Origin of the sequence: Streptomyces sp. NPDC004111, from assembly GCF_042874215.1 — a bacterium.
Taxonomy (GTDB): domain Bacteria; phylum Actinomycetota; class Actinomycetes; order Streptomycetales; family Streptomycetaceae; genus Streptomyces.
In genome coordinates this window covers 168,528-223,547 of sequence record NZ_JBIAMU010000010.1, presented here as the reverse complement: position 1 = coordinate 223,547, position 55,020 = coordinate 168,528, and the positions used below count along the sequence as shown (strand labels likewise).

The 55,020-nt window shown below is 73.7% G+C and carries 52 protein-coding genes and 1 pseudogene (1 of these 53 cut by a window edge); 30 read left to right on the top strand and 23 right to left on the bottom strand.

The genetic code is table 11. The annotated features are described in order from the left end of the window. The 4 genes from ACFYVL_RS21200 to ACFYVL_RS21185 all read left to right on the top strand — a co-directional run. Nucleotides 1–318 carry the 3' portion of a MarR family winged helix-turn-helix transcriptional regulator gene (locus tag ACFYVL_RS21200; protein ID WP_389246963.1) on the top strand. It extends 189 nt beyond the left edge of the window, so only the last 318 of its 507 coding nucleotides appear in the window; its start codon lies beyond the left edge, outside the window; its stop codon occupies nt 316–318. 73 nt (nt 319–391) lie between these two features. Then, nucleotides 392–934, top strand: coding sequence for a GNAT family N-acetyltransferase (locus ACFYVL_RS21195; RefSeq protein ID WP_389246961.1), 543 nt, complete (start codon nt 392–394; stop codon nt 932–934). 153 nt (nt 935–1,087) lie between these two features. Further along, nucleotides 1,088–1,318 (top strand): LapA family protein, encoded by a 231-nt coding sequence (locus ACFYVL_RS21190; protein WP_389246959.1) that lies wholly within the window; start codon nt 1,088–1,090, stop codon nt 1,316–1,318. Between the two features lie 156 nt (nt 1,319–1,474). Beyond that, nucleotides 1,475–2,014, top strand: a complete 540-nt coding sequence (locus ACFYVL_RS21185) for a hypothetical protein (RefSeq protein ID WP_389246957.1) — start codon at nt 1,475–1,477, stop codon at nt 2,012–2,014. Here ACFYVL_RS21185 and eno read toward each other — a convergent pair. Beyond that, nucleotides 2,011–3,300, bottom strand: a complete 1,290-nt coding sequence (gene eno / locus ACFYVL_RS21180) for a phosphopyruvate hydratase (RefSeq protein ID WP_389246955.1) — start codon at nt 3,298–3,300, stop codon at nt 2,011–2,013. The genes ACFYVL_RS21185 and eno overlap by 4 nt on opposite strands. Before the next feature lie 188 nt (nt 3,301–3,488). Here eno and ACFYVL_RS21175 point away from each other — a divergent pair, with 188 nt between their 5' ends. The 3 genes from ACFYVL_RS21175 to ACFYVL_RS21165 all read left to right on the top strand — a co-directional run bounded on the left by ACFYVL_RS21175 (nt 3,489) and on the right by ACFYVL_RS21165 (nt 8,518). Next, entirely contained in the window at nt 3,489–3,917 is a 429-nt protein-coding gene (locus ACFYVL_RS21175) for a MarR family winged helix-turn-helix transcriptional regulator (protein ID WP_389246953.1), read from the top strand. Between the two features lie 72 nt (nt 3,918–3,989). Next, on the top strand, nt 3,990–7,154 hold the full coding sequence (locus ACFYVL_RS21170; protein ID WP_389247125.1) for a BTAD domain-containing putative transcriptional regulator: 3,165 nt from the start codon (nt 3,990–3,992) through the stop codon (nt 7,152–7,154). A gap of 173 nt (nt 7,155–7,327) precedes the next feature. After that, entirely contained in the window at nt 7,328–8,518 is a 1,191-nt protein-coding gene (locus tag ACFYVL_RS21165) for a serine hydrolase domain-containing protein (RefSeq protein ID WP_389246951.1), read from the top strand. 54 nt (nt 8,519–8,572) lie between these two features. Here ACFYVL_RS21165 and ACFYVL_RS21160 read toward each other — a convergent pair whose 3' ends face one another. Further along, a complete protein-coding gene (locus ACFYVL_RS21160; RefSeq protein ID WP_389246949.1) occupies nt 8,573–9,349 on the bottom strand; it encodes a carbon-nitrogen hydrolase family protein in 777 nt (258 codons plus the stop codon). A 123-nt stretch (nt 9,350–9,472) separates the two neighbouring features. On the opposite strand from ACFYVL_RS21160, the gene ACFYVL_RS21155 reads away from it, so the two are divergent. Then, nucleotides 9,473–9,889, top strand: a complete 417-nt coding sequence (locus ACFYVL_RS21155; RefSeq protein WP_389246947.1) for a hypothetical protein — start codon at nt 9,473–9,475, stop codon at nt 9,887–9,889. On the opposite strand, the gene ACFYVL_RS21150 is transcribed toward ACFYVL_RS21155, so the two are convergent. After that, a complete protein-coding gene (locus tag ACFYVL_RS21150; protein WP_389246945.1) occupies nt 9,819–10,724 on the bottom strand; it encodes a GNAT family N-acetyltransferase in 906 nt (301 codons plus the stop codon). The two genes, ACFYVL_RS21155 and ACFYVL_RS21150, sit on opposite strands and share 71 nt — an antisense overlap. Before the next feature lie 266 nt (nt 10,725–10,990). Between ACFYVL_RS21150 and ACFYVL_RS21145 the strand changes: the two genes are divergently transcribed. Continuing rightward, nucleotides 10,991–12,133 (top strand): NYN domain-containing protein, encoded by a 1,143-nt coding sequence (locus tag ACFYVL_RS21145; RefSeq protein WP_389246943.1) that lies wholly within the window; start codon nt 10,991–10,993, stop codon nt 12,131–12,133. Nucleotides 12,134–12,190: 57 nt separating this feature from the next. On the opposite strand, the gene ACFYVL_RS21140 is transcribed toward ACFYVL_RS21145, so the two are convergent. From ACFYVL_RS21140 to ACFYVL_RS21130, 3 genes are read right to left on the bottom strand one after another with little or no spacing between them, the layout of a single operon-like run. Beyond that, nucleotides 12,191–13,072, bottom strand: a complete 882-nt coding sequence (locus ACFYVL_RS21140; RefSeq protein ID WP_389246941.1) for a serine hydrolase — start codon at nt 13,070–13,072, stop codon at nt 12,191–12,193. After that, the gene (locus tag ACFYVL_RS21135; protein WP_389246939.1) at nt 13,069–13,296 is read right to left on the bottom strand and encodes a hypothetical protein; all 228 of its coding nucleotides are present in this window, start codon (nt 13,294–13,296) and stop codon (nt 13,069–13,071) included. Before ACFYVL_RS21135 ends, ACFYVL_RS21140 begins: the two co-directional genes overlap by 4 nt. Beyond that, nucleotides 13,293–14,261 (bottom strand): LysR family transcriptional regulator, encoded by a 969-nt coding sequence (locus ACFYVL_RS21130; RefSeq protein ID WP_389246937.1) that lies wholly within the window; start codon nt 14,259–14,261, stop codon nt 13,293–13,295. Before ACFYVL_RS21130 ends, ACFYVL_RS21135 begins: the two co-directional genes overlap by 4 nt. 86 nt (nt 14,262–14,347) lie before the next feature. Here ACFYVL_RS21130 and ACFYVL_RS21125 point away from each other — a divergent pair, with 86 nt between their 5' ends. Then, nucleotides 14,348–15,397, top strand: a complete 1,050-nt coding sequence (locus tag ACFYVL_RS21125) for an alpha/beta hydrolase family esterase (protein ID WP_389246935.1) — start codon at nt 14,348–14,350, stop codon at nt 15,395–15,397. 219 nt (nt 15,398–15,616) lie between these two features. Here ACFYVL_RS21125 and ACFYVL_RS21120 read toward each other — a convergent pair whose 3' ends face one another. Continuing rightward, entirely contained in the window at nt 15,617–16,369 is a 753-nt protein-coding gene (locus tag ACFYVL_RS21120; RefSeq protein ID WP_389246933.1) for a GntR family transcriptional regulator, read from the bottom strand. A gap of 300 nt (nt 16,370–16,669) precedes the next feature. Here ACFYVL_RS21120 and ACFYVL_RS21115 point away from each other — a divergent pair, with 300 nt between their 5' ends. The 6 genes from ACFYVL_RS21115 (at nt 16,670) to ACFYVL_RS21090 (ending at nt 23,754) form a co-directional block, all read left to right on the top strand. Then, on the top strand, nt 16,670–17,569 hold the full coding sequence (locus ACFYVL_RS21115; protein WP_389246931.1) for a ribokinase: 900 nt from the start codon (nt 16,670–16,672) through the stop codon (nt 17,567–17,569). Between the two features lie 62 nt (nt 17,570–17,631). Continuing rightward, nucleotides 17,632–18,669, top strand: coding sequence for a nucleoside hydrolase (locus ACFYVL_RS21110; RefSeq protein WP_389246929.1), 1,038 nt, complete (start codon nt 17,632–17,634; stop codon nt 18,667–18,669). Further along, a complete protein-coding gene (locus tag ACFYVL_RS21105; protein ID WP_389246927.1) occupies nt 18,666–20,066 on the top strand; it encodes an MFS transporter in 1,401 nt (466 codons plus the stop codon). The genes ACFYVL_RS21110 and ACFYVL_RS21105 overlap by 4 nt, the downstream gene beginning before the upstream one ends. A gap of 33 nt (nt 20,067–20,099) precedes the next feature. Then, nucleotides 20,100–20,852: a YqjF family protein gene (locus ACFYVL_RS21100; protein ID WP_389246925.1), complete on the top strand. Its 753-nt coding sequence runs from the start codon at nt 20,100–20,102 to the stop codon at nt 20,850–20,852. A 221-nt stretch (nt 20,853–21,073) separates the two neighbouring features. Continuing rightward, a complete protein-coding gene (locus ACFYVL_RS21095) occupies nt 21,074–22,297 on the top strand; it encodes a serine hydrolase domain-containing protein (protein WP_389246924.1) in 1,224 nt (407 codons plus the stop codon). Nucleotides 22,298–22,470: 173 nt separating this feature from the next. Beyond that, complete coding sequence (locus ACFYVL_RS21090; protein ID WP_389246922.1) at nt 22,471–23,754, top strand: serine hydrolase domain-containing protein; 1,284 nt, start codon at nt 22,471–22,473, stop codon at nt 23,752–23,754. A gap of 96 nt (nt 23,755–23,850) precedes the next feature. Here ACFYVL_RS21090 and ACFYVL_RS21085 read toward each other — a convergent pair whose 3' ends face one another. From ACFYVL_RS21085 to ACFYVL_RS21070, 4 genes are all read right to left on the bottom strand, one after another. Next, complete coding sequence (locus tag ACFYVL_RS21085) at nt 23,851–24,843, bottom strand: SGNH/GDSL hydrolase family protein (RefSeq protein ID WP_389246920.1); 993 nt, start codon at nt 24,841–24,843, stop codon at nt 23,851–23,853. Further along, nucleotides 24,840–25,970, bottom strand: a complete 1,131-nt coding sequence (locus ACFYVL_RS21080; RefSeq protein WP_389246918.1) for a hypothetical protein — start codon at nt 25,968–25,970, stop codon at nt 24,840–24,842. The genes ACFYVL_RS21085 and ACFYVL_RS21080 overlap by 4 nt, the downstream gene beginning before the upstream one ends. A gap of 152 nt (nt 25,971–26,122) precedes the next feature. Next, nucleotides 26,123–26,704, bottom strand: coding sequence for a GNAT family N-acetyltransferase (locus ACFYVL_RS21075; RefSeq protein WP_389246916.1), 582 nt, complete (start codon nt 26,702–26,704; stop codon nt 26,123–26,125). 127 nt (nt 26,705–26,831) lie between these two features. Next, nucleotides 26,832–27,464 carry a hypothetical protein gene (locus ACFYVL_RS21070; RefSeq protein ID WP_389246914.1) on the bottom strand — a complete coding sequence of 211 codons (633 nt, stop codon included), beginning with the start codon at nt 27,462–27,464 and terminating at the stop codon, nt 26,832–26,834. A 252-nt stretch (nt 27,465–27,716) separates the two neighbouring features. On the opposite strand from ACFYVL_RS21070, the gene ACFYVL_RS21065 reads away from it, so the two are divergent. Then, nucleotides 27,717–28,373, top strand: coding sequence for a PadR family transcriptional regulator (locus tag ACFYVL_RS21065; protein ID WP_389246912.1), 657 nt, complete (start codon nt 27,717–27,719; stop codon nt 28,371–28,373). 93 nt (nt 28,374–28,466) lie between these two features. Here ACFYVL_RS21065 and ACFYVL_RS21060 read toward each other — a convergent pair whose 3' ends face one another. Both ACFYVL_RS21060 and ACFYVL_RS21055 read right to left on the bottom strand, forming a co-directional pair. Beyond that, nucleotides 28,467–29,498 carry an alpha/beta hydrolase gene (locus ACFYVL_RS21060; RefSeq protein WP_389246911.1) on the bottom strand — a complete coding sequence of 344 codons (1,032 nt, stop codon included), beginning with the start codon at nt 29,496–29,498 and terminating at the stop codon, nt 28,467–28,469. Nucleotides 29,499–29,675: 177 nt separating this feature from the next. After that, complete coding sequence (locus ACFYVL_RS21055; RefSeq protein WP_389246909.1) at nt 29,676–30,323, bottom strand: glyoxalase; 648 nt, start codon at nt 30,321–30,323, stop codon at nt 29,676–29,678. A gap of 171 nt (nt 30,324–30,494) precedes the next feature. On the opposite strand from ACFYVL_RS21055, the gene ACFYVL_RS21050 reads away from it, so the two are divergent. The 3 genes from ACFYVL_RS21050 to ACFYVL_RS21040 all read left to right on the top strand — a co-directional run bounded on the left by ACFYVL_RS21050 (nt 30,495) and on the right by ACFYVL_RS21040 (nt 33,158). Then, complete coding sequence (locus tag ACFYVL_RS21050; protein ID WP_389246908.1) at nt 30,495–31,079, top strand: TetR/AcrR family transcriptional regulator; 585 nt, start codon at nt 30,495–30,497, stop codon at nt 31,077–31,079. A 244-nt stretch (nt 31,080–31,323) separates the two neighbouring features. After that, complete coding sequence (locus tag ACFYVL_RS21045; protein ID WP_389246907.1) at nt 31,324–32,505, top strand: GDSL-type esterase/lipase family protein; 1,182 nt, start codon at nt 31,324–31,326, stop codon at nt 32,503–32,505. Nucleotides 32,506–32,702: 197 nt separating this feature from the next. Then, on the top strand, nt 32,703–33,158 hold the full coding sequence (locus tag ACFYVL_RS21040) for a nuclear transport factor 2 family protein (protein ID WP_389246906.1): 456 nt from the start codon (nt 32,703–32,705) through the stop codon (nt 33,156–33,158). Here the strand turns inward: ACFYVL_RS21040 and ACFYVL_RS21035 are convergent. The 3 genes from ACFYVL_RS21035 to ACFYVL_RS21025 all read right to left on the bottom strand — a co-directional run bounded on the left by ACFYVL_RS21035 (nt 33,079) and on the right by ACFYVL_RS21025 (nt 37,270). Beyond that, nucleotides 33,079–34,650, bottom strand: a complete 1,572-nt coding sequence (locus ACFYVL_RS21035) for an MFS transporter (RefSeq protein WP_389247123.1) — start codon at nt 34,648–34,650, stop codon at nt 33,079–33,081. The genes ACFYVL_RS21040 and ACFYVL_RS21035 overlap by 80 nt on opposite strands. An 83-nt stretch (nt 34,651–34,733) precedes the next feature. After that, entirely contained in the window at nt 34,734–35,381 is a 648-nt protein-coding gene (locus ACFYVL_RS21030; RefSeq protein WP_389246905.1) for a TetR/AcrR family transcriptional regulator, read from the bottom strand. 185 nt (nt 35,382–35,566) lie between these two features. Next, nucleotides 35,567–37,270, bottom strand: coding sequence for a chitinase (locus tag ACFYVL_RS21025; protein ID WP_389246903.1), 1,704 nt, complete (start codon nt 37,268–37,270; stop codon nt 35,567–35,569). 832 nt (nt 37,271–38,102) lie between these two features. Here ACFYVL_RS21025 and ACFYVL_RS21020 point away from each other — a divergent pair. Together ACFYVL_RS21020 and ACFYVL_RS21015 are read left to right on the top strand one after the other, a co-directional pair. Beyond that, nucleotides 38,103–39,386: an NAD(P)/FAD-dependent oxidoreductase gene (locus tag ACFYVL_RS21020; protein WP_389246901.1), complete on the top strand. Its 1,284-nt coding sequence runs from the start codon at nt 38,103–38,105 to the stop codon at nt 39,384–39,386. Nucleotides 39,387–39,502: 116 nt separating this feature from the next. After that, nucleotides 39,503–40,237 (top strand): hypothetical protein, encoded by a 735-nt coding sequence (locus ACFYVL_RS21015; RefSeq protein ID WP_389246900.1) that lies wholly within the window; start codon nt 39,503–39,505, stop codon nt 40,235–40,237. A gap of 28 nt (nt 40,238–40,265) precedes the next feature. Here ACFYVL_RS21015 and ACFYVL_RS21010 read toward each other — a convergent pair whose 3' ends face one another. Then, nucleotides 40,266–40,817, bottom strand: coding sequence for a YciI family protein (locus tag ACFYVL_RS21010; protein ID WP_389246898.1), 552 nt, complete (start codon nt 40,815–40,817; stop codon nt 40,266–40,268). A gap of 264 nt (nt 40,818–41,081) precedes the next feature. Here ACFYVL_RS21010 and ACFYVL_RS21005 point away from each other — a divergent pair. From ACFYVL_RS21005 to ACFYVL_RS20990, 4 genes and pseudogenes are all read left to right on the top strand, one after another. After that, nucleotides 41,082–42,146 (top strand): annotated as a pseudogene (locus ACFYVL_RS21005) (dihydrodipicolinate reductase); the annotation flags it as partial. Nucleotides 42,147–42,265: 119 nt separating this feature from the next. Further along, nucleotides 42,266–42,745: a carboxymuconolactone decarboxylase family protein gene (locus ACFYVL_RS21000; RefSeq protein ID WP_389246896.1), complete on the top strand. Its 480-nt coding sequence runs from the start codon at nt 42,266–42,268 to the stop codon at nt 42,743–42,745. Nucleotides 42,746–42,832: 87 nt separating this feature from the next. Then, the gene (locus tag ACFYVL_RS20995; protein WP_389246894.1) at nt 42,833–44,041 is read left to right on the top strand and encodes an RNA ligase; all 1,209 of its coding nucleotides are present in this window, start codon (nt 42,833–42,835) and stop codon (nt 44,039–44,041) included. Nucleotides 44,042–44,044: 3 nt separating this feature from the next. Then, nucleotides 44,045–45,055 carry an AAA family ATPase gene (locus ACFYVL_RS20990; protein ID WP_389246892.1) on the top strand — a complete coding sequence of 337 codons (1,011 nt, stop codon included), beginning with the start codon at nt 44,045–44,047 and terminating at the stop codon, nt 45,053–45,055. On the opposite strand, the gene ACFYVL_RS20985 is transcribed toward ACFYVL_RS20990, so the two are convergent. Then, nucleotides 45,040–45,732, bottom strand: coding sequence for a PadR family transcriptional regulator (locus tag ACFYVL_RS20985; RefSeq protein WP_389246891.1), 693 nt, complete (start codon nt 45,730–45,732; stop codon nt 45,040–45,042). The genes ACFYVL_RS20990 and ACFYVL_RS20985 overlap by 16 nt on opposite strands. 140 nt (nt 45,733–45,872) lie before the next feature. Here ACFYVL_RS20985 and ACFYVL_RS20980 point away from each other — a divergent pair, with 140 nt between their 5' ends. Then, a complete protein-coding gene (locus ACFYVL_RS20980) occupies nt 45,873–46,283 on the top strand; it encodes a nuclear transport factor 2 family protein (RefSeq protein ID WP_389246889.1) in 411 nt (136 codons plus the stop codon). A 50-nt stretch (nt 46,284–46,333) separates the two neighbouring features. Here ACFYVL_RS20980 and ACFYVL_RS20975 read toward each other — a convergent pair whose 3' ends face one another. Next, complete coding sequence (locus ACFYVL_RS20975) at nt 46,334–48,055, bottom strand: acyl-CoA dehydrogenase family protein (RefSeq protein ID WP_389246887.1); 1,722 nt, start codon at nt 48,053–48,055, stop codon at nt 46,334–46,336. Nucleotides 48,056–48,158: 103 nt separating this feature from the next. Beyond that, nucleotides 48,159–48,758, bottom strand: a complete 600-nt coding sequence (locus ACFYVL_RS20970) for a PadR family transcriptional regulator (protein WP_389246885.1) — start codon at nt 48,756–48,758, stop codon at nt 48,159–48,161. A gap of 168 nt (nt 48,759–48,926) precedes the next feature. Here ACFYVL_RS20970 and ACFYVL_RS20965 point away from each other — a divergent pair, with 168 nt between their 5' ends. Continuing rightward, the gene (locus ACFYVL_RS20965) at nt 48,927–49,601 is read left to right on the top strand and encodes an MOSC domain-containing protein (protein WP_389246883.1); all 675 of its coding nucleotides are present in this window, start codon (nt 48,927–48,929) and stop codon (nt 49,599–49,601) included. On the opposite strand, the gene ACFYVL_RS20960 is transcribed toward ACFYVL_RS20965, so the two are convergent. Both ACFYVL_RS20960 and ACFYVL_RS20955 read right to left on the bottom strand, forming a co-directional pair. Next, nucleotides 49,561–50,148 carry a DUF1203 domain-containing protein gene (locus ACFYVL_RS20960; RefSeq protein WP_389246881.1) on the bottom strand — a complete coding sequence of 196 codons (588 nt, stop codon included), beginning with the start codon at nt 50,146–50,148 and terminating at the stop codon, nt 49,561–49,563. The two genes, ACFYVL_RS20965 and ACFYVL_RS20960, sit on opposite strands and share 41 nt — an antisense overlap. Before the next feature lie 123 nt (nt 50,149–50,271). Next, nucleotides 50,272–51,339 (bottom strand): helix-turn-helix domain-containing protein, encoded by a 1,068-nt coding sequence (locus ACFYVL_RS20955; protein WP_389246879.1) that lies wholly within the window; start codon nt 51,337–51,339, stop codon nt 50,272–50,274. Nucleotides 51,340–51,692: 353 nt separating this feature from the next. On the opposite strand from ACFYVL_RS20955, the gene ACFYVL_RS20950 reads away from it, so the two are divergent. Further along, nucleotides 51,693–52,817 carry an acetylhydrolase gene (locus tag ACFYVL_RS20950; protein WP_389246877.1) on the top strand — a complete coding sequence of 375 codons (1,125 nt, stop codon included), beginning with the start codon at nt 51,693–51,695 and terminating at the stop codon, nt 52,815–52,817. Nucleotides 52,818–52,863: 46 nt separating this feature from the next. Here ACFYVL_RS20950 and ACFYVL_RS20945 read toward each other — a convergent pair whose 3' ends face one another. Then, nucleotides 52,864–53,670, bottom strand: coding sequence for an inositol monophosphatase family protein (locus ACFYVL_RS20945; RefSeq protein ID WP_389246875.1), 807 nt, complete (start codon nt 53,668–53,670; stop codon nt 52,864–52,866). Between the two features lie 86 nt (nt 53,671–53,756). Here ACFYVL_RS20945 and ACFYVL_RS20940 point away from each other — a divergent pair, with 86 nt between their 5' ends. Continuing rightward, nucleotides 53,757–54,965 carry a cytochrome P450 gene (locus ACFYVL_RS20940; protein ID WP_389246873.1) on the top strand — a complete coding sequence of 403 codons (1,209 nt, stop codon included), beginning with the start codon at nt 53,757–53,759 and terminating at the stop codon, nt 54,963–54,965. Nucleotides 54,966–55,020: the final 55 nt, after the last annotated feature.

Sequence of the window (55,020 nt, the reverse complement as noted above, 5' to 3'; positions counted from 1 at the left end):
CAGCGCTCGGGTCCGCCCTACGCGCTCACCGCGGGCGCCTTCATCAAGGCGTCCATGGTGACGTCCGGGGCCATCACCAACCGCATCGACAGGATGGAGGCCAAGGGCCTGGTCGAGCGGGTACGGGACGGCGACGACCGGCGCACCGTCAGGATCCGCCTCACCGAGCACGGCCACGAGGTCACCCGGGCCGCCTTCGCGGGCCATCTGGAGAACTACGCGCAGCTCCTCGCCGGCGTGGACCGCGAACTCGTCGCGGAGGCGGGCGACCAGTTGCGCAAGGTGCTGGAGACGCTCGGCGACACCAGCATCAAGTAGCCCCCGGCCGGATCCCAACCACGTTCGCACGCGCGGGAGTTCACTCTCACGGGCGAGCGCCTAGGATCCCACCATGGGACGCTCGGGGCCGGTCGAACCGCTGGTGGAACCCCTTACGGACGGGGTGGTCGCCCTGCGGCCGTGGCGCGTCTCGGACCTCTCCGCCGTCGCCGCGGCGAGCCACGACCCGAAGACCCGCCGCTGGCTGGACGACCCGCCGATGGACGAGTCGGCGCGCAGCACGCGGATGTCCCGGGGCGAGGAGGCGTGGCGAACCGGCCGGGCGGCCCCGCTGGTGATCGCGGACGCGGTGAAGGACGAGCCGGTCGGGGTGATCAACCTGCAGTTCCGGGACGACCACGTGGGCACCGTCGCCTACAGCGTGTTCCCCGGCCTGCGCGGCCGGGGCATCGCCCCCAGGGCCGTGACGCTGCTCGCCGGGTGGGCCCTGAGCGACCGCGTCGGCCTGACCCGGCTCCTGCTGGAGGCCGACGCGGAGAACACGGCCTCGGTCCGGGTCGCCGAGAAGTGCGGGTTCCGGCCGGCCGGCAGCCGCACCGAGGCGGGCGCCGGCGGCCCTCGGACGCTGCTGGTGTTCGAGTACACCGGGAGCTGATCCCGGGCACGGACGGCCCCGGGTGCGGCTGTCGCGGCGCGGCCCGGTAGGTGCCGGGCGCCGGCGCCGGAGTGATCCGGCGGGAATGCGTGCCCGGTCCCGCTGGGTCATGGTGGGTATCCAACCGGCCGCCCCACTGCCCCGAGGAGTGCGATGTCACCGACCGGCGGGTCCTCCCCGAAGTCGCCCCTGAACGTGTCCCCGCGGCTGATCGCCGGGGTCGTCATTGCCGCGCTGGCCATCTGGTTCGTCCTGATCAACACCAGCAAGGCCCGCATTCACTTCTGGCTCGTGTGGGCCGAGGCGCCCATGTGGTTCGTGCTCGCCGCCACCTTCGCCGCGGGAGTGGTGACCTCGATGCTCCTGGCCCGGCGGAAGAAGTAGCTCCACTCCTCCCCCACCGGTTCACCCCAACGGCCCCACGCGGCCCACCCGCCCCGCCCGCAACGAGGGGGCGGGTGCGGGAGCGCCGGGCGGGCCTGATGCACTGTGCTGCGCGCACATCCGCGCACGCAGTCCGCAGCCGAGGGGGAGCACCGTATGCACCGCGACACGTCCTGGGACCCGTCCCCGGTCAGAGGCACTGTTCAGCTGACCGCGCAGTTCCTGCTGACCGTCGTGTACGCGCCGTTCCACTGGGCGCTGTGCCTGGTGCTCGTGCTGGGGATCGTCGTCGTGGGAATGTTCCTGGAGATCATCAGCTGGATACCCGGCGTGGAGACCGGGTTCATGAAACTCATCGACGCGGTGTTCACCGTGGTGCCCATGTGGCCGCTCTGGTTCGTGACGCTGCCCGAACTGCGGCACGAGGGCGACGAGGAGTTCTACCGGGAGCGGGTGGAGCGGCAGCTGACCCGGCACCTGAGGGCGAAGGCCCCGCAGCGGACCCTGCACGTGGGACGCCGCAAGTACCGTGCGCTGGGAGCGGGTTACGTCGTCGAGGCGGCCGGGCGGCACGGCTGGGAACTGTCCCCGGGCGCCCGGTCCGACCCGTGGCGCGAGGTCGAGCTGGTACGCCCGCCCGCCCTGGACGGTGCGGCGCCCTCCGCCGCGGGAGCCGCACCCTCCGGCAGCCGCTAGCCGGCCGTCCGCATCCCCAGCGCCGCCGCACCCGCGTACCGCGCGCTGTCGCCCAGCTCCTGCTCGATGCGCAGGAGCTGGTTGTACTTGGCCGTCCGGTCGGAGCGGGACAGCGAGCCGGTCTTGATCTGTCCGCAGCCGGTGGCCACCGCCAGGTCGGCGATGGTGGTGTCCTCGGTCTCGCCCGAGCGGTGCGACATGACGACCGTGTAGCCGGCCCGGTGGGCGGTGCCCACGGTGGCCAGGGACTCCGTCAGGGTGCCGATCTGGTTGACCTTGACCAGGACGGAGTTGGCGACGCCGGTGCGGATGCCGTCGCGCAGCAGGGTCTCGTTGGTGCAGAACACGTCGTCACCGGTGAGCTGGCAGCGCGCGCCGACCCGTGCGGTCAGGTCCCGCCACCCCGTGAGGTCGTCCTCGGCCATCGGGTCCTCGACGGACACCACCGGGTAGGCGTCGATCAGCTTGACGAGGTGGTCGGCGTGCTCGGCGGGGGTGCGGCGCACCCCTTCCCCCGCGTAGTCGTAGACGCCGTCGCGGAAGAACTCCGACGACGCCGGGTCCATCACCAGCCCGATGTCCGTGCCCGGCCGGTACCCGGAGCGCTCGACGGCCGCCACCACGAAGTCGAGCGCCTCCTCGGCGGTGCGCAGGGCGGGCGCGAAGCCGCCCTCGTCGCCCACGCCCGTGGAGTGCCCGGCGGCCAGCAGGTCGCGGCGCAGGGTGTGGAAGATCTCCGACCCCATCCGGACCGCCTCCGCGAAGGTGTCCGCGCCGATCGGGGCGATCATGAACTCCTGGAAGTCCAGCGGATTGTCGGCGTGCGCGCCGCCGTTGACGATGTTCATCATCGGTACGGGGAGCAGCCGGGCGTCCGTCCCGCCGACGTACCGGTAGAGGGGCAGCCGGTGGGACGCCGCGGCGGCCTTGGCGGTCGCCAGGGAGACGCCGAGGATCGCGTTGGCGCCGAGCCGGGACTTGGTGGGGGTGCCGTCCGTGGCGACGAGCGCGGCGTCCAGTCCGGCCTGGTCCTCCGCCTCGCGGCCGACGACGGCCGCCGCGAGTTCCGTGTTGACGTGGCGTACGGCGAGGTCGACGCCCTTGCCGTGCCAGCGGCTCCGGTCGCCGTCGCGGAGTTCGACGGCCTCGCGGGCACCGGTGGAGGCGCCGGAGGGCACGGCGGCCCGGCCGAGCGAGCCGTCCGCGAGTTCCACGTCCACCTCGACGGTGGGGTTCCCCCTGCTGTCGAGTACGTGGCGGCCGGTGACGGCGGTGATGGCGGTCATGGGAGGTCCTTCCCGTTGTCGCGTGCCGGGGTCCGGCTGCGACGACGGTGGCGCTGGACCCGGCGCGGCAGACTCTACAGCAAGACTGTGCAGTTTTGCTGCGCAGCTCTGCTGTTCAGTTGTGCTGCGCAGTTGCTCTGCGCAGCTCACCTGCGCAGGTGTGCTCCACACCCGGGATAAAGTGCGGTATGCCCCTCCCGGAATCCGCCGCCGTCGCGGCCGAACTGCGCACCGCGATCGGAAAGCTCTCGCGGCGCGTGAAGCTTGAGGACCAGATGCCGCTCGGCCAGGTGGCCGTCCTCGGCTCGCTGGACCGCAACAGCGCCATGACGACGAGCGAGCTGGCGGCCGACCAGCGGGTGCGCCCGCAGTCCATGGCGCGCGCCGTCGGGCTGCTCGTGGAACAGGGGCTGGTCACCCGCCGCGCGCACCCCACCGACGGCCGCAAGACCCTGGTGGAGCTCTCGGCGGCGGGCCGCACCCTCCTGGAGGAGGAGCGCGGGCGCAGGGCCGACTGGCTGGCACGCGCGATCGAGGCGGAACTGTCCGGTGCGGAAAGGGAGTTGCTGGCCCGCGGCATCGGCCTCGTCGAACGGCTCGCCGCGCACAAGGACTAGCGACCGCCCGGTCCCGGCGCGACCCGCCGGAGCCGACCGGTCCCGGCGGGCGGGGATACTGGGCCGGTGGGAATGCGGATAGCACTGCTCGGACCGGTCCGGGTGTACGACGGCGGCGGCACTCCGGTCGGCATCGGCGGCATCAGACCGCGCACCCTGCTCGCCCGGCTGGCGCTGACGGCGGGCGAGATGGTCCCGCCCGCCGCCCTCGTGGACGCGTTGTGGGGCGGGGAACCCCCCGCGAAGGCACTGAACTCGCTGCACGCCCTGGTCTACCGGCTGCGCCGGGACCTCCCCGAGGGTGGGCTGCTGGAATCGGCCCCGGCGGGCTACCGGCTCGCCCTGCCCCGGGCGCACGTGGACGCCCTCCGCTTCGAGGAGCTGGCGGCGCGGGGCGCCCGGGAGCTCGCCGCGGCACCCGAGGAGACGGCCGCCCTGCTGGGTGAGGCGCTCGCACTGTGGGACGGGGACGCGCTGGCGGACGTACGGGACGCCCCGTTCGCCGCGCCGGCCGTGGCCCGTTGGGAGGAGCTGCGGCTCGCGGCGCGCGAGGACCGGTGGGAGGCGGAGCTGCGGCTCGGCCGTGGGCCCGGAGCCGTCGCCGATCTGGAGGCGGCGGCGGCACAACACCCGCTGCGGGAGAGGCTGGCCGTGCTGCGCGTCCGGGCCCTGCACACGGCGGGCCGGCAGTCCGAGGCGCTGGCCGTGTTCGAGGACGTACGGGCGCGGCTGGCCGAGGAGCTGGGGGTCGACCCGTCGCCCGCGCTCAGGGAGGCCCACCTCGCCGTGGTGCGCGGCGAGACCGACCCGCCCGCCGCACCGGCTCGTTCCGCGGGCCCCGCCCCGGGCAGGCTGCCCGCACGGCTGACGTCGTTCGTCGGCCGCGGCGGTGAACTCGACGCGCTGGCAAGGCTGTTGACGATCTCACGGCTGGTCACGGTCGTCGGTCCCGGCGGGGTGGGGAAGACCCGGCTGGCCACCGAGGCGGCAGCCGCGCACCGCGCGTTCCGGCAGGGCCGGCTGTGGCTGGTGCCGCTGGCGGGGGTGCGCGACAGCGAGGGACTCCTCGACACCGTGCTGGGCGTGCTGAGCGGCCCCGGCACTCCCCGGCGCGGCGGCGAGGGGCAGGCCGGGCCGCCGGAGCGGGTGGCCGAACTGCTCGGCGGCGGCGAGGCCGTCCTCGTACTGGACAACTGCGAGCAGCTCGTCGACGCGGCGGCCGGGTTCGTGCAGCAGCTACTCGAACTGCGGCCCCGGCTGACCGTCCTGGCCACCAGCCGGGAACCCCTGGAAGTGCTCGGCGAGACGCTGTGCCGCCTCGCTCCGCTGCCGCTGCCGCACCCGGGCGCGGACCCCGCCGAAACGGCCGCCACGGCCGCCGTCCGGCTCTTCCTCGACCGGGCGGCAGCCGTGCGGCCGGAGTTCGCCGACGACTTCGCGGGCGAGGAGGCCACCGCGCGGGCCGTCGGCGAGGTGGTGCGCGGGCTGGACGGAGTACCGCTCGCCCTCGAACTGGCCGCCGCCCGGCTGCGGTCCATGAGCATCGGGCAGATCGCGCGGCGGCTCGACGACCGTTTCCGGCTGCTGTCCTCCGGCAACCGGGCCGCGCAGCCCCGCCAGCGCACCCTGCACGCCGTCATCGGGTGGAGCTGGGACCTGCTCGACCCCCAGGAAGCGCTCCTGGCACGGCGGTTCGCGGTGTTCGCGGCCCCCGCCGGGTCCGCGGCCGTCGAGGCGGTCTGCGGGGGCGGGGCCCTGGCGGTCGCGGACGTGCCCTATGTACTGGGTTCGCTGGTGGACAAGTCCCTCGTGGAGCGGACCGGCGACCGCTACCGGATGCTGGAGAGCGTACGGGCGTACGCGGCGGAGCGGCTCGGCGGGACGGGCGAACGGGCCGCCGTCGAGGCCCGCCTGACGCACCACTTCGCCGAACTGGCGGCGTGGCACGAGCCGTTGCTGCGGACCGCCCGGCAGCAGGACGCTTTCGCGTTCTTCACGGCCGAGTACGACAACCTGGTGCACGCCCTGCGGACCGCCGTCGCGGCCGGGGACGCGGACGCGGCGGCGCGCCTGCTGTCCCCGCTGACCTGGTACTGGCACTCGTTGCGCTGGGACGCCCGCGCCGACGCGCTGGTGGCCTCGGTCTGCGCGCTGGGCGAGGCGCTGTCCCCCGCCCACCGGGCCGCCTTCACCGCCGTCCGCGATCTGACCGGCTCCCACGGCCGGGCCCCCGACGCGGCGTCGGTGCGCGCCCTGGTCGAGGACTGCGTGCGCACCGGCGCGCTGGAGCGCTGCCCGACCGCGCTCCTGGCCACCCTCACCGCGGGCCGGCTGCTCGGCCTCGGCGAACTGGCCGCCCGGCTCGGCGCGGACGTACGGGCGCACGGCGACGCCTGGGCGGCCGGCTGCACGTACCTCGCCGAGTGCATCACGCACCACGAGAGCGGAGACTGGGAGAGCCTCGCGCGCGCCACGGCCGACGCCCTGCACGCGTTCGAGGCGTCCGGCGACCGGCTGTGCACCGCGATGGCGCTGGCGGGCGTGGCCCGGGTGCACTCGGTGCGCGGCGAGCACGCCGCCGCCGTCGCCGCCTACGGGCGCGGCCTGGCCCTCGCACCGCAGGACGAGATCCCCTATCTGCTGGGCCTGGCGGCCGAGCGGATGCGCGGCGGCGATCTGGCGGAGGCGGGCCGCGACATCGACGCGGCGGAGCGGGCGGCCCGGGAGCGCGGCGACCACCTGCTGCGGATCGGGGCGCTGGCCTGCCGCGCCGAACTGCACCGCCGCTCCGGCGACCCGGTGGAGGCCGAGCGGGAACTGGCCCGGCTGGAGTCGCTCGGCGAACGGACCGACCCGGCGGGCGAGGTGGCGGCGCTGTGGGTCGCGCCGGTGCGGATGGCGAACCTGCTGCACACGGGCGACGCGGTAGCGGCCCGGCGGGCGCTGCCCGCGGCGGTACGGGCCGCCTTCGCCCACCGCAACACCGCCGTCGCCGCCCAGCAGTTGGGCGCGCTGCTCGCGGCGGAGGGCGATCCGGCGGGCGCGGCGCACGCGCTCGGCACGAGCCGGGCGATCCGCGGGGCGTTCGACGAGGGCGACCCGGAACTGCGCGCCTTGGTCGAGGCGCTGGTACGGCGGCTCGGCGAGGAGGCGTACGAGGCTGAGTTCGCCAGGGGTGCGCAGACGCCGCGCGCGGCGGCGCTCGACCGGCTGCTGGAGGCGGCGGGCGGGCTCTGACACCGCCCCGTCCCACCAGGGCCGCGCCCCTCTGACAGGGGCCGCCCGGTTCTGTCAGTGGACGACCAGTGCGCTGTCAGCGCGGGCCGCGAGTCTCTTCCCGTACCGAGAAGCACCGGAAAGCACCGGGACACGGGCGGCCGACGACGGCCCGCCCGGGGGAAGGACACGGCATGACGAACTCCGCAGCCCTCACGGGCCACGGGCAGGGCGACCGCGCGAAGATCCAGCAGGTCCTGGACTGGGTGGTGGCCGAGGTGGACGTACCCGGCATCGTCGCCGAGGTCAGCGACGCGGACGGGCAGTGGTTCGGCTCGGCGGGCCTGGCCGACATCGAGTCCGGGCGGGCCCGGCAGCGGGACGAGCACCTGCACGTGGGCAGCGCGGGCAAGGCGTTCACCGCGGCCACGGTGCTGGCGCTGGAGGCCGAGGGCAGGCTGAGCATCGAGGACCCGGTGGACAAGTGGCTGCCCGGCATCCTCGACGTCGCCACCAACGGCTACGACGGCAGCAGGATCACCGTCCGTCACCTGCTGAGCAACACCAGCGGCCTGTTCATCACCGGGCTCGCCCCGGAGATCTCGCACCGCTACGCCACCCGCGCCGGTCTCACCGAGCACCGCTTCGACCGGTGGACCACCGAGGAACTCCTCGAACTCACCGTCTCCCAGCCGCCGCTGGCGGGCCCCGGGGAGATCTTCGCCTACTCCAACGGCGGCTTCTACCTCGCCGGAGCGATCATCGAGAAGGTGACCGGCAACAGCTACGCGGAGGAGGTGGCGCGGACCGTCACCCGGCCGCTCGGGCTGACGCACACCTTCGTGCGCCCCGCGGGCGACACCCTCTACCCGGAGCCGTACCCGCGGGCGTACTCGGGGCTCTTCCTCAGGGACGGGGTCGATCCGGACGACGTCACCGCGGAGAACTGGCAGTCGATGTTCGAGGAGCCGGGGCTGCCGCCGCTCGACACGACCGAGTACAACAGCTCGTGGGCCTGGTCGGCGGGCAACGTCGTCTCGACGACCGGCGAAATGATCCAGGTGTTCAACGCGTTGGCGTCGGGGACGCTGCTGCCCGAGGCTCAGCACCGCGAGATGTGGACGATGTTCTCCACCGCGGGCACCCACTGGATGCCGCACTCCAGCTACGGGCTGGGCGTGTTCGAGCTGGACCCGGAGGTCACCGGCGGGCTGAGGCTGCGCGGCATGGGCGGCAGCATGCAGGGCTCCCACATCGCGGTCATCGGGACGCCGGACGGCGAGCGGACGATCGCCGTGCACACGAACACGGAGTTCAAGACCTGGCAGGTCATGTTCAAGGCGGTGGAGGCGCAGTTCGGCACCCCGCCGGTGACGGACCTGTAGGGCACCGGCCCGGGGGCCCCGCGCCGCGGCGGGCGGGGCCGCCCCCGTGCCGTCTCAGGCAGGGCCGGGGCCGGCGTGGCCCGGCGGGACGTCGGCGACGACCACCGTGGTCGACTCGGCGTCCGCCTGCGCGAGCGGGGCGCCGTCCGGGGCCCACAGCGCGGAGCGGCCGCACCCCGTCCACGCCCCGGCCGGACCGACGTGGTTGGCCACCACGACGTACATCCCGTGGGTTCTGGCGATGTTCGGGTACACCGTGCGCAGCTCGTCCACGCCGCCGCCCGTGCCGTACAGCGAGCTGGCCAGGTGGACCTGGCACCCGTCGTCGGCGCCCCGGGCGACCAGCTCGGGGAAGTGGTTGTCGAAGCAGGTGGCCAGGGCGAAGCGCAGTCCGCCGAGGGTGAAGCGCCCGTCGCTCCGGCCCGCCGCGAACACCTCCCGCTCGTGCTCGAACAAGTGCTGTTTGCGGTACGAGGTGATCAGCTCGCCGTCCGCGCCGAAGACGAACGTCCCGATGACGGGCCGCTCCCCGTCCTCGCCGCCGTCCCCGCTCCCGTCCCCGGCCCGGGTCCTGTCGGAGGGTGCGGCGCAGTTGACGACGCAGGCCACGCCGGACGCACGGATCGCGTCCAGGCGCGGGTCGTCGGCGGACAGCCAGAGGTCGCGGCGGGCGCGCACCGCTTCGGGCTCGTACCCCGTCGGGGCCAGTTCGGGGAAGACCAGCAGCTCGGCGCCCCGGTCGCGGGCCCGGCCCGCGAGGTCGGCCATCCGGCGCGTGTTCGCCGGGACGTCGGCCGGAACGGAGGTGAGCTGGGCTGCCGCGATCTTCATGGGCCCAGCATGTCAGCCGCCCCGGCGCCGGAGCGCACCGAGCCCCGGTCTGAGTACCGCACGCCCGGCGGCCTGAGTATCCGCCCCGATTACCCGCCGGTACGGACTTGCTGGAATGGGGACATGACCTCGACGAAGACCACGGCGGCCGAGCCCGCCGAGCCCTCTGCGAACCGCCCGCGGCTGCGCCGCGTGACCACCGCCGGCTCCGCGCTCGCGGTCGCTCTCGGCCCGGTGGTCGTCGGCGTGCTGGTGGCCAAGGGGATGGCCGCCGACCCGCACGCCCCGGTGAACGCCCTGTTCACCGGCGGCGGGGAGCGCGTCGGGCTGCCCCGGGGCGAGTGGAGACGCCGTCGGCACGCCACCGCGCGGCGGCTGCGGACGGCCCGCCGGGGCACCGCCCGGCGCTGTGCCGCGGTGTGCGGGCGGCGCACCTCGGGTCCGCTCCGGGAGCCGGCGGGCGCCCTGTTCAGGTCCGGTCGGCGGACGTCGCGGCGATCCGCTTCTCGAACCAGTGGTGGGCGTACGGCTCGTCGTTGAACGCGGGGACCTCCGCGAAGCCGCAGGAGTGGTAGAGGCCGATCGCGGCGTCGAGCGCCCGGTTGGTGTCCAGGCGCAGCACGTCGCGGCCCTGCCGGGCGGCCCGGTCCTCCAGTTCGGCGAGGAAGCGGCGGCCGAGGCCCAGGCCCCGGGTGTGCGGCGCCACCCACATGCGCTTGATCTCGGCCGGAGCCCCCGGGGGCAGCTTCAGCCCCGCGCAGCCGACGGGTTCGCCGTGCAGCCGGGCGACCAGGAACAGGCCGTGCGGCGCGCGGAGTTCGCCCGCGTCGGGCAGCAGGCTCCGGGCGGGGTCGAAGCCGGACTCGAAGCGGTCCGCCAGCTCGGTGAAGTACGCGCGCAGACAGTGCTCGGCGTCCGGGTGGCCGGGGTCCAGTACGTCCAGGGTGACCGTCGCGGCGGTGAGCAGCCGGTCCACCTCGGCCATCGCGCCGACCAGCCGGGCCCGTTGGGCGGAGTTGAGCGGTGCGAGCAGCGAGGCGGCCAGTGCGTCGCTGCGGCGGCCCAGCACGGCGCGCTCGGCGCGGCCCGCTTCGGTGAGGCGGGCCGTGCGTACCCGTTTGTCGCGGGGCTGCGGCTCGACGGTGACCAGCCCGGCAGCCTCCAGGGAGCGGAGCAGTCGGCTGACGTAGCCGGAGTCGAGCCCGAGCCGTTCGCGGAGGAGCCGCACGTCCCGGCCCTGCTCGCCGATCTCCCAGAGCAGCCGGGCCTCCCCGACGGGGCGGTCGAGTCCCAGGTAGCGGTCGTGGAGCACACCCACGCGTTCGGTGACGGTGCGGTTGAACCGGCGTACCCGGTCGATCTGAGTCGCGTCCATTCCCCGACCATAGCCCGAACCTCTGACTTCGGTCAGGTAATGAACGGGCCGCCGTGGACCCGTCCGGCGCACCGGTGATTCCGGGACGCCCCACCGGTCTACGTCTCCGTGCACGACGACCGAAGGTCTGCCGAACGGCACAGACGCAGCCCGGGAGCGGCGGGGCGCCCTGGTGGATCTCTGCCGATCGGCGGATACCTGCCCCGGGGCCCGGTTGACAGCCTGGTCACCACACGGAAGCGCGGGTGACAAGGAGGCGGTCCACGATGGCCGGTGCGGTGACCAAGGAGCGGACGTCCGGCGGTGCGGCGGCAACTTCCGCTCCCGTCAGGAAGGTTGGTCCGATCGGGCGGTGGTGGTCCCGGTGGCCCGACTGGGCGTTGCCGGCCGCGATCGGCTGGTCGGCGCTGTACGGGGCCGCCCACGTGTACTGGGCGTTCGGCGGGGCCGCCTACCCCTTCGCCCAGGTCGAGGACGACCGGGCGTCGGCGTCGGTGCTCGACCCGAGCCCGGTCGGCACGGTCTCCCCGGCGTTCGCCGTGTTCTGCGCGGTCGCGGTGGCGGTCGGGCTGCTGATGCTGCGTCAGCAGCGGTTGCCTGGACCGGTTTCCCGGCGGGCGCGGGCCGCGCTGCTCGGCTTCGGGTGGCTGGCCGCCGTGGTGCTGGCCTTCGTGGTGCCGGACTACACGCTGATCGCGCTGGTGGCGTTCGCCCCGGTCCTCGTGGTGTTCGCCTTCACCGGCATCCCCGGGCCGCAGGGCGGGCTGGAGGACATCCTGTACTGGCACCGCGACCATCTCGTCCTGGTCTTCGTCGGCGGGCTGCTCTGGGCCCTGGCCACCCTCGCCCACCAGCGCCGTACCGCCGACCGGTGCACGAGCTGCGGGCGCGACGACCGGGCCCGCGCCGCGTGGACCTCGCCGGAACGGGCGCTCGGCTGGGGGCGCAAGGCCGTGTGGGTGGCGGTGCTCGCGACGATCCCGTACGACCTCACCCGGCTCGCCTGGTACTTCGGCCTCCCGCTGGGCATCACGGACGAGTTCCTCCAGGAGATGCGGGACACCCCGGGAATGCTGTCGATCGGTCTCGGTCTGGGTGTCCTGTCCACGCTGGGCAGTCTGCTCACGCACGGGCTGGTCAGCCGGTGGGGCGAGGTGTGGCCGCGCTGGGTGTGGTTCAGGGCGGGCAGGCCGGTCGACCCGCGGACCGCGATCATCCCCGCGGCGATCGTGGCCGCGGCCCTGATCCCCGGCGCGCTGATGAACCTCCGCGGCGGGATCGACCCCCTGCTGTGGGGAACCAACGTCCCGATGTTCTTCTGGCTCTTCTGGGGCGTCGCGCTGGGCACCGCGACGTACGCCTACCACCTGCGCCGCAGGGGCGAGTGCCGCACCTGTCTCCGGGGCTGAGCGCACGCCCGTGGGGGCGGGTCCACGACGACGTACCGACGTACCGCGGGCGGGTCCTCAGCGACCCGCCCGCAGTGCGTCGACCGCGATCCTGGCCGTCGTGCCGATGACCGCGTCGGCCGCGGGCAGGATCGCGGCCGTACTGGCGGCGCGGGTGAACACGGCGACGGCGTACCGCCCGCCGTCCGGGTACTCGACGACGCCGACCTCGTTGCGCACCGTCGGCAGGCTGCCCGTCTTGCCCGCGACGTGCACGTCGTCGAAGGGGAAGCCGGAGGCCATCCGGTGCGGCCACACCTGGAGGCCGAGCAGCCTGCGCATCGCCGCCCCGTGCTCCGGGGTGGACGCCTCGTCCCGCCAGAGCGCGGCGAGCAGTCGGGTCATGTCGCGGGGGGTGCTGCGGTTGGTGCGGGCAGGGTCGAGTGCGCGCAGCCGCTGGGTGACGTACGGGTCGGCCAGGGCCTGCGCCCCGTCCGGGCCGGCGTCCTGGCGGATGGAGGCGGAGAGTTCGCCGAAGGTGTGGACGGCGTGGGTGCGGGTGAGGCCGAGCCGGGCGGTGGTGCGGTTGACGGCGTCGAGGCCGACGTGGCGCAGCAGGAGGTCGGCTGCCGCGTTGTCGCTCACCGACATCATCAGGAAGGCGGTGTCGCGCAGGGACATGCGTACCGGGTCGAGCATCGCCGACGTGCCGGTGGGGCCCGCGACCCGGTCGACCGGGTCGCAGTCGGTCTGCTCGGTCAGGTCCAGCTCCCCGGCGGCGGCCCGCTCGTGCAGCGCGACCAGCAGGCAGAGCTTGTGGACGCTCGCGGTGACCACGGGCCGGTCGGCGGACAACGCGACCTCGGCGCCGGAGTCGATGTCGCGGGCGTGCAGCAGGCCCACGACGCCCGCACCGGCGAAGGCCTCGGCGATACGGCGGTGGTGAGGGGTGGTCGTCACAGTGCCTGCTCCACGGTCTCGGCGGTTGCCGCAGTCGTCCTTGTCGTCGTCTTCGGGCTCGTCGTGTCCGGGTGCGGGGGCGTCGTTGTCCGCGGGCTCGTCGTGTCCGGGCACGCGAGCGCCGTCGCCTTCGGGCTGGTCGTCTCCGCGCGGGGCGGGTGCTGCGGGCGGCGGCGGTGCCGACCGCGCTCCCGGTGCTCGGGGTGTTCGGCGCGCGCGCTCACAGCCAGTACTCCGCGGCCGGGCGCAGGTGCAGCGGGTGTGCCGGAAGGTCCGCGCCGACGCCGGGCCCCTTGCGCAGCGCCCGTGTCGTCAGCTCGGCGAAGGAGGCCACCGTCCGGTCGTTGCGCCCTTTGGGCCAGGCCACCGAGTGCCGCCAGGCGAGAGGCGCACCGGCCAGCGGGCGCCACGTCAATTCGCCTTCTCCCTGAGCCTGTTGGGGCAGTGCGACGTCTCGTGGGCTGAAGGCGACGGCCTGCGCCGCCGCGATCAGTCCGTGCACGAAGGCGGTGCCCTGCCCGTGCCGTACGGCGGGCGGCGTGTAGCCGTTGCGGGCACACGTCGTCAGCAGTTCGTCGAAGAGGGCGGGGGCGTCGGCCCGGTGGAACATGACCAGGTCGTGGCCGCTCAGTGCGGCCAGCGGCACCTCGTCCAGCGCCGCCGCCGGTGCCTCGCGCGGCAGCAGGACGCCCAGTTCGCGGCGGAGCACGGGGCCGAGTTCCAGTCCGCCGACGTCGCAGGGGTGGTGGATGAGTCCGACGTCCAGGTCGTGGGAGGCGAACCGGGCCAGCTGCTGGGTGGTGGACACCTCGTGCAGTTCCAGTTCGACGTCCGCGTGCAGTTCACGGAACCCGGCCAGGATCGCGGCCAGCGTCCCGCCCGCGATGTCGGTGGGCAGCGCGGCCCGCAACAGCCCGCTCTCGCCGTCGCGGGCGCGGCGCGCGGTGGCCCGCAACGCCTCGGCGCGGGCGAGCAGTTCGCGGGCGTCGTCGAGCAGCAGGGTACCGGCGCGGGTGATGGTCACCTGGCGGCTGGTGCGTTCGAAGAGCCGTACACCCAGCTCGCGTTCCAGCCGCTGCACCCGTTGCGAGAGGGGTGGCTGGGCCATGCCGAGGCGGGCCGCGGCACGGCCGAAGTGTGATTCTTCGGCAACGGCCACGAAGCACTCCAGGTGCCGGATCAGGTCCACGAACAGCAACGATATCGGAACCGTATGAATGGCTGATCGATATTGGTCTTGGACATGGACCCCGGTCCACTGATCTTCTCGGCCCCATGATCTTCTTCCGTGGTTCACGCGGCGGGCCGTCCCGCAGGCCCGTCCCCGCACTCGTGTCCGGTTCGCTGAGCGCGCTGCTCGCCCTGTCGCTGGCGGGCTGCGCGGGGACGCCCGCCAAGTCCGAGGGACGGCCCGCGGCCTCGTCCCCGGCCGCGTCGTCCCCGGCCGCTTCCGGGGCGGCGGCCTCGGGGTCGGCGGCCTCGGGGTCGGCGGCCGACTCGCGCGAGCGGCTGACGGTGGGCGGCACCGAGCGCACGTACCTGCTGCACCGGCCCGGTGGCGAGCGGAAGGCCCGTCCTCTCCTCCTCGCCTTCCACGGCCGGGGCGAGACGGCGAGCGAGATGCGCAAGCGCGACCGGCTGGAGAAGGCGGCCGGCGAGCGCGGAATGGTGGTCGCCCGCCCGGAGGCCATCGACCGGATCTGGAGCGCCGACACCACCCCCACCCCGAAACGCCCCGACCCGAACGTGGACGTCCGCTTCGCCGACGCCCTGATCGCCGAACTGGTGCGCCGGGGCGAGGCCGACCCGAAGCGGGTGTACGCGGTCGGCTTCTCCAACGGGGGTTCCATGGCGATGCGGTTCGCGTCCCAGCGCCCGCAGCGGGTGGCGGCAGCGGCCTCGGTGTCCGGACAGTTGCCGGTCGGCGCGGCGAAGGCGCTCGACGCCGCGGCACCCGCGCCCGTCCCGGTCCTGGTCGTGTACGGGGAGAAGGACGCGGTACGTCCGATGGCGGGCGTGCCGAACCCGCCGGCACCGAAGCCGGGCGAGGAGCCGATGACCGCGACGATCGGCACCCGGGACAGCGCGGCGGCCTTCGCCCGTGCGGCCGGCACGAAGCCCCCGGTGACGACGGCGCACTCCGGCTACGACCGCACGTACTGGGGCCCCGGCAAGCCGGGCGGCGCCCCCGTCGAGCTGCTGGTGATGAGCGGTGCCGGGCACACCTGGCCGGGCTCGAAGATCACGCCGCCGCCGAACTTCGGCAGCACGAGCACCGCCCTGGACGCGACGGCCAAGGTCCTCGACTTCCTCACCGGGCGGTAGACCCACGACAGCCGCGACACCCCGCCGCGCCCCGGACCGCCCCGTGCGGCACCGGGGCGCGGTGCCGTTTGGGCGGGCGGGGGACGTGGGGGCGCGGGTTCCAAGCCCGGGACGTGCCCCAGGCTCCGGGCGCGGGGCGCGGCACAGTGCGCGGCGCGGGAGTCCGGTCGTGGGCGTCGGTGGTGGCGGCCGTCTCGGCGGTGGTTCTGGTCGGCCTGGTCAGTGGCGCTGGTTCAGGTGGATCAGCGGGGCGCCCGCCGGGAGCAGGTACTTCGCGGCGAGCACCGGGCTGTCGTCCGCGGTGACGACCTGCGTGATCAGGATCGCGGGGGTCTCCGGCGGCCGGTTCATGGCCTTGCCCCGCTCCTTGCCCAGGATGGTCGCGCCCATCGTGCTCTTGGCACCGAGGGCGCGGTCGCCTGCCGCGGCGATCAGGACGGCGAGCATGCTGGTGGGCCGTCCGTCCGGGGACGGTTCGCCGAGCGCTTCGGGGAAGCCGGGTCCGAGTTCGGCGAGCGTGGACGCGTCGGCCGCCCATTCGTGGGCGAAGCAGGCGGGAACGCCGTCGATGTCGATGAGGGTCTCCCAGAACCAGGCCCGGCTGGTGGGCGGGAGCCGGAGGTGGAAGCCGGAGAAGTCGGTCGGCTCGTCCAGTTCGGCGGCGAGCCGGCGGCAGGACACGTTCCCCGGGCCGAGCAGTGCCTCGACGGGGGCCAGCCGTTCGATGCCCCGAGTGGCGGGAGGCTGGTTCACCCGGCTGCCGACGCCGTGCTTGCGGGTGATGAGCCCGTCCTCCTGGAGCAGGATCAGCACTTCGCGCAGGGCGGGGCGGCCGACGCCCAGTGCGGCGGCCAGCACCGGCTCGGAGGGGAGCTTGGTGCCGGGCGGGTACGTGCCGTCGTGGATCGCGGCGACGATCCGCTCGTAGAGCTCGACCCTCGGCTGGCGGCGTCGCGTACGGGCCTGGGCCACCCCCGGCCCCCCTTTCGTGCTGCGGGTCCGCGGGCGTTCACCGGCCCGCGCGGGTCACGGGCCTGCGCGGGCCTTCGCCGTGCGCCGCCCGGTACCCCTGGTCAGTTGTCGGACGTCTTCCGCCCGTGCCGAGCATACTCGCCCCGCATTGCCCACGGCTTACCCCTTGTCGCGGCCCACCTTCGGGGTTAATGTCCCACCAGCCCCGAGCAAGTTGTAAGACAACTCCTCGGCCTTCTCTTCGAAGTGGGTTCGGAATCAGCCGAAAGTACCCCTTCATCCTTCATGAAAGGTCTGACAATGCACGACCAGCAGCCCACCGTGGTGGTGCTCGGGTCACTCAACATCGACCTGGTGACCCGGGTGGCCCGGCACCCCCGCCCCGGCGAGACCGTGACCGGCCGGTCGTTGACCGTACTGCCGGGCGGCAAGGGCGCCAACCAGGCGGTGGCCGCGGCCCGCGCCGGGGCACGGGTCCGGATGCTCGGCCGGGTCGGCGACGACGACGGGGGCCGCCGCTATCTCGCGACGCTCCGGTCCGACGGCATCGACACCACCGGCGTGACCACCACCCCGGGCGAGCCCACCGGGCAGGCCCACATCTGCGTCGACGACCTCGGCGAGAACACCATCGTCGTGATCCCCGGCGCCAACGGGGCCGTCACCGAGGCCGACGCCGAACGCGCCGCGGCGACCATCGCCGCGGCCGACGTGCTGCTGCTCCAGCTGGAGACCCCGCTGCCCGCCGTCGTACGGGCCGCCCTGATCGCCGGCCGGGCCGGCACCCGGGTCGTGCTCAACGCGTCCCCGGTCGCCGAGGTGCCGCCGGAACTGCTGCGGCTGGCCGACCCCGCGATCGTCAACGAGCACGAGTACGAGGCGCTCGGGGAGGAAGCCCGGTCGGTGTGCGTGACGCTCGGCGCCAGGGGCGCCCGCTGGGGGGAGCACGCGTCCGTGCCGCCCCCGGTGCACGCCGTCGACACCACCGGGGCAGGCGACTGCTTCGCGGGCACCCTCGCCGCCCGGCTCGCCGCCGGGGACCCGGTGGCCGATGCCCTGGACGCGGCCGTGGCGGCGGGTGCCGGGGCGACGACCCGCGAGGGAGCGCAGGGGCGGGGGCTCGCCGGGGACGGCCCGCCCGCGACAACCCCCGCGCACCCTCCGGCGGACCGCCCGGCACACCCCCGTACCCCCTCCTGACCACACCCGCCCCCGGCCCCGAACCCGCTCCACCATCCCGATCACCTCAAGGACGACGTGACATGACGATCCCCCGACCCCTGCTGATGGACTGCGACACCGGCGTCGACGACGCCCTCGCGCTCCTGTACCTGGCGCTCTCCCCCGACGTCGACCTGCGCGCGGTCACCACGGTCGGCGGCAACACCGCGGCCCGCCAGGCAGCGGTCAACTCCCTCCAGGTCCTCGAACTCGTGGGCCGCACCGACATCCCGGTGGCGGCCGGTGCCGACCGGACCCTGCGCGGCTCACTGCCCCACTACGCCACCCATGTGCACGGGGACAACGGCATCGGCAACGTCGAACTCCCCGCTCCCACCGCCCCGGTGGCGGACGAGGACGCCGTCGAGCTGATCATCGAGACCGCCCGGCAGGCCGACGGAGAGCTGTCGCTGCTCGCCACGGCCCCGCTCACCAACCTCGCCCTCGCGCTGCGCCGCGAGCCCCGGCTGCCGGAGCTGATCCGCGGCCTCACCGTCATGGGCGGCGCCGTCCACCACCCCGGCAACATCACCCCGGTCGCCGAGGCCAACATCGGCAACGACCCGGAGGCCGCCGCGCTCGTCCTGGCGGCGGGCTGGCGGGACCTGACGATCGTCCCGCTCGACGTCACCATGCGGGAGAACCTCACCACCGCCACCCAGCGGGACCTCCTCGCCCACGGCACCCCCGCGAGCGTCTTCGCCGCCCGGGTGCTCGACGTGTACTTCGACTTCCACGAGGAGGTCGCGCTGCCCTTCCGGGGTTCCGCCTGCCACGACCCGCTGGCCGCCGCGCTCGCGGCCGGTCATGTCACCCCGCTGCTGGCGCCGCGGCTGCACGTCGGCGTGGAGACCGGCGAAGGTCCCGCGCGCGGCGCCCTCGTCGCCGACACCCGCGGCATGTACCTGGGGTACCCCGAGCGCGCCGACGCCAACGCCCGGGTGGTCCTGGAGACCGACGGCACCTTCCCCGCCCTGCTGGTCGACCGGATCCGTACGAGCACGGGTACGAATACGGGTACGGGTACGGGCACCGGCCTCTCCGCGCACGTCCCCTCGGGCGAAGGCAGCGCCGCGTGAGCCCCCTCGCGGTACGGGACGCCGCCCCCGGCAGCCGTACGCACCGCTTCGTACTGCCCGCGCTGATCGTCGGCGTCATCGCCTTCCAGCTCAACGCGTCCATGGTGACGCCCGCCCTGCCGGAGATCGCGCGCGAGCTCGGCGCCCCGCTCGGCACGGTCGCGCTGTCGCAGAACCTCTTCTTCCTCGTCGGCGGCGTCGCGGGCGTCGTGCTGTCCCGGCTCAGCGACCACCTCGGCCGCCGTACGGTGCTGCTCGCCGCGCTCGCCGTCATGTGCGCGGGCACCGTCGTGGCGATGCTCGCCCCGAACGTCGGGCTCCTCGTCGTCGGTCGGGTGCTCCAGGGGGCCGCGGGCGCCACCTTCCAGCTGACGTACCTGCTGGTGCGCGACACGATGAGCGCGCGGCAGTTCGGGACCGCGCTCGGTGTGATCACCGCCGTCAACGGCGGCGTCGGCGGGGTGGACGGTTTCGTCGGCGGGTTCGTCGCCGACCACCTCGGCTTCCGCTGGATCTTCGGCGCGATCCTGGCCACCGGCCTGCTCGCGCTGGTCTGTGTGGCGCGTGCCGTACCGGCGACGCCGCCGCCCGGGGACGCCGGACGGATGGACTGGTGGGGTGCGGCCTCGCTGTCCGCCGGAATCGTCTGCGTCAACCAGGCGATCAGCCAGGGCGGCACGCACGGCTGGCTCTCGCCGTGGCCGGTGGTGCTGACCGTGGCCGCCGCGGGGCTGTTCGCCGCCTTCTGGCAGATCGAGAAGCGCGGCACCACCCCGCTGATCGCGGTGCGTCATCTGCGCTCGCGCCAGGTGTGGCCGCTGATGGTGACGACGCTGCTGACCCTGATGAGCGTGTTCGCCTCCCTCAACTTCACGGTGGTGCTGCTGAGTCAGGACGACAAGGTCGGGTTCGGCATGTCCGCGACGCTCGCCGCCCTGCTGTTCCTGACGCCGCCGGCGGCGATCGGGCTGCTCGCGGCGCCCCTCGCGGGGTGGCTGGCACCGCGCAAGGGGTGGCTGCCGATGCTGCGTACGGGCCTGCTGGCTTCGGCCGTCGCGCTCGCGGTGGCCGCGGTGTTCGCCGGTGACCGCTGGGTCGTCCTCGCGGTCTGCTGCGCGCTCGGCGTCTTCTACAACGGGCTGGCGCTGACCATGCTCAACGGTCTCGGCGTCATGCTCTCCCCCAAGGAGAGCCCGGGTGCGCTGCCCGGTCTGAACGGCGCCTGCTTCGGCATCGGCGCCTCGGTCGGCATCGCCCTGGCGGGTCCGCTGGCGGGCACCGGAACGCTCGGCGGGTTCCGTACGGCGTTCGGCCTCGCGGTGGGCGTCTCCCTGCTCGCGCTGCTCGTCTCGCTGCTGATCAGGGAGCCGAAGGAGGGCTCCGCGACGGGCGGCTGACGGCGCGCGACCGCCCGCTGTCATGCTGGTGCCGTGCAGAAACCCACATCCGTCACACCCGACGCGCCCGCCACGATACGCACCCCGCTGCTGACGCAGCAGTGGCTCGATCTCGCCTTCGTGCACTGGGCGGTCGCCCCGGAGACGGTGGCGGGGCTGCTGCCGCGCGGCACCGTCGCGGACACCCACGACGGGATGACGTACGTCGGTCTCGTCGCGTTCCGGATGCACCGGGTCGGCTGGCTCGGGCTGCCGGGGGTGCCGTACCTCGGGACGTTTCCCGAGACCAATGTGCGGCTGTACTCGGTGGACGCGCACGGGCGGCGCGGTGTCGTCTTCCGGTCGATGGACGCCTCGCGGCTGATCCCGGTGGTGATGGGGCGGCTGGGATTCCGGCTGCCTTACCTGTGGTCGCGGATGTCGGTGCGCACCGCGGGCGACCACGTCACGTACACCAGCTCCCGGCGCTGGCCGGGACCGCGCGGCGCCCGCAGCCGGCTCACCGTGCGGACGGGCGAACCCATCGACGAGCCGACCGAGTTGGAGCACTTCCTGACCGCCCGCTGGGGGATGCACAACGCGTTCTTCGGCGGCGCGGCCTATCTGCCCAACGACCACCCGCGCTGGCCGCTGCACCGTGCCGAGCTGGTCGAGTGCGAGGAGGACCTGGTCGCCGCGGCCGGGCTCCCCGCACCGGCCGGGGACCCGGTCAGCGTGCTGTACTCGCCCGGGGTACCGGTCCGGCTGGGCCGCCCGGCCCGCCCGGCGGGCATCCCCACCCCGTAGTCCGGGCTCAACCCTCCGGGAACGTTCGTGGTCTTGCCGTACGAGGCCGTGCCGTGCCGGCGCACCGCGCACACGGGCACCACGCACCACCCGTACATCGCGCCACCCGTGCGACGCACCACGCGCCGCGCGCACCACGCGCAGGACACGCATCACGCACCACCACGAGCACAGGCACGGGCACGGGCACGAGCACGGACGCCGAGCGAGGGGAGAGCGATATGCACATGACGAGGTACGCCCGCACCAAAGTGGCGGGTCTGGCGGTGGCAGCGGTGACCGCCGCCACCGCGCTCACCGCCCCGACGGCCGGAGCCGCACCGCACCCGGCCCCGGCGGAAGCGGTCAACAGCGCTTCAAACAGCGGGACTTCGACCGCCGTCGACACCGGCCACGATGCGACGCGGCGCGCGATGCGGGCGGTCGTCGCGAGCGGGCTGCCCGGCATCGTCGTCGAGGCACGCGACGGCCACGGCAGCTGGCGCGCCGCCGAGGGCGTGGGAAATCTGCGGACGGGCGCGCCGCGCGACCACGACGAGCGGTTCCGTACGGGCAGCATCGCCAAGACGTTCGTGGCCACCGTGCTGCTCCAGCTGGAGGCGGAGGGCGGGCTCGACCTCGACGACACCGTGGAGAGGTGGCTCCCCGGCCTGGTGCGGGGCAACGGCAACGACGGCAGGGAGATCACGGTCCGTCAGCTCCTCAACCAGAGCAGCGGACTGTTCGACTACCTGTCCGACGAGGAGTTCCGGCGGACGTACATGGTCGGCGAGGGCTTCCTCAAGCACCGTTACGACACCCTGCCGCCGACCGCGCGCGTGCGGGCCGCACTCGCCCATCCCCCGGTGTTCGCCCCGGGCACCCGGCACGCGTACTCCAACACCAACTACGTCCTGGCCGCACTGGTCATCGAGCGGGCGACCGGCCACTCGTACGAGTCCCAGGTGCGCGCGCGCATCATCAACCCCCTCGGCCTGCACGCCACTTCCAACCCCGGTACCGGCATCCGGCTCCCGAGGCCGAGCAGCCGTTCCTACGGCAAGCTGTTCGCTGCGAAGCCCGACCGGATCGACGACGTCACCGAGATCAACGGCTCGCAGGCCTGGGGCGACGGCGACATCGTCTCCAGCACCGGCGACCTGAACCGCTTCTACCGCGCCCTGCTGCGCGGCAGGCTCCTGCCGCCCGGAGCGCTGAAGGCGATGAAGACCGTGCTCCCGGTGCCGGAGGACCCGACACAGGCGTACGGGCTGGGCCTCACCCGCCTCACGACGAGCTGCGGCACGGTCCTGTGGGGGCATCTCGGCCAGCTCCAGGGCACGTTGTCACTGGCCCTGACCACGGAGGACGGCCGCCACCAGCTGGCGTTCAACACCAATGGCGACTGGGAGACCCGGGCCCTGCCGGACGTGATCAACGGGGAGTACTGCCCCAAGGGCCCCTGACCGTGGTGCTCCGGGGCACGGCTTGGGGGGCATAGCGCCACCCCGGGGCGGGGGTTGGGAGCACAGTGACAGGGGTGCTGGCCGGATCGTCTGCGAAAGCTGATGCGGAGAGGCTGATTCCGAAGCGCCGGACGCGACAGCGGTCCGGCACCGGAAGCCTTGAGGAGCAGCACATGGCAGTACGTCGGACGATGCGCACCGGAGCGATGGGGCTCGCGGCGGCGCTGGCCGTCACCGCGTTCGCCCAGCCCGCGTTCGCGGAGACGCGGGGCGCGGAGCAGAGCGCCGGTCAGAACTCGCGGTCCGCCGGGCAGCACGCGGCGACGCAGCGCGCGATGGAGGAGATGGTCGCCGCGGGCAGCCCCGGACTGGTCGCCGAGGCCATCGACGACCAGGTGTGGAAGGGCACTGCGGGCGTCGGCGACCGGCGGACGGGCAAGCCGCGCGGGGCCGACGACCGGTTCCGGATAGGCAGCATCACCAAGACGTTCGTGGCCACCGTGCTGCTCCAGCTGGAGGCGGAGGGCAGGCTCGACCTCGACGACACCGTGGACCGGTGGCTGCCGGGGATGGTGCGGGGCAACGGCAACGACGGCCGCACCATCACGGTCCGTCAGCTCCTCAACCACACCAGCGGCCTCTACAACTACACCAACGACGCGGCCTTCACGGACCGCAACCTGCTCGGCGGCTTCCTGAAGCACCGCTTCGAGACCCACACCCCGCGCGAACTCGTGCGCGTCGCGCTGCGGCACAAGCCCGACTTCGCGCCCGGCGCCCGGCACTCGTACTCCAACACCGGTTACATCCTGGCCGGGCTGATCATCGAGAAGGTGACCGGGAAGAGCTACGAGCAGGCGGTGCGCGAGCGGGTCATCAACCGGCTCGGGCTGCGCCAGACGAGCCTGCCGGGCACCAACCCGTTCATGCCGGCCAAGAGTTCGCGGGCGTACTCGAAGCTGACCCGCGACCCCGCGGCGACGAAGATCTACGACGCCACCGAGCACAACATGTCGTGGGGCTGGTCCGCGGGCGACATGATCTCGACGACCAGTGACCTCAACCGCTTCTTCACCGCCCTGATGCGCGGCAAGCTGATGCCCGCCAAGCAGCTCGCCGAGATGCGGACGGCGGTGCCCGCCCCGGACAACCCCGTCTACTCCGGCTACGGGCTCGGGCTGTACAACGTGCGCACCTCGTGCGGCGCGAACCTGTGGGGGCACAGCGGCGGCACCGTCGGCTCCAACTCGGAGACCGCGATCACCCCCGACGGCCGTCACACCATCTCCTACAACCGCAACGGCGACTGGGGGCCGCTGCTCGTGGTCGAGGCGGAGTTCTGCGGAAACGACAAGGCCAAGTCCGACAAGGCCAAGTCCGGGATGACGAAGTCCGAGGGAGCGCAGTCCGGGAAGTCGGAGCCGGGGGCCGTGAACAGGGTCCCGGTGTTCGGCTGATCACCGGCCCCTGATCCCCGGGCCCTCAGCCCCGGCCCTTGGTCCCCGTCCCCGGGGACGTACGGCCCGGCCCCGGGGACGTGCGGCCCCGGCCCCTCAGCCGATCCCCCGCAGGTACTCCTCCACGGTCGCCGTGATCGCCTTGCTGTAGCGGACGATCCCCGGTGAGTGCACCGGACACGGGCGTGGCGTGGTGGTGGTCGGGGCCTGGCAGAAGTGCATCGGGTCGTCGTCCCGGTGGAGCGTGGTCAGTCCGCCGACGCAGTCGCCGGGCCGGGCACGCTCCTCGTCGTTGCAGGGCAGCCGCTGCTGCCACACGTATCTCCGGTCCGGGTCGCTCACCGAGCGGCCCGCGTCGGAGACGGTGTCACCGGTGGCGGCTGCCTGGGTCTGGTACATCGTATTGACGCGCTGGGTGCGGTCCGTCGAGAACGGGTCGGGGCCCTGGAGCACCCAGACGATGCGCGGCCGGGGTATCCCGGCGGACCGGGCCGCGTCCGCGATCTGCGCGGTGAGCGTTCCGGCGTCCCTGGCGTACCGCTCGTAGTACTGGGGGCTGCCCTGGGCGATGTTGTCCATGCACGGGGTGAACCCCCAGGAGTTGCCCCAGAACTGGAGCACCACGACCCGTGGCCGGTGGGCCTTGACCAGCGTCGCCGCCTTGTCGCCCGGCGGTACGAGGGAGTCGACGGCGCGGCCGGTCAGGTAGTCGCAGAGGGTGGTGCCCGAGTAGGGCGCGCTGTGCACGGTCCCCCGGCCGGTGGCGCCGATCCGCTCGCCGAGCACGTTCTGGCTCTCCATCGCGAAGGAGTCCCCGAGGTAGAGCACCGGGTACTTCCGGCGCGGCGCGGGCGGTGCCGGGGGCGGTTTCGCTGCCGGGGTCCGCCGGGCGGTACCGGGCCCCTTCGTGGCCGGGGGCGGGTCGGTGGGCCGGGCGGACGGCGAGGGTTCGGGCGGGCCGGGTCTCGCCGCGGCCACCACGCCGGGGCCCGGCGGTTCGCCGCCGGAGAGGTCCGGGGACGCCGTGCAGCCGGCGGCCGTCAGCAGTCCGGCCAGGGCGACGACGGTGGCGTGCCAAGGCCGCCTCATCCCGCGAACCGTTCCGCGTACGCCGTGGTCGGTGGTGCCGGGGTGGGGCTGGTGAGGCCCACGGACCAGAACTCCGAGGTGCCGGGCACCGCCGTCACGTCGTTGAGGTACGGCGCGGGGGCCGCACCGGCCGGGCCCCGTACGGCGGTCCAGCCCGCGCCCTCCCTGTGGAGGTGGGTGCTGCGGGTCTGGTCGTGGTAGTTCCAGCCGGAGATCCAGGCGGCGCGGCCCTGGGCGTCGCCCGCGATCCCGGTCAGCGCACCGGCCGTGAAGCCGGGGTCCGCGGCCGTCCACGCGGTGCCGTCGAAGTGGCGCAGTACGGGGCTTCCGGGGCGGCCCGGCGGCCCGCCGACACCGGCTTCCGTGCCCACCGCCCAGATGTCGCCGGGGCCCGCGACGTGCAGGTCGCCGATGCTCAGACGCAGACCGCCGATGGTGGGCAGCACCGTCCACGTGCCGTTCCAGCGGGCCGCGAGCCCGGACCAGCCGGAGCCGGTCGGCAGGTCCCCGCACACCCACACCTCGCCCGCCGCGCCCGCGACGACCCGGTACAGGGAGGCGCCCGACCCGGGCAGCGGGTCGAGCCACCGCCAGGTGGTGCCGTCCCCGCACAGCAGCCGGGCCGCGCCGCCCCGGCTGCCGCCCACCCACACCCGCCCGTCGGGGCCGACGGCCACCGAGTGCAGCCGGAGGTCCGGTTCGCCGCTGCCGGGGAACGCGGCCGGCTGCCAGGTGGTGCCGTCCCAGCGCAGCAGGGGGCTCGCGCCCCCGGCGGGCAGCCCGACGCACCACGCCGAGCCGGGGCCGGCGGCCACGTCGCTGAGCCTGCCCGAGTAGTTCAGGTGGGAGAGGTCTGTCTCGGCCCAGCCGCTCCCGTTCCGGTGCACGGCCAGCGCGCGCCCCTGCGAGGGCCCGCTGCGGGCCTGCTCCCCTACGGCCCAGGCCAGTTGGGGCCCGGCGGCGGAGATCCGGCGCAGCTGCGCGGCCGGCGCACCGCCGGGCACCGCCAGGGTCTCCCACTGGGCAGCCCTCGCCCCGGGCACCCGGGCCCGTGCCGTCCCCGTGGTGAGCACCGCACCGGGAACCGCTCCGACCATCGCCGCCAGTAATCGCCTTCTTCGCACCACGGGTCCGCCTTCCGGGGAAACGTCCGCACACAGAGGACACAGAGGAGGGACCACCCTGGACCGCCCGGACGCGGGGACCTAGATACCTGGGTGACAAATTTCGGCGGCCGTGGCCGGGCGGACGGCACAACGCGGGAGCGGCGGGCGCACCGTCACCACAGTTTGTCGATTTCTCCGGGGTGGAGGGCGATGCGGCTGTCCCGGAAGGCGGGTTCCGCCCGGCGGGCGCGGGACGAGAAGAAGGCGGCCAGGGTGACCTTGTCGAAGCCGGGCCGGTCGCTGGGGAACGGGTCGTCCGGGGTCCCGCCGATCAGCACCGCGCCGGGGAGCACCTGCCAGCCCGCGCCCTCGTAGAAGGCCCGCAGCGGGCTGTCGCAGGTGAACAGGCCGAGGTCCAGGTCCCGCGCGGCCATCGCCTCGCGGGCCGCAGCCACCAGACGCCCGCCGTGCCCGTGTCCCCTGCTCTCCTTGCGGGTCGCCACCGTGCTGAGCCCGCCGGCCGCGTACCGCGCGCCCGCGTGGCCGATCTCCTTGACGAGGACGTCCAGGGCCGCCAGCACCGTACCGCCGTCGACGAGCAGCATGGACAGGGGCCGCAGCGCGGGGTCGTGCACGGGGGCTTCGGGCGGTGCTTGCTGTCCGGGCGGGGACGGCCAGGCCTGCTCCTGGATCTCCCGCACCTGCGTGCGCAGGGCGGGCGGGACGGCTTCTTCGGGGAAGGAGAGGATCTGCACGCACCGATTCTCCGCACGGAAGGCGACGGCGCAACGTGTTTCGCCTCCCCGCACGGGGCCGCGGGCACCGGCTGCGGGCGCGCCCCCCTCGACTCCCCCACGGGCTGTGGGCGCGCCAGGCCCTTCGTCAGTGGGCGCCGGGGTGCGCGGGCGGCGGTGGGGACCCGTCCCCGAAGGGGTTGCCGTGCCCGGGGAGCCGTGCGCCGGGCGGCAGGTACCGTACGCGGCCCTGCGGCCCGGTCACCGCGACGAGCCCGGCGGCCTCCAGCTTCGCGGCGTGCTTCGCGCGCCAACGCCGGCTCGCGGCGGTGGCGACGGGCAGCAGGGCCATCAGTACGGCCCAGCCGATCGCCGTCGCGAGCACGGCGGTGGTGCTGCCGCGGAACCGGTAGCCGATGGCCAGGGCCGTCACCGTGAGGAAGAGCGCCATCAGCGCCGCCGCCTGCTCCGGGGTGGTCCGGGTGGCGAGGTCGAACATCATGCGTGCCTTGAGGATCCGGACCTCTTCGGGGGCGTAGGGCGGCAGCGCGGACCCGTCGGCCGCGTCCGGGTAGCGCTCGCGGTTGCGGGCGGCACGGGCGCGGCCTTCCGGGGTGGGGTCCGGCACGATCAACAGCACCATTCCGTGGCCCTGCGGCCCGCCGCCCTGCCGCACGTCCGCGTACTCGTAGCCGAACTGCTGGGCGACGAAGGCGAGTCGGGACAGCTTCTTCCAGGACGTCAGCGTGCTGGAGACCTCGACCGGCCGGCCGCTCTCCATGCTCCGCAGCATCTTCCGTATCTGGCGCCTGCCCATCCGCCGCCCCCGTCTCTCGCGTCCCGACAGTTTTCCATGCGGGGGTCACGCGGCTCCGCCAGGTCGTGCGCTCGTGAGATCCTCCGATCCAAACTGTTGCATCTAGATGGTTACCGATATATCGTTTTGAGTGTCGGTTGATGAAAGCTCGCCCGACGAGCCCCCGGACACCGGCATCCATCCGCATGACACTGATGACATCGAAGGAGTTCGATCATGAACAGCACACAGCGAGACCAAGAGTTCGGCCCCGAGGGATTCCGGCGCTTCCGGGGAGGTCCCGGCGGCCGTGGCGGATTCGATCCCGGCGCGGGCTTCCCCGAGGGCCCCGGACGTCCCGGCGAGCGGCGCGGCAGGGGTCACCATCACGGCATGGGCGGTGGCCCGCGCGGCATGCGGGGCGGTGGCCCTCGCGGCGCCGGTCGCGGCCGGGCACGGCGCGGCGACGTCCGTGCGGCGGCACTGGCCCTGCTGGCCGAGCGCCCGATGCACGGTTACGAGATGATCCAGGAACTGGAGGCCAGGACCGGTGGCGTGTGGCGCCCCAGCCCCGGCTCCCTGTACCCGGCCCTGCAGTTGCTGCAGGACGAGGGCCTGGTCACCGCGGACGACTCCAGCGGCAAGCGGCTGCTGACCCTCACCGAAGCGGGCCGCGAGGCGCGGGCCGCCGCCGGGGACGACGACCGCCCCTGGGAGCAGATCACCGCGGGCGTCCCGCCGGTGCACAAGGTGCTGCGCGACGGGATCGACCAGATCGCGACGGCCGCACGCCAGGTCGCCGAGGTGGGCACGGACGAGGAGAAGGCCAAGGCGGCCCAGATCCTCACCGACACCCGCAAGGCCCTGTACCGGCTGCTCGCCGACAGTGAGTGAGCACGCCCGGCGCATGCCGTCCTGGGAACGTGGGAGTGGGGCCCGGCCGTTGGCCGGGCCCCACTCTCCTGTCCGCTCGCGCACTCCGGAGCCCTAGACCCCGGCTTCACCCGCCCGGCCCGCGCCGAGGGTGCGCCGGAGCCAGCGGGTGCGGGCGTCACGCGCGTTCCGGCTGACCGCTGCCTCCGGGGCGAAGCTGTCGAAGCCGTGGAACGCCCCGGGCCACACGTGCAGTTCGGCCTCTCCGCCCGCCTGCCAGATCGCGTCCGCGTAGGCCACGCACTCGTCCCGCAGAGTCTCGGCGGAACCGACATCGAGGTAGGCCGAAGCCAGCCCCGCCACCCCCGACTCCCCCACCGCCCCCGACAGCTCGGCCGCACGGGCGGGCGCCGCGTAGGGCGGCAGGTCCGCGGCGCCGTACCGGTCGCCCAGGTACGCCTGCCACACCGTGCGTGCGGACGTACGGTCCCAGGTGTCGACGGAGCCCAACTGCCGTACGGAAAAAGTACGGTCGCGGTCGTCGAGCATCGGCGACATCAGCAACTGCCCGACAGGGGTGGGACCGCCCCGGTCGCGGGTGAGCAGGGCGAGTGCCGCGGCGAGGCAGCCCCCGGCGCTCCTGCCGCCGAGGACGATACGGCCGGCGTCGATGCCCAGTTCGCCGGCGTGCCCGGCGGCCCAGACGAGGCCGGAGTAACAGTCCTCCAGCGCCCCCGGATACCGCGTCCGCGGCGACAGCCGGTACGCGACGGAGACGACGGCCATCTCCAGCGGGAGGGCCCAGTCGGCGAGCAACCGGGGCAGCACGGACCACGCGTTGCCCATGACGAGCCCACCGCCGTGCAGGTAGTACAGCAGCGGCAGCGGCCGGGAAACCCCGGCGGGCCGAGCACTGACGAGCGTCACCTCGGGCGCACCCGGCGGCCCCGGCACCCGCACCTCCGCCACCTCGAACCGGCCGCCGTCCCGGAGTTCGTCGACCGTGGGCCGGGGCCGGGTCGCGACGTCCCGTGCCTGCTGTTCGGCGAGGTTCTCAGGGGTGAGCGGGTCGCCGCCCCCGAACCCGGAGGCCGCGAGCGCCGCCGCGAGCTCGGGATCGAACGGCGGCAGCGCACCGCCCCTCACGACAGCCACCCCTCACGGAGAAGCAGACACCGGCCAACGCCCGGCGCCGCCGCCCCTGTTCTCTTCGTCTGCGTGGCGGCACGGAAGCACATCTGCACGAGATCCATGCGCCGCAGTCAACCACCGCCGCACGGCGGGCGGGGTCCCGGTCACCCGTTCCCACCCGCACGCCCCCTGTCAGCTCGCGGCCGCCTGTGCCGTGGTCTCCCAGGGGAAGCCGTCCGGGTCGGTGAAGTCCGCCGCGTCGCCGCCGAGTACGAGCCGGTGGGAGCCGGTGCCCTCGGGGGTGACGCCGACTTCCTTGGCCAGCGCTCGGTGGCGGTAGAGCGCCAGCTTGACCGGGCCGCCGCCGGGCCCCTCGGCCGGTCCGGACTCGAACTCGGCGTACCTGCTGCCGAAGCTCTTCGCGACGGCGAGGCCCTGGGAGACGTAGAACCGCTTGCTCTCGGCGAAGTCCGCGACGCCCAGCAGGAGGACGAACTCGTCGATGCGGCGGGTGGCGGGGCCGGTGTTCTTCTTCGCCGAGGTCGCGAGCTTCCAGATCGCGCCGTCCGGGGCCCGCAGGACGCCGCCGTACCCCCAGAGCGACTTCGTGGCGGGCTTGAGGACGGTGGCTCCGGCGTCGACGGCGCTGGCGATCAGGCTGTCGACGTCGGCCGGCTGGGCCACGGTGAGCGCGAGGGAGAACCCGCGGAAACCGGTGGTCGGCGCTTCGGAGGCGCGCAGCCTCAGCTGCGGGGCGCCGAGTCCGAAGGCAGCGGTGTAGAAGCGGTCGGCGGCTGCGGTGTCGGTCACTTCGAGGGTGACGGATGCGATGTTTGCCATGCCCTCGAAGCTAGTTGCGGGCCGCCTGCCGGTGCTTCTCGAATCCTGATCGGTCGCACGCCCCCCTTGCCCGAGCACGGGATCCCTAAGTGGTTTGGTGATTTGCCTAATGGATTTAGGTGTGTGCATGGTTGGTGATGGCAGGAGCGGGCGGCGATGCGGAGGACGGTCATGGCGACACGGGCGGGACTGACCACGGAGCGCCTGGTGCGTGCGGGTGCGGAGCTGGCCGACGAGGTCGGCTTCGAGCACGCGACGCCCGCCGCCCTCGCACGGCGGGTCGGCGTCAGGACCGCGAGCCTGTACTCGCACGTCAAGAACGCCCACGACCTCAAGACCAGGATCGCGCTGCTCGCCCTTGAGGAGCTAGCCGACCTGGTGTCCGCCGCGATGGCCGGGCGGGCCGGCAAGGACGCCCTCGCCGCCTACGCGAACGTCTACCGCGACTACGCCCGCAAGCACCCGGGCCGCTTCGCCGCGGCGCAGTTCCGCCTCGACCCGGAGGCGGCGGCCGTCAGCGCCGGTGGGCGGCACGCGGCGATGATGCGGGCCATCCTGCGCGCGTACGACCTCGCGGAACCCCACGAGACGCACGCGGTGCGGCTGCTGGGCAGCGTCTTCAGCGGCTACGTCGGTCTGGAGATGGCGGGCGGCTTCAGCCACAGTGCGCCCGCCTCGCAGGAGACCTGGACCGAGATCCTCGACGCGCTCGACACACTGCTGCGGACCTGGCCCACCGCCTCCCGGCCCGGCTGAACCGGTTCGGCCGGGCCGGGAGACGGTGGGCCGGGCGGCCGTGGGCCGGGCGGCCGTGGGCCGGGAAGCGGTGGGCCGAGCGGCCGTGGGCCGGGCCCGGCTGCGGCTCCGTCCCGACGGACCGGTCGACCGATCGGTCCGTCCGCGCCGCTGGGCCCCCGCGCCGCTCGACCCCGGCCCGTGCCGCCTGCGCCGTTCGCGTGGGCCGACCCCGTACCCGTACCCCCTGGAAGAGACCCGCGAGATGCACACCGAACACGACTGGACCACCACCCCCGTCACCGCCGACCTGCTGCGCGGTGCCCTCGATCTGGAGCACACCGGGCGCGGCGTGCTGCCGCACCGGCTGCCCGCGGCGGCGCGGGCGCAGATCCCCGACGGCCAGCTGGCCATGGCGGAGTCGCAGCCCTCGGGCGTGCGGCTGGTCTTCCGCACCCGGGCGACCGACGTCGAACTGGACGTCGTGGCCACCAAGCGCGTCTACGCGGGCGTGCCGCCCCGGCCGGACGGGGTGTACGAACTCCTCGTCGACGGGCGGCCGATGGGCCGGGCCGTCGCGACGGAGGGCGACACGCTCACCATCGACATGGCCGCCGGAACCATGGAGCCCCGGCCCGGCCCCGTGGCGACCCTGCGCTTCGACGGGCTGCCCGGCGACGAGAAGGACGTCGAGATCTGGCTGCCGCACGACGAGACCACACAGCTGGTCGCCCTGCGCACCAACGCGCCCGTCGGTGCGACGCCGTCCGGCGGGCGCAAGGTCTGGCTGCACCACGGAAGTTCGATCAGCCACGGGTCCAACGCCACCACCCCGACGGGGACCTGGCCCGCCGTGGCCGCCGCTCTCGGCGGGGTGGAGCTGGTCAACCTGGGGTTCGGCGGCGGTGCGCTGCTCGACCCGTTCACCGCCCGCGCCATGCGCGACACCCCGGCCGACCTGATCAGCGTCAAGATCGGCATCAACATCGTCAACGCCGATCTGATGCGGCTGCGCGCGTTCGGCCCGGCCGTCCACGGGTTCCTGGACACCGTCCGCGAGGGGCACCCCACCGCCCCGCTGCTGGTCGTCTCGCCGCTCCTCTGCCCCATCCACGAGACCACGCCGGGCCCCTGCGCCGTGGACCCCGCGTCGCTGGGCGGCGGGCAGGTCCGGTTCGTGGCCACCGGCGACCCCGCGGAGACCGCCGCGGGCAAGCTGACCCTCACCGTGATCCGCGACGAACTGGCCCGGATCGTCAAGGAGCGCGCCGCCACCGACCCGAACCTGCACCACCTGAACGGCCTGGACCTCTACGGCGAGGCGGACCACGCCGAACTGCCGCTGCCCGACTCCCTGCACCCGGACGCCGCCACCCACCGGCGGATCGGTGAGCGCTTCGCGGAACTCGCCTTCACCGGGGGCCCGTTCGGCACGAAGGAGTCCTGAGAGAGGACTCCTGGGGGAGCTGTGCCGGGTGGGCGGGGCACGGCGCCGGTGCCGCACTGCCCCCGCCGCATTACCCCCGGGGTAATCGACCTTCCGCAGCTCCCTGGGCAGGATCGGAACCACCGGCGGAACACCCGCCGGGAGACATCCGCCGGGATCCGCCACCGGACACCGGTCACCGCTGTGAGGAGCACACCATGTCCGCCAAGTCCCCGGCACAGCAGCCCAGTTCGACCACCGCCGCGACGGTCGCCGAGGAGACCCGGGCGGTCGTGCAGGAGTTCCTGACCGCCCGGCTCGCCGGGGACACCGAGCGGCTCGTCGAGCTGTTCGCCGACAAGGTCGACTGGCTGCTCGCCGAGAACCCGGGCGTGCCGTGGATCAGGCCGCGGTCCACCGGCGCCGAGTGCGCGGCCCAGTTCACCGATCTGGCGCAGTACACGGTGGCCGAGGACTCACGCGCCTCCCTCGACGCCTTCCTCGTCGACGGCACCGACGCGGTACTGATGGGCCGCCTGTCGGGGACCGTACGTGCGACGGGGAAGTCCTTCGAGGGCCCGTTCGCACTGCGCCTCACCGTCGAGGAGGGCCGGATCGTCCGGCACCACCTGTACGAGAACAGTCTGTCGATCGCCGAGGCTTGCGCTCCGTAGCGACCGGCACCGGCACCGGCACCTGCTCCCGGCGTCCGGGACGTGCGGGCAGCAGGAGCGCGGGGAGTACGGCGAGGGCCGCGCAGCCCGCCAGGAGCAGGAAGGCGGCGCCCACCGAGGGTCCGGAGGGCGCCGCTGCCACCGCGGCGGCGGGCACCCCGGCCGTACCGGCGGCGAGGGCGATACCGAGGGCCGGGCCGATGTTCATGGCGGTCTGCTTGAGCCCGCCGACCACTCCCGCGTACCCGGCGGGCGCGTCGCCGACGACGGTCCCGGTGGCGGTGACCATCACGGTGGCGAAGCCCGCCCCCAGCACGGCGAAGGTCACGCCGGGGAACACCCACGGGGTCCCCGGACCGAGTCCGGTCAGCCCGGCGATGCCGAGGGAGACCAGGACGGTCCCGGCGAGTGCGGTGGCGCGCGGGCCGAACCTGCGTACCGCGACACCCGCGACGGGTGCCCCCACGACCATCAGCACGGTCATCGGCAGCACGCGCAGCCCGGTCGCGAGGGGGTCGAGGCGCATGACGGACTGGAGCTGGAAGGTCGCCGTGAACAGCGCGCCGAACAGTCCCGCAGCCGTGACCAGCAGCATCGCCATGGAAGCCGTCACCGGCACGCACCGGGACACCGCGCGCGGCACGATCGGCTCCTCGGTCCGCCGTTCGTGCAAGACGAGTACGGCGGCCAGGCCGGCGACGGCCAGGAACCCGAGCAGGGTGGGGGCCGCACTCCAGCCCTGTTCGGGCACCCCGGTCAGGGTGTGCACCAGAACCGCGAGCGCACCCGCGAGAAGGGCCGCACCGCCGAGGTCGAGACGGTGCCCCGGCACCAACGCGGCTCCCTCGGCGGCAGTTCGGACGTGCGCCGCCTCGGCAGACGGCACCGGCGCCCGGCTTCCCGGGAGCACGGGCCGACCGCGCTCGGCACCCCCACCGGGCCGGACAGGACCACCGGACCGGACAGGACCGGCGGGCCCGGCACGTCCCGCCGCCCCGACCGCGAGCGTGAACGCCGCGATCACCAGTGCCATCGGCACATTGATCCAGAACACGGCCTGCCAGCCCAGCTGGACGACCAGCACTCCCCCGATCACCGGCCCCGCCCCCGCCGCGACCGCGATGGCGCTGGTACGGACGGCCACCGGCGTGCCGAGCCGGTCCGGCGGCCAGGTCAGCCGCAGCAGCGCGAGCGTCGCCGGCTGGAGCAGCGCCCCGCACACCCCTTGCAGCACCCGCAGCCCGATCACCCAGCCGATCGACGGCGCGAGCGCGATCCCGGCCGACGCCGCCCCGAAGCCGAGCACTCCGCCGCAGAGCAGCCGTACGTGTCCGTACCGGTCGCCGAGGCGGCCGGCGACGACGAGGAGCGCGGCGACCGCGAGCAGATAGCCGGTGCTGGTCCACTGCACCTGGGCCATGCTCGCGCCGAGCCCGCGTTGGAGGGCGGGCTGTGCCACCAGCAGGACGGTGCCGTCGAGCGCGACGAGCATCGCCCCGCCCGCACTGGCGAGCAGAGCGAGGTGCCGCCCGGGGCCCGGCCGGGAGACCGCACCGGACGGCCCCGCGGGCGCGCTCACTCGGCCACCGGGCCCAGATGGGCGTCCAGCGCGGCCGTGACCAGTTGGTCGAGCGGCGCACCGGTCCGGGGCCCGTCCGTGGCCGCCGCGTCGCCGAGTACGAGCGGCAGGCTCTCGCCGAGCCACAGCTGTGCGATGCCGTGCAGATTCGCCCACAGGGCCGCCGCCGTCACCTGCGCCGACGGGAGGCCGGGGGGCGCGCCCCGCTCCGCCCGGCTCCGGGCGACCAGTTCGACGATGCGCCCGAAGAGCGGCAGGGTCGACTCGCGCAGCCGCCGCTCACCGGAACCGTGCTGCTCGCTGTCCAGCAGATCGTGCCGGAACATCAGCTCGAACATGCCCCGGTTCTCCCGCGCGTAGGAGACGTACTCCCGCGCGAGGGCGGCCAGTTGACCCCGCGCCGCACCCGGGCCCGTGGCTCCGGACGCCGCGGCGGCGAACCGCTTCCCGAGGTCCTGGAATCCGCGCCCGGCGATCGCCGAGAGCAGGGCGTGGTGGGTGGGGAAGTACCGGCGCGGCGCACCGTGGGACACCCCGGCCCGGCGGGCGATCTCCCGCAGCCCGAGCGCGGCGGAACCCTCGGCTGTCACCAGTTCCACTCCGACGTCGACCAGGTGGTCGCGGAGTGACTTGTCACTGTTCATAGACACTGTCTACCAGTCGCTAGTAGACAGTGTCTACCAAGCGCGCTCCTGCACCCTTCCCTATGAAAAGAGCCCGGCGCGTGCGGGGCAGTCCCCCACACGGGCCGGGCGGTTCAGGTGGTGAGCCGTGCAACGAGCCGGACGAACGGCTCACGGCTCACGGCTCACTGCTCACTGCTCACGGGCTACGGAAGGCCGTGGACGTGCGGGCCGACCGCGTTCGACCAGGCGTTGCCCGCGGTGGCGTCCCAGTTGGTCGACCAGGTCATCGCGCCACGCAGCGCCGGGTAGGTCTTGGCCGGCTTGTAGTTGCCGCAGCCGGTGCCCTTGGTGAGGCAGTCGAGGGCGTTGTTGACGATGGACGGGGAGACGTAGCCGCTGCCCGCGCCCCGCGTCGACGCCGGGACGCCGAGGCCGACCTGGGAGGCGTCGAGACCGCCTTCGAGCTGGATGCAGGCGAGTGCGGTGAGGAAGTCGACCGAGCCCTGGCTGTAGACCTTGCCGTCGCAGCCCAGCATCGAACCGCTGTTGTAGTACTGCATGTTGACGACCGTGAGGATGTCCTTCACGGCGAGCGCGGTCTTGAAGTACTCGGTGCCGGTGGACTGCATGTCGATGGTCTGCGGGGCCATGGTGAGGACCATGTTCGCGCCCGCCTTGGCCGACAGCTGGCGCAGGGCCTTGGTCAGGTAGGTGGAGTTGACGCCGTGTTCGAGGTCGATGTCGACGCCGTTGAAGCCGTACTCCTGCATCAGCGTGTAGGCGCTGTTGGCGAAGGCGGTCGCGGAGGCGTCGCTGTTGATGGTGACGTTGCCCTTCTCGCCGCCCACCGAGATGATCACCGACTTGCCGGCCGCCTTCTTCGCGGCGATGTCCGCCTTGAAGTCGGCGACATTGGTGTAGCCCACTGCCGGGTCGAGGTTGAAGACGATCTGGCCGGGCGTGGTGGTGGAGTCGGCGAAGGACACCGCGATGATGTCGTACTGGGCCTGGACGTCACGGAGCTTCTGGACGGTGGCGCCGTTGTTGAAGTTCTGCCAGTAGCCGGTCAGGGCGTGCTTGGGGACGTTCGGGTTCGGGCCGGGCCCGGTGCCGCCCTTCGACGTACGCCCGCTGACGACCGCGGACTTGGCGGACTCGCCGGCCGCGTTCGCCGCCGCGATCTGGAAGTCGTACGAGGTGTCGGCGCTGAGCCCGGTGACGCTCGTCGAGGTGCCGGGCACCGACTGCACCTTCGTACCCCCCTGGTAGACGTTGTACGAGGTGGCGCCGGAGACGCCGGACCAGGAAAGGGCCAGGGAGGAGGGGGTGGGCGAGCCGACGGTGAGACCGGCCGGGGTGGCCGGGATGCCGGGCTCGGGGTCGGTGCCGCCGCCACCGTCGGGGCCGAAGACGGAGACGTCGTCGACGAAGTAGGCGGCCTGGCCGTACCAGCCGTGGGTGTAGACGGTGACGGACTTGGTGTTCGGGCCCGCCTTGAAGGTGGTGGTCAGCTGCTTCCACTCGGTGGAGCCCGGCGACCAGGTCGACACGTCGGTGGTGCCGGTGCCACTCGCGCCGAGGTAGGCGTAACCGCCCTGGGTCCAGGCGGACAGCGTGTAAGTGGCACCGGGCTTGACGGCGACGGACTGCGAACAGCGGGCGTTGTCCTGCCCGGCCGGGGTCGCCTTGAGGGCGGCGGCACCGCCGTGGGTCGGGGTGCTGACGGAAGTACCGGCGGTACAGGTCCAGTTGGCGAGCCCGGACTCGAACCCTGCGTTCTTGGCGACGTTGAGGTCGGCGGCCTGCGCGGCGGGCGCGGTGGTGATGCCGACGGCGACGAGCGCGGCGGCCGTCAGGGCGGCGGAGACGACGGCGCGGCGTCTTGCGGGAGGTTGCTGGCGGTCCACGTGGAGCCTCCGGGGAGAGAGGTGTGGGGGAGGGGACGGGGATACGGTGGCCACCGTTGGTGCAGCAATCTGGTCCAGACCATTCAGGTTGTCAAGACCTCTGACGGAGATGGGGATTCGGGCTTCGCGGCGCCGGACCGCGCGGAACCCGCCGGTCGCGGCCTCGGTGCGACGAGCACCGCTGCCCGAAGCGCCCCGATGGCGAGCACCCGCCGAGCCGGTCCCGGCGACGACTCTCCTGTCCCCCGTACGAAGTCATGCAGAACCGATCCTCCACGCCGCGAACCGGCCCTCGGTACAAAGGCAGCACGACCCGACCGCATCCACGGCACTCACGGCACTCACGGCACCGCAACTAGACCCGACGGCTCGACCGCACGACCGCACGACGGCCCAACGGCCCGATCCGCAGGACTGCTCGACTCGACGACCGCCACCCCACCGATCCACCGACCTGCCGCCCCACCGATCCGCCGCCTCACCGCCTCACCACCCCACCGAAAGGCCACCCCTCATGACCGAACCGCACCCACGACGGCCACCGGCCCGCCCCGGCATCCCGCCGGACGGCATCACCTGATCCGCCGCGGACTTTTACGGCGCGGCAGGTCGGGGCAGTACCGCTGTGACCGCCGCACCGGCCGCCCGCAGGGCCTTCGCGTCCGGACGCACCCCGGCCGGGCGCCGATCGCCGCGGTTCGCACGCCCCGCGCGAACCCCGCGACACCGCTCATGGCCGCGACGCTTGACAAGTGATCATGCTCCTGACAGGAGTATCCCCAGCACTCGTACGACCCGACCGGCACCACACCCCGAAGGGGGCGATCAGGGCATGACCAAGCCCGAGAACACGGGATACGACTACGACGTCGTGATCAGCGGCGCCAGCCTCGCCGGCAGCGCCGCCGCGACCCTGCTCGCCCGGCGCGGGGTCCGCGTCGCCCTGCTGGAGCGCCACTCGGCCCCCGAGACGTACAAGGTGCTGTGCACCCACTCCCTCCAGGCCTGCGCCTACCCGGTGCTGGACGAACTGGGCCTGGTCGCGGACATCGAGAAGTCCGGGGCCGTGCACAACCAGGCGCGCTGGTACACCCGTTGGGGGTGGATCGAGCCCCGGGCCGCTCCGACGGGCCCGGCACTTCCGTTCGGGTACAACATCCGGCGCAGCACCCTGGACCCGCTGATCAGATCACGTGCCGCGGAGACCCCCGGGGTCGATCTGCTGCTGGGCCACCAGGTGACCGGGCTGATCGAGGAGGGCGGACGCGCCGTCGGGGTGACCGCGTCGACACCGCGGGGGGAGCGCAGGATCCGGGCCCGGCTGGTGGTGGGTGCCGACGGGAAGGACTCGGCGGTGGCGAAGTTCGCCAAGGTGCCGGTGCGGGAGAGCGAGAACACCCGGTTCGCCTATCTCGCGCACTTCCGCAACCTGCCGCTGCCCGGCGGGATGAGCCACACCTGGTTCCTCGAACCCGACATGGCCTACGCGTTCGTGAACGACGACGGGGTGACGGTCGTGGCGGTGCTCCCGGACAAGCGGCGGCTGCCCGCGTTCCGGGAGGATCTGGAGGGCAGCTTCCTGGAGTTCGTCCGCGCCCTCCCCGAGGCACCGCCGATCGACTCGGCCGAGCGCACCACGAAGATCATCGGCACCGTCAACTACCCGCTGCTCAGCCGGGAGCCGACCGCGCCCGGCGTGGCGCTGATCGGCGATGCCGCGCTGACCGGCGACCCGCTGTGGGGCGTGGGCTGCGGGTGGGCCCTGGAGACCGCGAAGTGGCTGGCCGAGGCGGTCGCGCCGGCCGCGGCGGGCCGGGGCGACCTGGACAGGGCGCTGGAGCTGTACGCGCGCAGGCACCGGCGCAGGCTGCGCGGCCACCAACTGCTGGCCGCCGACTTCGCGAAGGCCCGGCCCTTCAACCCCATGGAGCAGCTGGTGTTCGCGGCCGCGGCACGCGACGCGGCGATGGCGCGGCACATGTACCGCTTCGCGTCCCGGCTGATCGGTCCCCGGCGCTTCCTGAACCCCGCCGCGCTGGCCAGGGCCGCCGCCGTCAACATCAGGTACCACCGGATCGCGTCCCGCACCGCGCGCAGGCCGCACAAGGTGGCCTGACCGGAGCCGCGGCCCCGGGCGGCACGGGGTCGCGGCACCGGTCGTCGGCCGCGACGTGATGCACGGAGCCGCGTTCCGCCGGGCCGCGTGTCGGCGGGGTGTGATGGGATCCCCGCATGACGAACTGGTCGCACCTCACGCACGCGTACGGCTCGGCGGCGGACATACCCGCGCGGCTGGACGCGCTCGCCTCCGAACCAAGCTCCGCGCGGTGGAGCGACCTGTGGTCGGCGCTGTGCCACCAGGGCAGCGTCTACCCTGCCAGTTTCGCGGCACTGCCCTGGCTGGCCGCCACGGCGGGCAGCGACGACCGCAAGCAGTCCTCGAACGCGCTCTGTCTGGCGGGCGCGATCGTCGCCGGGGCCGACCAGCCGCACGGTGCGGGTGATGTCCGCGCGGAGCACGCGGCGGTGATCGCGGAACTGCTGGACTTGGCGAACGCGAACCTGCGGACGGCCACCGACCGGACCGACTACCTCTACCTCCTGGAAGCGGTGCTGCACTTCGAGGGCACGGTCGACCGGGCCGAGGACCTGGCGCACGGGCTGGTGGGCGAGGAGCTGGAACTCGCCTGCCCCAAGTGCGGGACGATGCTGTTCCTGGTGCTGGGCGAGCGCGGCTGTTTCTCCTGTGCGGAGGACTACGCGCTGTCGGACACCGATGTGGAGTCGCTGCCCCTGCGCCCGGCGGCACCCTCGGAACTGGATGCCACCGGACGGCGCCTGTACGAACTCGCGCTGGGGGACGACTGGCCGGACATCGCACGTGCGCTGACGTACGTCTTCGGCGCGGCCGGCTGCCCGGAGTGCGACGAGGGGTTCGCGGTGGCAACCGCGCTCGCCCAGCGCTGAACCTGCCCGCGCAGGCGGCGGAGGAGTCCTACCTGCGTCCGCCGAACTCCCAGTCGTGCACCTCGATCGCCGCGTACCGGTCCGCGCTGAGGACCGCGCGCGCGGCGGCCTCGTCCGGGGCCCGCAGCAGCGCCGCCGTGCCCAGCCACGTACCGCCGTCGTCGGACAGCAGCGGTCCGTAGGCGATCAGGTCGTCCCGTACGGCGTCCGGTATCCCGGCGTCGGCGGGTTCTCCCGAGCCGAGGCCCAGCACCAGGTAGCGGTTGCCGCCGGACGACCCGCCGGGGAACTCCCACATGGTGCGGCCCAGGAGGTTGCGCCAGCGGCGCAGCAGCACGTCCCGGTACACGCCCGCCTGCTGGTTGGGCTCGTCGAAGGCGAACGCGCGGGCGGCGGCCGGGTCGGGGAGGTCGACGATGTGCACGCTGCCGGAGCAGGTCTCGCCGTCGGGGGCGAAGGTGGGACCGCGCGCGATCAGCTTCTTGTCGTAGCGGTCCATGTAGGACCAGTGGGCTTCGGCCAGCTCCTCGCGCAGGGGCATCGAGCCGGGGCGGTCGCGGTGGAGGACGAGGAATTCCATGATCGGACCCTCTCCCGGGGGCGGGGCGGCTGTCGAGCCCTTTCGGCGCGGCTCCCGCAGGCCCGCTCCGGCGGGGCCGGCTCGTCCGGCGCGGCCGGCCCGCGTCCGGCGCCCTGCCCGGCACAGCATCTCTAAACCTCGACTTCAGGGTTACTCTTCGTTTTCCCGGCCGTCCGGCGCACGGCTTCCGGGCCCCGGTTCCCCGCCCTTTCCGTGCCCGCAGGCCTCTGGGAAACGCAGGTCCCCCGCGCTACCCTCCGCCGCATGATTTCCACGGTTGTCTGGGGAACAGGCAATGTGGGACGCGCGGCGATCCGTGCCGTCGACGCCCATCCGGAGCTCGATCTGACGTCCGTACTGGTCCACAGCCCCGGCAAGGTCGGCCGTGACGCCGCCTCGCTCGCCGGGCTCGACGGCGAGCTGGGAGTGCTCGCCACCGACGACATCGACGCGGTGCTCGGCGCGGGCCCGCGTGCGGTGGTCTACGCCGCGTCCGGGGACATCCGCCCCGACGAGGCGCTCGCGGACGTCGCGCGGGCGCTGCGTGCCGGGGCAGTGGTGGTGACCCCCGCGCTCTACGCCCTCTACGACCAGCGCAGCGCCCCGCCCGAACTGCGCGAACCGCTCCTCGACGCGGCCCGGGAGGGCGGCGGTTCGCTCTTCGTGTCCGGCATCGACCCCGGCTGGGGCAACGACTCGCTGCCGCTGCTGCTGAGCGGCCTGGGCAGCGTGGTCGACTCGATCCGCTGCCAGGAGGTCTTCGACTACTCGACGTACGACCAGCCGGGCGCGGTGCGCGACCTCATCGGCATGGGCCATCCCCTGGAGTACCAGCCGCTGATGCTCGCCGAGACCGTCCCGACGATGGTGTGGGGCGGGCAGCTGCGGCTGATGGCGCGGGCGCTGGGGGTCGAGCTGGACGAGATCCGCGAGACCATGGCGCGCCGCCCGCTGGAGAGCACGGTGCACACGCGCACGATGGGCGAGTTCGCGGCTGGCACGCAGGGCGCCGTCCGGTTCGAGGTGCAGGGGATCGTCGGCGGCGAGCCGCGCCTGGTCATCGAGCACATCACCCGCATCCACCCGTCCTGCGCACCGGACTGGCCGCAGCCCCCGGACGGGGCCGGGGCGCACCGGGTGATCGTCGAGGGCCGGCCGCGCATCGAACTCACCCTGACCGCCGACGACGAGGACGAGAACCGCTCGGCGGGCGGCAACGCCGTCGCCGTGGGCCGGCTGGTCAACGCGATCGACTGGCTCGTCGAGGCGAAGCCGGGGCTGTACGACGCACTGGACGTCCCCGTCCGGCCGGCCTTCGGCAGGCTCGGCGCCGGACGGGCGGCTGCGGGACGCGGCGTGGCGGAGCCCGCCGAAAGGACCCGTACCGGCGGAAGCGGCGGCAAGGACGCGGGCGACAGCAGGAGCGACGGAGAAGGCGGAGGCGTGTGATGCACATCGACATCCCCGAGGACAAGGAACCCATCGGTTACGTGTGGGGCGAACTGGTGCCCGGCATCGGCCCCGCCGCCGCGGACCTCTCGCTCGCGGTGTACGCGCACACGACGCTCGGCCTGCGCGAGTTCGAGGCGGCCCGGCTGCGGATCGCCCAGATCAACGGGTGCCTGTTCTGTCTGGACTGGCGCACCGACCGGGACGGCGAGAAGGTCGAGGACGGCTTCGCGGACGCGGTGGCCGAGTGGCGGACTGCCGAGGCGTTCGACGTCCGCACCCGGCTGGCCGCCGAGTACGCGGAGCGGTACGCGCTCGACCACCACGGCATCGACGAGGAGTTCTGGACCCGGATGTACCGGAGCTACGACCAGCGGGAGGTGGTCGAGCTGACGATGTGCCTGGGGTCGTGGCTGGCGTTCGGGCGGCTGAACCGGGTGCTGGGGCTCGACACGGTCTGCGTGCTGCCCGGCCACTGACGGTACGTCGGCCCGGTCCGACAAATTCGCTGTTCCGCACACCCGTCCGCACGGAAGAATGGGGGAACTGAAACCAGGAGTAAACCCATGATTCCGCCCCGAATGGCTCTCGACACCCTCTTCTCCGCCGCCGACCTCGCGAAGGCGGTCGAGACCGGACTGCTCACGCGCAGGACGCACCCCTCGCTGCCGCTGTCCATCTACGCGTACACCCGCTCCTGCCAGTTCGAGCAGGCGTGGTCGGACGTGACCCTGCGGTGCCGGGGGCTGGTGGTCGACGACGAACGCGGGGACGTGGTGGCGCTGCCGCTGCCGAAGTTCTTCAACGTGGCGGAGCACGCGGCGGACCGCCCCTACGCGCCCGCGCTGCCGGACGAGCCGTTCGAGGTGTACGACAAGATCGACGGGAGCCTCGGCATCGTCTTCCACTACGCGGGCCGCTGGCACGTGGCGTCGAAGGGCTCCTTCACCAGCGAGCAGGCGACCTGGGCGCAGCGCCGCCTCGACGCGCGCGACACCGGTGCGCTCGTGCCGGGGACCACGTACCTGGCGGAGATCCTCTACCCGGAGAACCGGATCGTCGTCGACTACGGCGACCGGCGCGACCTGGTGCTGCTCGCCGCTTTCGCGGCGGACGGCGCGGAGGTGCCGCTGGCCGAGGCCGCGCGGGCGTGGGCCGCGGTCGGTTCCGTGGTACGGGTGTGGCCGGCGATGGAGCTGGCCGAACTGCTCGCCCTGACCGGGTCGAACACGCTCATCGGGGGCGCGCCCGCGACCGGCACCGACGCCGAGGGCTTCGTGCTGCGCTTCGCGTCCGGGGTCCGGGCGAAGGCCAAGATCGCCGAGTACGTACGGCTGCACAAGGTGCTGACCGGGGTCACCGTGCGGGACATCTGGACGCGGTACGGGATCCAGCGGTTCGCCGACGCGGGACACCCCGCCAAGCAGATCGCCCAGGCGGTCGCCTGCTCCCCCGCCGAGGCCGCCGCGGGCCGTCCGCTGGACGACCTGCTGGAGCAGGTGCCCGACGAGTTCGACGCGTGGGTGCGGAGCGTGGTCGCGGGGCTGGAGGGGGCCGCGGCGGACCGGGAGCGGGAGATCGACGCGGCGTATGCGACGATCGCCGGGCTCGGGGGCGACCGGGCCGCGTTCGCCCGTGCCGCGCAGCGGCTGACGGACCGCGAACTGCGGTCCGCGATGTTCCTGCGGCTGGAGGGGCGGCCGACCGATCTCATGGTCTGGCGGTCCCTGAAGCCGGTGGCCGCCGACCCGTTCAAGACCGATGAGGACAGCTGAACCATGTCTGTATCCGACACCCGCACCGACGCCGGTGCCGCTCCCGCCGGCACCACGGCTGCCGCCGACGCGGCGGCGACTCCCGCCCCCCTGCCCACCGTCCATGTGATGACCGGCCTGCCCGCCTCCGGCAAGACCACCGCGGCACGCCAGCTGCAGGCCGAGTCCGGTGGGCGGATGCGCCGGGTGAACCTCGACGACCTGCGGGCGATGCTCGACATCCCGGCGCGGGAGGACGAGGAGCGCACCCGTTCGTTCGCCCACGAGCAGACCGTCCTCGCGGTGCAGGACGCGGCGGTGCGGGCCGCCGTGGACGGCGGGTTCGACGTGGTCGTCGACAACACCCACCTCACCCCGCACATCCCCAAGCGCCTCAAGGCCGCCGTCGCGGGACAGGCGGTGTTCGTGGTGCACGACTTCACGGACGTGGCCGTGGCGGAGTGCGTACGGCGGGACGCCGCGCGGGAGCGGCCGGTCGGCGAGGAGATCATCCGCATCCTGGCGGACAAGCACGCGAAGGCCACGAAGGGCGGCTGGCGGCTCACCGGGGAATGGCTCAACGACCAGCCGCCGGTGGCGCCCTACGTCGCCGACCCGGCGCTGCCCTCCGCGGTGATGTGCGACATCGACGGCACGCTGGCGCTGACCGGCGACCGGGGTCCGTACGACTTCTCGCGCTGCGGGCTCGACGTCCTCAACCCGTCGGTGCGCGACGCGCTGCACGCCTTCCGGGGCACGCACGGTGACGTCCTGGTGCTGCTGTCCGGCCGCAGCGAGGACTTCCGGGCGCAGACCGAGGAGTGGCTCGCCCGGCACGAGGTGCCGTACGACGAGCTGTGGATGCGGCCCTCGGGCGACCAGCGGCGGGACGACGTCGTGAAGGCCGAGCTGTTCGACGCGCACGTGCGCGACCGGTTCGCCGTCCGGGTCTCGCTGGACGACCGGGACCGTGTGGTGGAGCTGTGGCGGCGCATGGGCCTGCCGACGTGGCAGGTGAACTACGGGGCCTTCTGAGGGCTCCGGGGTCCGGCCGGACGTGCGGTCCGGCCGGACGTTCCCGCAGGCAGGACGTTCCCGCCGGCCGGCGCCGGCCCGTCACTGCTGTGCGCCGCTGCCGGTCGGTCCGGCTGCCGGGCCGCCGCGCGCCGGTCGAGGACGCGCAGCGCGGTCCGGCCCCAGCGGATGTTCTCGCGCTCGAAGGCCATGCCGCGCTGGAGCGTGAGGTACGGGCCGACGCGCTCGGACTCGGCGAAGTACCGGTCCTCGGTGCGGCCGTCGAGCAGCTTGTCCCGCAGCCGTTCGTAGCGGGCGAGCTTGGCCTTGGCCCAGTCGATCCGTTCGGCGACCGCGACGCGCACCGCCTCGGCGTCGCCGGCGTCCACGCTCTGCACCTTGACCAGGAGTTCGTCGCGGATGGAGCTGGGGCGCCCCGGGGGCTCGGCGGTGTACTCGTGCACGGCGGCCAGGCCCGCCCCGGTGAGGGAGAACAGGCGCTTGTTGGGGCGCCGCTCCTGCCGCACCACACGGGCGGCGATCAGCCCGTCGGCCTCCATGCGCTCCAGCTCGCGGTAGAGCTGCTGGGGTGTGGCGGTCCAGAAGTTGGCGACCGAGGCGTCGAAACCCTTCGCCAGGTCGTACCCCGAGGCCTCGCCTTCCAGGAGGGCCGCCATCACGGCGTTGCGCAGTGCCATTGCGGCACCGTAGCACCTTGCCACCTAGTCAAAAAGGTGACTACTCCTCCCCCGCCGGAACAGCTCTGGACATCCCCCTGCCGAGGGTCGATACTCACCGACGCACCTACTCAACTAATTGACTATCCCAGGAGCCCGCCGTGAACCCTTTCCGCAAGGCCGTCGAGGACCGCGACGAGGAGGCGCTCGCCGCCGTGCTGGCCGACGACGTCGTGTTCACCAGCCCCGTCGTGTTCAGGCCCTACCCGGGCAAGGCCATCACCGCGGCGGTGCTGCGGGGCGCGATGCGCGTCTTCGAGGACTTCCGCTACGTCCGTGAGATCGCCGACGCCGGGGGCCGCGACCACGCCCTGGTCTTCGCCGCCACCGTCGCGGGCAAGCAGGTGGAGGGCTGCGACTTCCTGCACTTCGACGCGGACGGCAAGGTCGACGCCCTGACGGTCATGGTCCGCCCGCTGAGCGCGGCCCAGGCGCTGTCCGAGGCGATGGGCGCCCAGTTCGACCGGATCGCGGCGGAGGCGGCGGCCGAGGAGAAGGCGGCACGGGGCTGAGTCCGGGGCGCGCGCCGTGCTGGGCGCGCGCCCCGGTACGGCCGCGTGCCTTACGGCGCCATCTCGTAGGCACCCGAGAGCGCCTCGACCCGCTCCCACACGCGGGCCGAGCGGGCCTCGTCCACGGCCGGGCGGCGGACGGCGCCCAGCGCCCAGGTCTGCTGCCGCTCAGTGGCGGAGTCCTTGCCGTACAGCTCCACGGCGTGCGCGGAGAAGTCCCGTACGAGTACGGCGAACAGCTCGTCCAGGACGTCCTCGTCGAGGCCGGTCAGGCGGGCCTGCTCCAGGATGAGCTGGCCGTGCACGACCAGCGCGAAGAGCTGGCCGACGGCGAGGAGGAGGTCGAGGTCCTTGCTCTGCTCGGCGTCGGGGGCGGCGGTCGTCACGAACTCGCAGAGCGCGTCGGCCTGTTCGCGCAGCACGGCCACGTTGGGGAGGCTCGCGTACGCGTCGAACGCGGGCCGCCAGTCGTGGAAGCGGACCGAGCCGAGGCCGCGCGCCGGTCCCTGCCGGAAGAGGAAGTCGTCGTCGGCCGCGTCCAGGCGGGTCGGGACGGGCTCGTACGGCGCCGGGTCCAGGAGGTGGTTCTTCAGGAACTTCAGGATCAGGGCGAGGTTCACGTGGACCGTGCCCTCCAGCTTCGGCAGGCCGCGGATCTCGACGGCGGCCTGGGCGAAGTAGTTGTCCTTCTCGAAGCCCTTGGCGGCGATGACGTCCCACATGAGGTCGATGACCTTCTCGCCCTCGGTGGTCACCTTCATCTTCGTCATCGGGTTGAAGAGGAGGTAGCGGCGGTCGTCGGGGCCCGCGGTGCGGAAGTAGTCGACGGCGCGGTCGCTGAAGAGCTTCATGCCGACGAGGCGCACGTACGCGTCGGTCAGCTCGCGCCGCACGTGCGGGAAGGCGGTGACGGGACGCCCGTAGAGGATGCGGTTGCTCGCGTGGGTGACGGCCTCGTACATCGCGTGCTCGCAGATGCCGATGGAGGCGGTGCAGAGGTTGAACTTGCCGACGTTGACGGTGTTCAGCGCGGCGTCGAAGGCGGCGCGTCCGGTGTGCAGGACGTCGGCGGCGGTGACCGGGTAGCCCTCCAGCCGGAACTCGCTGACGTACTTCGAGGAGTCGACGACGTTCTTGACCAGGTGGTACGCGTCGTGGCGGCTGTCGGCGGCGAAGAAGACGTAGCCGTCGGGGCCCTCGACGTCGGTGCGGCGGCCGAACACGGACACCAGGCCGGCCGCGTTGCCGTTGCCGATGTAGTACTTGGAGCCGGTGGCCAGGAAGCCGCCGTCGCCGTCGGGGGTGAGCAGCATGTCGGTGGAGTAGATGTCGGCGCCGTGCGACTTCTCGGAGAGGCCGAACGCGAACACCTCGCCCTGGTCGAGGAGTTCGGCCGCGCGGGCGCGGGCGGCGGCGTTGTCGCTCTGCCAGACCGGGCCGAGGCCGAGGATGGTGACCTGCCAGGCGTACCAGTAGTCGAGCCCGTAGAAGCCGAAGATCTCGTTCAGGGCGGCGATGCGGGCGGTGTCCCAGCGCTTGTCGGTGCTCTCGCCCGCGGCGTCCGCGGGGGTCAGGAAGGTCGCGAACAGGCCCTCCTTGGCGGAGAAGGCGAGGAAGTCCGCCAGCCAGGCGCGGGTGCGGTAGTCCTCGATGATCCTGCGCTTGCCGCGCGCCTCGAACCAGTCGACGGTGGCGCGCAGCAGCCGGTGGGTCTCCGCGTCGAAGCCCTGGGGGTCGTACGTGCGCGGGTTGAACAGGAGCGGGTCGGCCATGAGGGTTCGCCTTCCGGGGAGGGTGGGTTGAGGGTGTGTCCGGTGGTCGGTGGGTGGTGCCGCGCCGGGGAGCGTATGTGGGTGCGTCCGCGCCCCGGGGGTGTCAGGAGGGCGGCGGGCCGGCTCCCGGATCCGCCTGCCCGCCCGCCCCGGCCGCGACCAGGCGCCGCACGGTGGCCAGCACGTCGTCCAGCCAGGCGATCGTCATCCGCTCGTACGCGATGCCGCCGCGCAGCACCACGTGCTGGAGCTCCTGGCCGACGTCGAGCGGTGCGGGGGCGTCCGGTCCGGTGAAGTCGCGGGTCTGCCCGGCGAGGTAGTGGGCCAGCCGGTCCTGGTGGGCGCGGTGGTGGCGCTCGACCTCGCGCAGCAGCGCGGCGGGGTCGTCGAAGGCGGCACCGCGGATCTTCACCGCGAGGTCGTGCCGCAGGCTCTCGGGTTCGCTCGGCCGGTGCAGCCACTCGGAGAGCACTTCGCGGCCCGGCGCGGCGACGGAGTACTCCCGCTTGTCGGGCCTGGCCTGCTGCACCACGTCCCGCACGTCGAGCAGCCCGTCGCCCTCCATCCGCTTCAGGACGCGGTAGATCTGCTGGTGGGTGGCGGTCCAGAAGTAGCCGATGGACCGCTCGAACCGCCGGGCCAGCTCATAGCCGGAGCCCGGCTGCTCCAGCAGCGAGACGAGAATCGCGTGTTCGAGTGCCACACCGCGATCTTGCTATGCAATTTGTTGCATAGACAAGACACGACGGCCCGGTGAGACACGGCTCACCCACCGGAAGCACACCCCGCCGCACCCCGGCCGTCGTCACCGCTCACCCGATGCGGCGCGAACGGAGCACGTCGGGCCTGGGCCAGGGGTAGCGTCGGGCGGATGAAACTGGTCTCGGTCAATGTGGGCAGGCCCCGGCCCAACCCGTGGAAGAAGGGGCCCGGAGCGACAGGCATCGACAAGCGGCCGGTGGACGGTCCCGTCGCCGTGCACGCGCCCGGTCCCAAGGGCAGCGGCGAGGTCGGTCTCGCGGGCGACCGCGCCCATGACGTGCGGCACCACGGCGGGACGGACCAGGCCGTCTACGCGTACGCCCGTGAGGATCTCGACGTGTGGCAGGCCGAGTTGGGCAGGCCGCTGGCCGACGGGGTCTTCGGCGAGAACCTCACCACCCTGGGCCTGGACGTCAACGGCGCCCTGATCGGCGAGCGCTGGCGGATCGGCCGGGACGTGGTCCTGGAGGTGTCGGGGCCCCGGATCCCCTGCTCGACGTTCCAGGGCTGGCTGGGCGTGGACGGCTGGCTGAAGCGGTTCACCGGGGCGGCGGTGCCCGGCGCCTATCTGCGGGTGGTCGAGCCGGGCGAGATCCGGGCGGCCGACCCCGTCGAGGTCGTGCACCGCCCGGACCACGAGGTGACCGTCGCGCTGGTCTTCCGCGCGCTGACGCTCGAACCCGGCCTGCTGCCGAGGCTGCTGCCCGCGGAGGCTCTGGAGGAGGAGGTCAGGGAGCTGGCACTCAGGCGGAGTGCGTCCGCCGGGCCGGACCCGTCGCCGTGAGCGCATCGCCCGCGGGTTCCTGTGCCGGCCGCCGCACCTCGAACTGGAAGCAGCCGTACTCCACCGCCCGTACGTGCACCAACGCCACCTCCGGTACGGCGAAGGCCTCGTCCAGGGCCCGGTCGAAACCGGCCGCCGCGTCCGCCGGGATCTCCAGGAGCCGGCCTCCGACGATGTGGCCGCCGGCGTCGTAGCGGCGGAGGGTGCGCAGCGCGCCCGGACGCGCGAAGGGGTACGTCCCGGCCGCCGCGTCCGGGCCCGCGCAGGCGTCGGCGTGGACGAAGACCGGGCCCGCCTCGTCGTACGCCCCGGGCGCGGCCCCCGAGTCCGCCGCCCAGCGGCGCAGCGGCGCGTACGAGACGAGGGCGACCCGCTCGCCCTCCTCGACGGCGCGCAGACAGCAGCGCAGCGGACTGCCCACGGAGTCGACGGGCGCGCCGTCCCCGGCGGTGAACGGGCTGAGCGCGCGGCCCGAGTCGTCGGACACGCGGAGTTCGCCGAGCGCGGCGGCGGGAATGGGCAGTGCGGTGTACGTCGTGGTGGTCATGGCTCCAGCCTCGGGTGCGGGCAGCGCGATGACCGGCGGAAATCGGACGTCGTGATCGCCGTCGGCCGCCCGCGCGCCACTGCCTCCGGCCACGGGCGCGGCACGACGGGTGCCGCCCCGCGCTCAGCTCCGCCCGTCCCCCGCCACCGTGCTGCCGCCCGCCGCCGTCCCGTCCCCCGCCGCCGTCCTGTCCGCCACCCCCGTCCTGCCGCCCGTCAGCAGGAGGTCCGCCAGCGGGGTCCGGTGGTGCTCGACGGAGCGGCCCGTACGGGCGGTGGTGACCAGACCGGCGGCGCGCAGGGCCGCCGCGTGGGCGGAGGCGGTGGCGTTGCTGACGCCGATGCGGCGGGCCAGGCCCGTGGTCGTATGCGCCTGGTCGAGCGAGCGGAGCAGCGCGAGCCGGGTCCGGCCGAGTACTCCCGCGAGGGGTTCGTCCGCCGTCCCTTGCGCTCCGCCGTCCGGGAGGAGCGGCAGCCCGCGGCCCGCCGGGAAGGCGAGCGAGACCGGGCGCTCCGGGAGTCCGGGGAGGTCCTGGACGAGGGGGCCGCGCCGCCAGTGGAAGGTGGGCAGCAGGACGAGTCCGCGTCCGTCGAGCCGTACGTCCCGGACGCCGGTGGCACCCGCGCCCGCCGGTGGCAGCTCCCAGATCCCGTCCCGCAGCAGCGACCCGGGGACGACGGCGGCGAGCGCGGCGCCGAGGCCCTGTTCGGCGAGGATCAGGGCGTGCCGGGTGAACTCCGCGCGGTGCAGGTCCTGGACGAGGTTCCACACGGGGGCCAGCACGCTCTCGTACGCGGCCCGGTGGGCGCGGCCGAAGGTCCGCCACGCCTGGTCGTCGCCGTCGTACAGCCCGCGGATCCAGGGCGGGACGGGACGGGCCCCGTACACCTCGCGCAGCCCGGAACGGACGAACTCGGGCCGCTGCGACCTGATGAGCGCGAACCCCTCGTCGGGCGTGTCGCCGAGAACGTCGAGGAAGGCGGGCGGCACCCCGTCCGGTACGAGGTCGGCGAGCGGGCCGACGGCGGCGGGCAGGCTCCGCAGCACTCCCCGCCGCCACCGCCCGAACATGAGCCCCTCGTCGGGCACGCCCAGCATCATGAGCGCCGCGTGCATCTCGGGCACGGGCGAGGGCCGGGGGGCGAAGCGGACGCGGGTGAAGTCGTCGGCGGTGAAGTGGATTCGGATCATGGGCACCTTCTGCTGCCTGCTGTTTGCTGCCGCTGCCGCTGCCTGCTCATGGTGTCTGCTGCCGCTGGCTGCTGCGGGAGCCCCGGCGCGGGGGGCATGACCTCCCGCACCACAGCGCTCTGACCTGCACATTCCGGGAGCCACGGCGCGGGGGAGGCATGACACTCGCCCACCGGGCAGGCTCTCCGCATGGCGGCCCGGATACCCGGCCGACCATACGGCCCCACAGCCCACAGCCCACAGCCCGTGGCCCACAGCCCCCCAGAATGTCCGCCGTCGCCGCCGCGCGCCAGCCTTTCGGGACAGGCCTGAACCTTCGCGCCGGGGCGGAACCCCCGGCCAGGATCGCTGTCATGAACCTCTCCTCCACCACGGCCCGCCGCGCCCTCGTCAAGGGCGCCCTCGCTTCGACCGGCGCTCTCCTCCTCGGCGCGTCCCCCGCGCTCGCCGCCTCCCGCACCACCGGCTCCCGGCCCCTCCGCCTCCCCGCGCCCACCGGCCCCCATCCCGTGAGCGCCACCGTGCACCACCTCGTCGACACCTCGCGCAACGACCCCTGGGAACCGGCCATCGAGGTGCGTGAGCTGATGATCACGGTTCTGCGGCCGGCCGCTCCCGGGCACCGCCGGTTCCCGCGCGCCCCGCAGATGACTCCCGCCGCCGCCGGCCACTTCGGCGAACTGGCACCCCTGGTGCATCCGCTTCCGCAGGGCGTGGACTGGGCGGCCACGCTCACCCACACCAGGGCCGGCGCCCCCGCGCGGCCCGGCCTACGCCCCGTACTGCTCTACAGCCCCGGCGGCGGGGATCCCCGTACCCTGGGCTCCTCCCTCGCGGCGGACCTGGCCTCGTACGGCTGGACCGTCGTCACGGTCGACCACCCCGGCGAGGCGAGCGAGGTGGAGTTCCCCGACGAGCGGCCGGGACGCGAACGGCTGCGGCCCACCGTGCTGTTCGGCCCACCCGACGCGGCCACGTTCCGCACGATGATCGACACCAGGGTCGCCGACCTCCGCTTCGTGATCGGCGCGCTCGGCCTCGAACGGGTGGGGGTGTACGGACACTCGGCGGGCGGCACCGCCGTCGCGCAGGCCCTGCACGAGGACCGGCGGATCGTGGCCGCCGCCGATCTGGAGGGCTATCTCGACTGGACGGACGGCGAACTCCTGCCGGTGGCACGGCAGAAAACGGACCGTCCGCTGCTCCTCGCGGGCACCGACGGCTTCCGCGACGCCCGCCTGGACCGGACCTGGGGCGCCCTCATGGCGCACGGCGGCCCGGTCGTCCGCCACGAACTGGCGCACACCCACCACTGGGCCTTCACCGACCACGCGACCCTCGTCCCCCACCTCCAGGCGGCCGGCCTGATGAGCGCCGACCAGCGCGCGTCCATGGTGGGCACGGGGAATCCGCGTGCCACGGTGCCTGCCGTGCGCCGTCTCGTACGGTCGTTCTTCGCACGGCACCTGCCGGTGTGACCTACCGGTGCGGCCCGCTGCCCTCCGCCCCGGCCCGTCCCCCCGGTCAGCCGTCGTTGCGGATCATCGCCATCAGCTGCCGGTGGGTCTCCTCGTCGGCCGCCGCCACCAGGCCGCGTCCGCCGGCTCCGCCGGGCAGGACCGGGGCGCCGTCGATCCCGGTGACCACGCAGCCCGCGGCCCGGCACAGGGCGATGCCCGCGGCGAAGTGGACGCTGCCGGAGAGGTCGCCGCCGTCCGTGACGTACGCGGCGCGCCGGCCGGCGGCGACCCAGGCCAGGGCCAGCGTCGTGGAGACGACACGCGGCCGGAAGCCCGCCACGAACTCCGGCGCCGCCAGCAGGTCCACCGCCCGGAAACCGGGTGCGCCGGGGAACGGCGGGTCCAGGTTCACATCGACCAGGCGGACGTCGGCCGAGGGCACCAGGTCCGTGTCGGCCCCCTCGTGCCGCACGCGGGCCACCGTGCCGTCGGTCCAGAAGACCTCGCCGCTGAACGGGTCGGCCACCGCGGCGGCCCCGCCGCGCAGGGCCACGTTGACGGCCACCAGCATGTTGCCGACGGCGTAGTTCAGCGTGCCGCACAGGGGGTCCACGAGCCACTGCCGGTCGGTGCGCGCGGCGCCCCGCCGGCCGCCCTCCTCACCGAGCACGGAGTCGTCGGGGCGCTCTGCCCGCAGGACGTCGAGGATCGCCTGCTCGGCCTCGATGTCGGCGGTGGTGGCGAAGTCCCCCGCACCCTTGTCGATGCGGTCGAGGCGCTTGCCGTACAGCTCGCGCACGACGTCGGCGCCGGCGCGGGCGGCTGCGGTGGCCACCTCTGAATCGTCGAGTGGTGCTGGAGGGTTGCTCATGCGCAGCAGCGTACGAAGACCTACCGGCGGGGCGGGCGCCAGGGCCCGATGTGGCCGTGCCGGGCGAAGGGGGCTAGCGTCCCCGCATGGACGCTGTTTTCGACCCCTGGTCCCCCGAGTTCCTCGCCGACCCCTACCCCGCCTACGCGGAGCTGCGTTCCCGGGGCCGGGTGCACTGGTTCGAGCCGACCGGGCAGTGGCTGGTGCCGCACCACGCCGATGTGTCGGCGCTGCTGCGCGACCGCAGGCTGGGGCGCTCGTACCAGCACCGGTTCCGGCACGAGGAGTTCGGGCGCACCGCGCCGCCGCCCGAGCACGAGCCGTTCCACACCCTGAACGACCACGGGATGCTGGACCTGGAGCCGCCGGACCACACCCGGATCCGCCGCCTGGTCTCCAAGGCGTTCACCCCGCGCACGGTCGCCCAACTGGAGCCGTACGTGACCCGGTTGGCGTCCGAGCTGGTCGCGGAACTGGTGGCGGCGGGCGGCGGTGACCTGCTCGGGGCCGTCGCCGAACCGCTGCCGGTGGCGGTGATCGCGGAGATGCTGGGGATCCCCGAGGCGGACCGGGCTCCGCTGCGCCCCTGGTCGGCGGACATCTGCGGGATGTACGAGCTGAACCCGTCGCCGGAGACGGCGGAACGGGCCGTCAGGGCCTCCCTCGAATTCTCCTCCTACCTGCGGGAACTGATCGCGCACCGTCGCGGCGCCCCGGGCGGCGACCTGATCTCCGGCCTCATCGCCGCGCACGAGGACGGTGAGCGGCTCACCGAGCAGGAAATGATCTCCACCTGCGTGCTGTTGCTGAACGCCGGCCACGAGGCGACGGTGAACGCGACGACGAACGGCTGGTACGCCCTCTTCCGCGACCCGGAGCAGCTCGCGGCCCTGCGCGCCGACCCGGACGGGCTGCTGCCCACGGCGGTGGAGGAGCTGATGCGGTACGACACCCCGCTCCAGCTCTTCGAGCGCTGGGTGCTGGACGACATCGAGATCGACGGTACGAAGATCGAACGGGGCGCGGAGGTGGCCCTCCTCTTCGGCTCGGCCAACCACGACCCCGCGGTCTTCGCCCACCCGGAGCGACTGGACCTGTCCCGCCGCGACAACCCGCACATCTCCTTCAGCGCGGGCATCCACTACTGCATCGGCGCACCGCTCGCCCGGCTGGAACTCACCGCTTCGCTGCGCGCCCTGCTGGCCCAGGCACCGCGGCTGAGCCTGGCGGCGGAGCCGGAGCGCAGGCCGAACTTCGTCATGCGGGGCCTGCGCAGCCTCCCCGTGACCACCTGACCGCGCCCGCCCGGCCGCACTCTCCCCCGTAGGCTCCCACCACCAGCACCGCCCC

Bases quoted from the DNA above. Each gene is read 5' to 3' on its own strand.
- ACFYVL_RS21195 (WP_389246961.1), top strand. From the start codon at position 392: ATGGGACGCTCGGGGCCGGTCGAACCGCTGGTGGAACCCCTTACGGAC.
- ACFYVL_RS21190 (WP_389246959.1), top strand. From the start codon at position 1,088: ATGTCACCGACCGGCGGGTCCTCCCCGAAGTCGCCCCTGAACGTGTCC.
- ACFYVL_RS21185 (WP_389246957.1), top strand. From the start codon at position 1,475: ATGCACCGCGACACGTCCTGGGACCCGTCCCCGGTCAGAGGCACTGTT.
- eno (WP_389246955.1), bottom strand. From the start codon at position 3,300: ATGACCGCCATCACCGCCGTCACCGGCCGCCACGTACTCGACAGCAGG.
- ACFYVL_RS21175 (WP_389246953.1), top strand. From the start codon at position 3,489: ATGCCCCTCCCGGAATCCGCCGCCGTCGCGGCCGAACTGCGCACCGCG.
- ACFYVL_RS21170 (WP_389247125.1), top strand. From the start codon at position 3,990: ATGCGGATAGCACTGCTCGGACCGGTCCGGGTGTACGACGGCGGCGGC.
- ACFYVL_RS21165 (WP_389246951.1), top strand. From the start codon at position 7,328: ATGACGAACTCCGCAGCCCTCACGGGCCACGGGCAGGGCGACCGCGCG.
- ACFYVL_RS21160 (WP_389246949.1), bottom strand. From the start codon at position 9,349: ATGAAGATCGCGGCAGCCCAGCTCACCTCCGTTCCGGCCGACGTCCCG.
- ACFYVL_RS21155 (WP_389246947.1), top strand. From the start codon at position 9,473: ATGACCTCGACGAAGACCACGGCGGCCGAGCCCGCCGAGCCCTCTGCG.
- ACFYVL_RS21150 (WP_389246945.1), bottom strand. From the start codon at position 10,724: ATGGACGCGACTCAGATCGACCGGGTACGCCGGTTCAACCGCACCGTC.
- ACFYVL_RS21145 (WP_389246943.1), top strand. From the start codon at position 10,991: ATGGCCGGTGCGGTGACCAAGGAGCGGACGTCCGGCGGTGCGGCGGCA.
- ACFYVL_RS21125 (WP_389246935.1), top strand. From the start codon at position 14,348: ATGATCTTCTTCCGTGGTTCACGCGGCGGGCCGTCCCGCAGGCCCGTC.
- ACFYVL_RS21115 (WP_389246931.1), top strand. From the start codon at position 16,670: ATGCACGACCAGCAGCCCACCGTGGTGGTGCTCGGGTCACTCAACATC.
- ACFYVL_RS21110 (WP_389246929.1), top strand. From the start codon at position 17,632: ATGACGATCCCCCGACCCCTGCTGATGGACTGCGACACCGGCGTCGAC.
- ACFYVL_RS21095 (WP_389246924.1), top strand. From the start codon at position 21,074: ATGCACATGACGAGGTACGCCCGCACCAAAGTGGCGGGTCTGGCGGTG.
- ACFYVL_RS21090 (WP_389246922.1), top strand. From the start codon at position 22,471: ATGGCAGTACGTCGGACGATGCGCACCGGAGCGATGGGGCTCGCGGCG.
- ACFYVL_RS21085 (WP_389246920.1), bottom strand. From the start codon at position 24,843: ATGAGGCGGCCTTGGCACGCCACCGTCGTCGCCCTGGCCGGACTGCTG.
- ACFYVL_RS21070 (WP_389246914.1), bottom strand. From the start codon at position 27,464: ATGGAGAGCGGCCGGCCGGTCGAGGTCTCCAGCACGCTGACGTCCTGG.
- ACFYVL_RS21065 (WP_389246912.1), top strand. From the start codon at position 27,717: ATGAACAGCACACAGCGAGACCAAGAGTTCGGCCCCGAGGGATTCCGG.
- ACFYVL_RS21055 (WP_389246909.1), bottom strand. From the start codon at position 30,323: ATGGCAAACATCGCATCCGTCACCCTCGAAGTGACCGACACCGCAGCC.
- ACFYVL_RS21050 (WP_389246908.1), top strand. From the start codon at position 30,495: ATGGCGACACGGGCGGGACTGACCACGGAGCGCCTGGTGCGTGCGGGT.
- ACFYVL_RS21045 (WP_389246907.1), top strand. From the start codon at position 31,324: ATGCACACCGAACACGACTGGACCACCACCCCCGTCACCGCCGACCTG.
- ACFYVL_RS21040 (WP_389246906.1), top strand. From the start codon at position 32,703: ATGTCCGCCAAGTCCCCGGCACAGCAGCCCAGTTCGACCACCGCCGCG.
- ACFYVL_RS21035 (WP_389247123.1), bottom strand. From the start codon at position 34,650: ATGCTCGTCGCGCTCGACGGCACCGTCCTGCTGGTGGCACAGCCCGCC.
- ACFYVL_RS21030 (WP_389246905.1), bottom strand. From the start codon at position 35,381: ATGAACAGTGACAAGTCACTCCGCGACCACCTGGTCGACGTCGGAGTG.
- ACFYVL_RS21020 (WP_389246901.1), top strand. From the start codon at position 38,103: ATGACCAAGCCCGAGAACACGGGATACGACTACGACGTCGTGATCAGC.
- ACFYVL_RS21015 (WP_389246900.1), top strand. From the start codon at position 39,503: ATGACGAACTGGTCGCACCTCACGCACGCGTACGGCTCGGCGGCGGAC.
- ACFYVL_RS21010 (WP_389246898.1), bottom strand. From the start codon at position 40,817: ATGGAATTCCTCGTCCTCCACCGCGACCGCCCCGGCTCGATGCCCCTG.
- ACFYVL_RS21000 (WP_389246896.1), top strand. From the start codon at position 42,266: ATGCACATCGACATCCCCGAGGACAAGGAACCCATCGGTTACGTGTGG.
- ACFYVL_RS20995 (WP_389246894.1), top strand. From the start codon at position 42,833: ATGATTCCGCCCCGAATGGCTCTCGACACCCTCTTCTCCGCCGCCGAC.
- ACFYVL_RS20990 (WP_389246892.1), top strand. From the start codon at position 44,045: ATGTCTGTATCCGACACCCGCACCGACGCCGGTGCCGCTCCCGCCGGC.
- ACFYVL_RS20985 (WP_389246891.1), bottom strand. From the start codon at position 45,732: ATGGCACTGCGCAACGCCGTGATGGCGGCCCTCCTGGAAGGCGAGGCC.
- ACFYVL_RS20975 (WP_389246887.1), bottom strand. From the start codon at position 48,055: ATGGCCGACCCGCTCCTGTTCAACCCGCGCACGTACGACCCCCAGGGC.
- ACFYVL_RS20965 (WP_389246883.1), top strand. From the start codon at position 48,927: ATGAAACTGGTCTCGGTCAATGTGGGCAGGCCCCGGCCCAACCCGTGG.
- ACFYVL_RS20960 (WP_389246881.1), bottom strand. From the start codon at position 50,148: ATGACCACCACGACGTACACCGCACTGCCCATTCCCGCCGCCGCGCTC.
- ACFYVL_RS20955 (WP_389246879.1), bottom strand. From the start codon at position 51,339: ATGATCCGAATCCACTTCACCGCCGACGACTTCACCCGCGTCCGCTTC.
- ACFYVL_RS20950 (WP_389246877.1), top strand. From the start codon at position 51,693: ATGAACCTCTCCTCCACCACGGCCCGCCGCGCCCTCGTCAAGGGCGCC.
- ACFYVL_RS20945 (WP_389246875.1), bottom strand. From the start codon at position 53,670: ATGAGCAACCCTCCAGCACCACTCGACGATTCAGAGGTGGCCACCGCA.
- ACFYVL_RS20940 (WP_389246873.1), top strand. From the start codon at position 53,757: ATGGACGCTGTTTTCGACCCCTGGTCCCCCGAGTTCCTCGCCGACCCC.